This is a genomic window from Bradyrhizobium sp. AS23.2, from assembly GCF_001908185.1.
Lineage (GTDB): Bacteria > Pseudomonadota > Alphaproteobacteria > Rhizobiales > Xanthobacteraceae > Bradyrhizobium.
The window spans coordinates 1-41,114 of the sequence record NZ_LGHM01000161.1 but is presented as its reverse complement, the minus strand read 5'-3'; the positions used below and the strand labels follow the sequence as shown (position 1 = coordinate 41,114).

Sequence of the window (41,114 nt, the reverse complement as noted above, 5' to 3'; positions counted from 1 at the left end):
CTTCGACGGCAACCGCTCCCGCGGCCACCACTCCGGCGCCCGCGAAGCCCGATGCGGCCGCCGCTATCGCGCCGGCGATGAAGGAATTGTCGCCCTGGGTGATGTTCATGTCGGCGGACATCATCGTGAAGGCGGTGATGATCGGCCTTGCCTTCGCCTCGCTGATGACCTGGACCGTCTTCATCGCCAAGTCGATCGAATTGTCGGTCGCCTCCGGCAAGCTTCGTTCAGCCCTGAAAAAGGTTGCGGAGGCGCGGTCGCTTGCGGAGGCGCAGATGGCGCTCGGCACCAAGGAGGGCGTCCTGTCGTCCTTCCTGGCGGCGGCGCTGCGTGAGGCGCGGATGTCGGCCGGACTGTCCAGCGATGCCGGCATCAAGGAGCGCGCCGCCTCGAGCTTCAACGAGATCGTGCGGGCGGAACAGCGTCGCATCCGCGTCGGTATGGGTGTGCTCGCGACCATCGGCTCCACGTCGCCCTTCGTCGGCCTGTTCGGCACGGTCTGGGGCATCATGAACAGCTTCATCGGCATTTCGAAATCGCAGACCACGAACCTTGCCGTCGTCGCGCCCGGCATCGCCGAAGCGCTGCTCGCCACTGCGATCGGGCTCGTCGCCGCGATCCCCGCCGTCATCATCTACAACCACTTTGCGCGCATGACGAAAAGCTATCTCGAGCTCGTCAGCCGCGGCTCCGGTACGGCGGCGCGGCTGCTCTCGCGCGATCTCGACCGCAGCCACGGCAGCATGCATTCGCGCGCGGCGGAGTGAACCATGGGCGTATCGCTCGCAGACAACGACGTCGATGACGACGATTTCTCGGAAACGCATGACATCAACGTCACGCCGTTCATCGACGTCATTCTCGTCCTGCTGATCATCTTCATGGTCGCCGCGCCGCTCTCGACTGTCGACTTGCCGGTGGACCTGCCGACGTCGAGCGCGACGCCGCAGAAGAAGCCGGACAAGCCGACCTATGTCAGCATCAAGTCCGATCTGACGCTTGCAATCGGAGAAAATCCGGTTGCGCGAGCTGACCTCGCTGCGACGCTCGACGGATTGTCGGAGATGAGCAAGGACAAGTACGTCTTCCTTCGTGCCGACCGCTCGGTTCCTTATGGCGAATTGATGAACGTCATGGAGCTCTTGCGCTCGAGCGGCTATACGCGGGTGAAACTGGTTGCGCTGGAAGGTCCGCCGATGCCTGCGGCGGGCGCTACACAGCCATAGAGGTCCGCTATGTCCGACGGCGAGATCGATCCCAGGCCATCCCGAAAGCTTTGGATCTTAGCTGCCGTGGCAGCGCTTGCGCTCCATCTGGGGGGCGCCGCGCTCGCGCTGGCACATCTGCAGACGGATGACGACGACGATGGTCTGGGCGCAGCCGGCGCCGAGTTCGCAGTCGAGATGGCCTCGCCAAAGGCGCCCGATACCGACCTTCCGCCAGGGCCCGACAGTGAGGCGATGCAGGAGCAGCAGGCGCTTCCCGAGCAGAAGGCCGAGACCAAGGAAACCGAGCTGCCGAAGGACCAGCCGCAGCAGGTCGACGATCCCGATCGGGTTGTCACCGAAAACAACGCGAAGAAACCGCAGGACGAGGATCCGAAGATAGCGGCGATTGAAACTCCCGCGGCGGAAGCATCGCCGAAGTCGGTTGCGACGGCGCGGCAGACACTCGATGAGGATGCGCGCGAGGCCGAGAAGGCCTTGGCGCCTGTGATCGGCATCGGCAAGGACATTCTGAAGCTGACGACCGACTGGAACCGAAAAATCAGCGCGCATCTCAAGCTGCACCAGATTAATCCGGAAGGCAAAGAGAACAGCAATCAGAAAGTGAGGGTAAGCTTCTCTATCAACCGCAGGGGGAACGTGCTATCGGTTGATGTCGTCCAGTCGTCCGGGGATGCCGCCTACGATGCAGCTGCGATCTCGATGGTGCGCAAGTCTGATCCGTTCGAGCCACCTCCCGCCGCATTGACCGAGGATCGCTTCGATCGCACGGTCGAAATCAGTTTTCCGCCGCCGGACGCGAAGAAGAAAAAGAAGTCAGCTCAGCGCCAGTAGAGCCTGATCCCGGCATAGACCACGACCAGGCAGGCAAAGATCAGCGCCACCGGGAGCGGCCGTTTCTGGGGGCCGCCGGCCGCCGTTGCCCCGAAGAAATTGACCTTCTTCGGCTTGGGTGCCGGGCGGCGGAAGGCGGTAACATTGTCCGCCGCGGGTTCGGCCCGGCGGGGGCGGACGTCGGGCGGAGTTCCCGCGCCGCCCATCTCGGCATAGTAGGACTTGTAGATCGCGCCGATCGTGGCCTCGGTGGCGTCACCCTCGCTCATCTGAGCCAAGAGATTCTTGTAGCTTGCGAGGAATTCCTGCGCCTCCGGAGGTAGCGCGGACGACCCGTTGAGCTTGGCCATCATTTTCCAGGTGGCGAAATCGGCGCGGGCGCGGGTGTCGGCACGTCGCGCGATCAGCATATCGGCAGCTTTGACCAAGTCGGCCTCGAGCCCTTCGGCTTGTGTTCGGATGTCGCCGTTCAACTACGCATTGCCGGTCAGAAAGAGAACAGACTGAATCACATAACCGGTCAACGTTCGCAGTATTGCTGAAATAACATCAAGATTTAGACCGAACTGCGAACCCGCCAGAGGCAGCAGGATCAGGAGGCCGATCAGGATCAGCATCCCGAATGGTTCGAGCCGCGCCAGCAGCAAGGCGAGCGGGCGGGGCAACAGCCCGACCGCGACGCGCCCGCCGTCGAGCGGCGGGATCGGCATCATATTGAACACCGCCAATACCGCGTTGATCACCAGCGAATTTTTCAGATTGTCGAAGATCCATTGCGCCGAACCGGCCGGCGCCCAGGGTAGGGCGTGCAGGGCCAGAGCCGCGGCGAGTGCCAGCAGGATGTTGGTGGCTGGCCCGGCCAACGCGACCCAGACCATGTCGAGCCTGGGGTTGTTGAGCTTGCGGAAATTCACCGGCACAGGCTTGGCATAGCCGAACAGGAACGGCGAATGCGCAAACAGCAGCATCGCCGGCAGGATCAGGGTGCCGAACGGATCGATGTGGCGGAGCGGATTGAAGCTGACGCGGCCGAGCTGCCAGGCCGTGTTGTCGCCAAGGCGATGCGCCACGAAGCCGTGCGCGGCCTCGTGAAAGGTGATGGCGAGCACCAGCGGCAGCACCCAGACCGACAGGTCATAGAAGGAAATGTTCACGGCTCGTCTGTCCCGGTTTCGCCTGCGGCCTTGCAACCGTCCCAGCCAAACCGGCGGTGCAGCAACGCTTCACGTCAACATAGGGTGGCCGGTTCCGAAATGCCACGCTGCAAGTGATCGGCGAGCAGGCTGCCAGCCCGCGACAGGTTGCGCGCACGGTGGAGGCGGATATCCGCCACTAGCCGTCGCGCTATACCCGCCGGGCTGCCTGTTCCGCCAATGGGCCGCGGAAGCGCTCGATACCGCCGGCCGGCCCTGGCGCCTCGCCTATGTCAGCCGGACGTTGGCGGCGGCCACCCAGATCGCGGCTGCAGGTCTTGCGGTCACGGTGGTGAAGGCCGGCATCCTGCCCGCTCGCCTTCGCGACCTGACGGGGCGTGATGGCCTGCCGCCGCTGCCGGCGATCCCGCGCGCCGGCCCGATAGGAGGCGGAAGCCGCCCATACCGGCTGCTCGCTCTTCAACAACTCGCCGTCCCCACGTCCCTGCGGGTGCATGGCGATGACGAGGTCGTAGGCTTCGCCAAGTCGCGCCGGCATCGTGGACGTCAATCCGGTCTCGATCTCGACCTGGACCGGCGGATGGTGCTTGGCAAAGCTCGCCAGCAGGGGCGGAATGACGATCGTTCCGTAATCGTCCATCACGCCGAGGCGGACCACGGCTTCGGTCCGGCGTGCATGAATTGCGCCGACCGCTTCCGCGTTGAGGGCTAGGATGCGGCGCGCATAGACGCGCAGTTCGTTGCCCGCGGCCGTCGGCGCGATGCCGGCCCTGTTTCGGTGAAACAGCTTTGTGCCGATCCGCTCTTCCAAACGTCTGATCTGGACGCTGACCGCCGATTGGGTCCGGTTGAGCGCGGTCGCTGCGCGGGTGAACGAGCGATGCTCGGCGACCGCGAGAAAGGCCTTCAGAAGATCAGGTTCGAGATCGGGCGCGCTCATGATGAAAACTTATCCCAGCATGATGGAAATTCCATTCCCTGTTTCGGCGTGCCCCGTATGCTGTTTTCAAGGCTGATCAACGGGAGGAATCGTGGGCGAGATATCCGGCGTTCTGGCTGCTGTGCTGTCGAGCGGGCTGGGCGGCACTTCGATCGGCGCCACGCGCTATCTTGTCAGCGCCATCGATCCGCTGGCGATTGGCTCGTTCCGGTTCGGCATCGGATTCCTCTTGCTGTTGCCCCTGACGCTGCTGCGCGGCGACCGCTGGCCCGAGCGAGGGGACTGGGCCGCCGCGGCCGGGCTCGGCATCCTGTTCTTTGCCCTGTTCCCGATCCTGTTCAATGCGTCGCTCATTTTCACCACAGCCGCGCGCGGCGCACTCGCCTTGTCGACGCTGCCTCTGTTGTCGCTGGTGATCGGGGCCGCACTCGGCGCCGAAGCCCTGACCTGGCGCAAATCGGTCGGCGTCGTGCTGGCGACGCTCGGCGTTGCAATTGCGCTTCTCTCCGATCTGACCTCCGCGCCGACGGGAGCCTGGCGCGGCGATCTCTTGATGATCGCGGCGGCGCTGTGCATGGTGCTGTATGGCATCTGGTCGAAGCCGTTGATCCGGCGCTCCGGTCCGATCGCCTTCACCACCATGAGCATGGCAGGGGCGGCCTGTCTCATCCTGCTCTCATGGGTCCGCGGCAGCTTCGCGCCCGCCGCAGGCTTCGGCGCGCCGCAATGGCTGGCGGCCGTCTATCTCGGCGCCTTCGGCGCGGCGCTGACATTCTATCTCTGGGCCTTCGCGCTGGAACGAACGACACCGACACGCGTCGCGATCTCGGTGACGGTCAATCCAATCACGGCATCGCTGGTCGGCGCCTATTTGCTCGATGAGCCGCTACGCTGGAATCTCGCGGCCGGCATCGTCGCGGTATTCGCAGGGATCTGGATCGCCACGACGACGGGACAGCGAGGAGGGGCCGCGCGCGCGACGCTTCAGACCGATCCTGACGTCACGCCGGGATCGTCGTCGGATATTGCGGCAGGCCGTCGTCGAGCTTGAGCCATGCGAGCTTTTCCGAGACCCAGATGTGCTCGGTCGGCGCAAAGGCGTTGCGGTCGTCGAAGGTGGTGAGCGCGACGCCAGCCAGCGTGCCATTGCGCCGCCAGGAGAACAGGCGCGTGCCGCAACGCTTGCAGAACACGCGGTCGATGTTCTCCGATGACGCATAACGTCCAGTGTCGCCCTCGACGGTCAGCGCTTTCTGGTCGAACTGCGCGCGGGCAAAGAACGGCGAGCCCATCGCCTTCTGGCAGATGCGGCAATGGCAGATGCGGACATTGTGCGGCTCACCTTGCGCCTTGAACCGCACCGCGCCGCACAGGCATCCGCCTTCCCGGATCATGGCTCAGGCCACCCGCCACTCGCCGACCTGGCGCGCCATGGTCCAGTTGAGATTGTCCAGATCGCCGTCCATGTTGGAATTCGCGCGCCTCGTGTTGGTGAAGGCGGCCCAGCGGAAGCCGCCATGAGTCCTGACCGCAATCGTGCTGGTGCCCGGCAGGCTGCCATTGTGCCACCAATTGTCGTACTTGTTGATGCAGAATCCTTTGGCGTAGTCGGGACTGTAGCTGGGCGCGGTGGTCATGACCTGGATGGTGCGCGGCCGCAGGATGTTCGCCGGTCTCGCGTAGCCGTCGACATGCATCAGGAATTGCACGAGGTCCGACGGCGTCGCGATCCAGCCTCCGTGGGAATCCATCCGCCTGACGTTCATGTCGTAGGGACCGTCGCCTTGGCCGTAATAGGCGACCTCGCCAGCCTGGCGCTGGTCGCGCGTGTTGCCGGCGATCGTCATGTCGGTGACGCCGCAGCGCGCGAGCACGTCAGCGCGGACGTGCTCGGCATAGGCCTGGCCGGTGAGCTTCTCGATCACGCGGCCGAGCACGCAATAGCCGAAGTTGGAATAGGCGTAGTGTTGGCCCGGCGGGCGGTCGAGCGGCCGGTTGGCGAGCGTCCAGGCGATCAGCTGCGCATGATCCATCCGCGGATGCGTGAACATGGGATCGCGGTTGTCGTTGCTCCAGCCGCCGGCGGTGTGAGTCAGGAGATGTTCGAGCGTGATCTGGTCGATGCCGGGGGAGTAGGGCGGCGGCCCGTAATCGGTGCCAAGCAGCGCGCCGGGACCGAACACCCGGTCCGTCAGCTTGAGGCGGTTCTCCTCGATCAGGCGGAAGATGGTGACCGAAGTGATCATCTTGCTGACGCTGGCGATCCGGAACAGATGCCGTGGCGTCACGGCCTCGTTACGCTCGCGATCAGCAAGGCCGAGTGCATCCTCATGGACGATCGCACCGGCATAGCCGATCGCGAAGGAGAGCGCTGGCACGTCGTACTTGTCCATGAAGGTCCGCGCGAGCCGCGCCATCGCGCTGCGCTCGGCCGGCGAGGGCGGGCGGATGCTCGGCGGGTTCGGCGCCAATTGTGCGAGCGCACCCGACGACAGCAGCGGCAGCGCGCATGCGCTGGCTGCGAACTTCACAAGATCCCGACGTCCAAGAGCCATGGGCCACCCCCTTGGGCGGCCAATGCTCAGTAGGTCGCCCGTCCCCCGGAAATATCAAACACCGCGCCGGTGGAGAAGGCGCAATCTTCGGATGCGAGCCAGCTCACCATCGCGGCGAGCTCTTCCACCAGCACGAAGCGCCCCTTCGGGATTTTCGACAGCATGAAGTCGATATGCTGCTGCGTCATCTGGTCGAAGATCGCGGTCTTCGCCGCTGCCGGCGTCACCGCGTTCACGAGGATGTCATGTGCCGCCAATTCCTTGCCGAGCGATTTCGTCAGCGCGATCAGGCCGGCCTTGGAGGCCGAATAGTGTGACGCGTTTGGATTGCCTTCCTTGCCGGCGATCGAGGCGATGTTCACGATCCGCCCGTACTTCTGCTTGAGCATCGTGGGCACGATCGCCTTGCAGCAGATGAAGGGGCCGTCGAGGTTGATGCGCAGGACTTTCCGCCATTCATCGAGATCGGTCTCCCAGACCGGTTTGTTGACACCGGCGATGCCGGCATTGTTGACGAGGATGTCGATCTTGCCGAAGGCGGCGAGCGTGGCGTCGCGGGCCTGCTCGACGGCCGCGGTATCGGTGACGTCGACCTTGAAGACTCTGGTCTCGCCGCCGATCTCCTTCGCCGTCTTCTCGGCCAGCGCCGCATCAAAATCCCAGATCGCGACCTTGGCGCCGGAATCGACGAAGCGCTGGGTGATCGCACGGCCAAAGCCCTGCGCGCCGCCGGTGACGACGGCGACGCGGCCGTTGAGATCGATCTTGTTCACCGAGGAATCCCTTTCTCTATCCCTCATGGTGAGGAGCGCGCATTTGCGCGCCTCTCGAACCATGAAGCCCGTAGCCTATCCCTCGAGACGGCGCTATCGCGCCTCCTCGGGATGAGGCTGATCAGAGCATGTAGCCGCCGTCGACGACGAGGTCTACGCCGGTGGTGAAGGCGCTTTCGTCGCTGCCGAGATAGACCGCCATGGACGCGATTTCGTCGGCGGTGCCGAGCCGGCCCATCTTCTGGCGGGAGATGAACATCTCCTTGCCTTGCGGCCCTTGCGCGGCGGCGCGGTCGAGCATCGAGGGCGTCTCGACGGTGCCGGGGCAGATGCTGTTGCAGCGGATGCCCTTGGTGATGAAGTCGAGCGCGACCGCGCGCGTCAGCAGCGACACCGCGGCCTTCGAGGCGCTGTAGACATAGCGGTTGGCCGGCGGCCGCAGCGCCGCGCAGGAGGAGATGTTGACGATGCTTCCGCCACCGCCCGCGAGCATCGCCGGCAGGAACGCCTTGATAGTCCGGTGCATCGACTTGACGTTGAGGTCGAACGAGAAGTCAAAATCCTCTTCCGAGCACTCCAGGATGGTGCCGTGATGCACGAAACCCGCCGCGTTGAGCAGGATATCGATCTTGCCGACACGCTTGGCGAAAGCGTTGACATCGGCGGTGTTGCGGACGTCGAGCTTTGCCGTCTCGGCGATGCCCTCCTTGCTTAAGGGGGCGATGCCGCTCTCGTTGATGTCGGTGGCGATGACGGTCGCGCCTTCGCGCGCGAATGCGATGGCGCATGCGCGCCCGATGCCTGCGGCTGCGGCGGTGACGACTGCGCGCTTTCCCTTGAGGCGGCCTGCCATTTTGTTCTTCTCCTTTGAGGTTTCCGCCGTCATTCCGGGGCGCGGCGCAGCCGCGAGCCCGGAATCCATAACCACGTCGCGCTTGTGGCTTGCCACATTCGCGAAAACAAAGGAAGGCGCGCGTTGCCTTCGTTTAATTGCGCGAATGGCCCGAGGGCCAAGCGCGCCGGGAGTATGGATTCCGGGCCTGCGCCTTGCGGCGCATCCCGGAATGACGATCTTTGCTAGTGATTATCCCGCGCGACGCCAAAGGTGCCGGCGACGTTCTGGTAGCGCGTGGCGAGCTCCATGCAGGCGCCGGTCGATTGCTGGCCGACTGTGTTGCGATAGATCTCCTGCCACGGCGTCTGGTTCGGCGGATGCTTGAAGCCGCCATTGGCCTCAAGCTCGGCGTGGCGCTTCTTCAGCTCGTCGTCAGAGATCAGGATGTTGGCGCTGCCCTTGTTGAGGTCGATGCGCACCTTGTCGCCGGTCTTGAGGATCGCAAGACCGCCATTGGCGGCGGCTTCCGGTGAAGCGTTCAGGATCGACGGCGAGCCCGAGGTGCCGGACTGGCGGCCGTCGCCGATGCATGGCAGGGACAGGATGCCGCGTTTAATCAGCGCGGCCGGCGGCTGCATGTTCACGACCTCGGCGCCGCCGGGATAGCCGATCGGACCGGTGCCTCGGATGAACAGAACGCAGCGCTCGTCGATGTCGAGCGAGGGATCGTCGATCCGCTCGTGATAGTCCTCCGGACCCTCGAACACGATGGCGCGGCCCTCGAAGGCGTTGAGATCCCCAGGGTTGCTGAGGTAGCGGTCGCGGAACTCCTTGGAGATCACGCTGGTCTTCATGATCGCGGAGTCGAACAGGTTGCCCTTCAGCACCAGGAAGCCCGCGTCTTTCACCAGCGGCTGGTCGTAAGCCCAGATCACGTCGTTGTCGGGCGCGCGCGCGTTCTTGCAATTCTCGCCGATGCCGCGGCCGTTGACCGTGACCGCGTCCTCATGGATGCGCTTGTGCTTCATCAGTTCGCGCACCACAGCCGGCACGCCGCCGGCGCGGTGGAATTCTTCGCCGAGATAGAAGCCGGCCGGCTGCATGTTGACCAGCAGCGGCACGTCGTGGCCGACCTTCTGCCAGTCGTCGATCGACAGCTCGACGCCGATATGGCGCGCCAGCGCATTGATGTGGATCGGCGCGTTGGTCGAGCCGCCGATCGCCGAATTGATCACGATGCAGTTCTCGAATGCCTTGCGGGTCAGGATGTCCGAGGGCTTGAGGTCTTCCCAAACCATGTCGACGATGCGTTTTCCCGTCTCATAGGCGATCTGGCCGCGCTCGCGATAGGGTGCGGGGATCGCCGCACAGCCCGGCAGCGAGAAGCCGAGTGCTTCCGCGAGCCCGTTCATGGTCGAGGCGGTGCCCATGGTGTTGCAATGGCCGACCGAGGGCGCCGAGGAGGCCACGATCTCCATGAACTCTTCATAATCGATCTCGCCCGCAGCGAGCCGCTCGCGCGATTTCCAGACGATGGTGCCGGAGCCGGTGCGCTCGCCGGCATGCCAGCCGTTGAGCATCGGGCCGCCCGACAGCACGATCGCGGGTAGGTTGACGGTCGCCGCCGCCATCATGCAGGCCGGTGTGGTCTTGTCGCAGCCGGTGGTCAGCACCACGCCGTCGAGCGGATAGCCGTAGAGGATCTCGACCAGGCCGAGATAGGCGAGGTTGCGGTCGAGCGCGGCGGTCGGGCGCTTGCCGGTCTCCTGGATCGGGTGGGTCGGGAATTCCATCGCAATGCCGCCCGCTTCGCGTATGCCTTCGCGGACGCGGTGGGCGAGCTCGATGTGGTGGCGGTTGCAGGGGGAGAGGTCGTTGCCGGTTTGCGCGATGCCGATGATCGGCTTGCCGGACTGGAGCTCGGCCCGGGTGAGGCCGTAGTTCAGATAGCGCTCCATATAGAGCGCGGTCATGCCCGGATTATGCGGGTTGTTGAACCATTCCTGCGAGCGAAGGTGGCGGCGAGTGCCGTTGCTGGCGGGCGCATGCCCATTGGTTAGTTTTTTTTGTCATTGGTTTCTCCTGCAATGCAAACGCACTGGCGTCCGGATCATGGTGTTGGCTTGTGCGATGCCCAACGGCGCGAGCGATAATCTGCCTTCCCGTTGGCCGGTCGTTTCCTCACAAATCCGATACTAGTCGCGGCTACTTGGTAACGCTATCATTTTGTTCGCCGCAGCAGCGCCGGAAACGGCTGGCCCGTTGTCCGAACGCCGCGATGATGAGCTCTGCCGCTCGATCACCTTGAAGCCGAGATCAAGCACCGGCTGCTCAGGGCGCCGTCCGTCGATCGCCTCGATCAGCATGGTGGCGGCTGTTTTGCCCATCTCGTAACGGTTGGTGCGCACGCTGGTGAGGGTAGGGACCGCGGAAGCCATGAATTCGAGGTCGTTGAAGCCGACGATCGCGATCTGCTCGGGGACGGCGATCTCGCGGCGACGGCATTCGAACAGCACGCCCAGCGCAAGATCGTCATTGGCGCAGAACACCGCATCGATGTCCGGCTCGCGCGCCAGCAGATCGGTGAACAGGGCTCCGCCGAGTGTCACCGAGGTGGGTGTGGCAGTCGTGACGACGAGACGCTGCTCGAACAGGCCGGCGTCTTTCATGGCGGACTGATAGCCGTCCAGCCGCCGCTGTACCCGCGGGTCCATGCGCGCCCCGACGAAGCCGATCTTGCGGTGGCCTTGATCGAACAGGTGGGCGATCGCTGCGCGCGCTGCATCATAGTGCGAAAAGCCGATCATCATGTCGACCGGATTGGGCCCGATCTCCATGATCTGCACGATCGGGCAGTCGGCGGCCTCGAGCATCGCGCGCGATTCCGTGGTCTGGTCGATGCCGGTGACGATGAGGCCGGCCGGCTTCTGCGCAAGAAACAGGCGCAGCAGCCTCTCTTCCTGGAGAATACTGTAGCGTGTGTTGGACAACTGGATCGAGTACCGGCTGCCTTCGGAGGCGTCATAAATGCCGCGCAGCACGTCCGAGAACACGTTATTGGTGAGCGAGGGGATCAGTACACCGATCACTTCGGTGCGTTGCGAGGCCAGTGCGCGTGCCGCGAGGTTCGGCACATAGCCGAGCTCCTTGGCGGCGCTTTCGACCCGCGTCCTTTTGGCGACCGACAGCGCCTCGGGATTACGGAAGAAGCGGGACGCGGTGATCGGGCTGACTCCGGCAAGCTCGGCGACTTCCGCCAGCCGGATTTTGCCTGACTTGGTGCGTTTTCGACCCATTTGCTGCTCTTAACACAGTCACTCCCGCAAACAAAGGAAACGTTGACAGCGCTACCAGCAACGACTAACCAAAGACAAATTGCCAAAGCCGCACAAACTGCTGACAATGTCGCCCGGTATGACCGGGGCTTCGTTCAGCGAAGTTTAGAAAAAACAAGACGGTGGCGGCGCGACAGTTGCGTCGTCGGGTCGGAGGAGGGAGCTAGATGTCGTCTGTGCAAATCCGCGACGTGCGGAAATCGTTCGGCAATTTTGAAGTCCTGCACGGCGTGTCGATTCCGATCGAGGATGGCCAGTTCGTCGTCCTGGTCGGTCCCTCCGGTTGCGGCAAGTCGACGCTTCTGCGGATGCTCGCAGGCCTTGAGAACATCACCTCCGGCACCATCTCGATCGGCGACCGCGTCGTCAACAATGTCCAGCCCAAGGAGCGGGACATTGCGATGGTGTTCCAGAACTACGCGCTCTACCCGCACATGACCGTCGCCGAGAACATGGGTTTCTCGCTGAAGCTGCGGAACGCCGGCTCCGACGAGATCAGCAAGCGCGTCAAGCGCGCCGCCGAAATCCTCGCTCTGTCGCCGCTGCTCGATCGCTATCCGCGCCAGCTCTCCGGCGGCCAGCGCCAGCGCGTCGCCATGGGCCGCGCCATCGTGCGCGATCCGCAGGTCTTCCTGTTCGACGAGCCCTTGTCGAACCTCGACGCCAAGCTGCGCGTCGCCATGCGCACCGAGATCAAGGAGCTGCACCAGCGGCTGAAGACCACGACCGTCTACGTCACCCACGACCAGATCGAGGCCATGACCATGGCCGACAAGATCGTCGTGATGCATGACGGCATCGTCGAGCAGATGGGCACGCCGCTCGAGCTTTACGACAAGCCGGACAACCAGTTTGTCGCCGGCTTCATCGGCTCTCCCGCGATGAACTTCCTCAAAGGCCATGTGCGCGTGAACGGCGTTGCGACCTTCGAGGGACCGAACGGCGTCAAGCTGCCGCTCAAGACCGCGCCGGCGGGCTCTGACGGCAAGCCTGTCGTGTACGGGGTGCGGCCCGAGCACTTCACCATCGCCGACGATGGCGCCGAGGCCGAGATCCTCGTGATCGAGCCGACCGGCTCCGAGACCCAGGTGTTCGCGAAGGTGGGCGGCGAGCAGGTTGTCGCGGTCTTCCGTGAGCGTCACCAGTTCAATCCGGGCGACAAGGTCCGGCTGAAGCCCGATCCGGCGCTGGTTCACCTGTTCGACGAGGCGACAGGCAAACGCATGTAGCGACGAGCGACCAGAAAAACGAACCAAACAAAACATAAAATTGCAGGGAGGATACAATGAGCGATTTCAACAGGCGTGATCTCCTCAAGGCCGGCCTTGGTGGCGCCGCCGTTCTGGCCGGTCCGGGGATCGTCCCGGTCCGGGCTGCGGAGTGGACCAACGTGCCGGAGCCGAATGCCTCCATCCGCGTGCTGCGCTGGAAGCAGTTCATCCAGGCCGAGTTCGACAAGTTCGCCGAGCAGACCAAGAAGTTCTCCGAAAAGACCGGCGTCAAGGTGAAGCTCGAGGCCGAGAGCTGGGAGGACATCCGTCCGAAGGCCGCGGTCGCCGCCAATGTCGGCGCCGGTCCCGACCTGATCATCGGCACGCTCGACGATCCCCACAAATTCCCGGAGAAGCTGATCGACGTCACCGACGTCGCCGACTATCTCGGCTCCAAATATGGCGGCTGGTATCCGGTTGCCGAGCGCTACGGCAAGAAGGGCAATAGCTGGATCGCTATTCCGCAAGGCGCGACCGGCGGCTGCCTCAACTACCGTATCAGCCACATGAAGGCTGCCGGCTTCGACGAATTCCCCAAGGACACCGCCGGCTTCCTCAAGCTGTGCCAGGCGCTGAAGAAGAACAACACGCCGGCCGGCTTCGCGCTCGGACATGCGACGGGCGACGCCAACGGCTGGTGTCAGTGGGCGCTGTGGGCGTTCGGCGGCAAGGTCGTCAACGAGAAGAACGAGGTCGTGATCGACTCGCCGGAGACGATCGCTGCACTCGAATACGTCAAGCAGCTCTATGAGACCTTCATCCCCGGCGTGCTGTCGTGGAACGACAGCAACAACAACAAGGCGTTCCTGAACGGCGAACTCAGTCTTACGCTGAACGGCATCTCGATCTGGACCGTCGGCAAGACATCGTCAGATCCCAAGCAGCAGGAGATCGCCAAGGACATGGACCACGCGCCGATGCCGATTGGTCCCGTCGGCGTGCCGACCGAGCAGCAGAACGTCCTGGTCGCCTACGGCTACAAGCACTCGAAGTATCCGAAGGCGGTGAAGGAATACATCAAGTTCATGTGGGACAAGGAGAACTACGACGCCTGGGAGGTCGCCTCGAACGGCTACGTGTCGCCGCCGCTGCCGGCCTACAACGACAACCCGGTCTGGACGTCGGACCCGAAGATCACCCCGTATCGCGACTGCCTGAAGCGCTGCCGCGACAACGGCTATGCCGGCGATCTCGGCTATGCCTCCGCCGCCGTGATGGGCGACTTCGTCGTCGTCGACATGTTCGCGGAAGCGGCCTCCGGCTCGGCAACACCGAAGCAGGCGGCGGCGCGCGCCGCTGAGCGCGCCAAGCGCTACTACCAGGTCTGATCCGCTACACCGGCGGCGTCCAGTTCGCTGGGCGCCGCCGTCGTCGTTCCGTGAGGGGAGTCCGACATGGCAGTTATGGCCGAGCCCGTTGCCGCGCAGGTCAGGCGCAGCAGCCTGTGGTCAAGAGCGTTCGAAAGCCGAAACTGTCTGGGCGCCATGTTCATGGTGCCAGCCATCGCCATCCTGATCCTGTTTCTGGCCTATCCCCTCGCGCTGGGTTTCTGGCTCGGCATGACCGATACCAAGATCGGCGGAGCCGGGCGCTTCATCGCCTTCCAGAACTTCGTCTCGCTCGCGAAGGACTCGGTGTTCTGGCTGTCGGTGTTCAATACGATCTTCTACACGGTCACCGCGAGCGTCGTGAAATTCGCGATCGGACTTTACCTGGCGCTGCTGCTCAACGAGCGGCTGCCGTTCAAGTCGATGATCCGGGCCATCGTTCTCTTGCCGTTCGTGGTGCCGACGGTGCTCTCCGCGATCGCGTTCTGGTGGATCTATGACAGCCAGTTCTCGATCATCTCCTGGGTGCTGATCAAGGCCGGCCTGATCACGCGCTACATCGATTTCCTTGGCGACCCATGGAATGCGCGCTGGTCGGTCGTCGCCGCCAATATCTGGCGCGGCGTGCCTTTCGTGGCGATCACGCTGCTCGCCGGACTCCAGACCATTTCGCCCTCGCTGTATGAGGCCGCCAATCTCGACGGCGCCACCAACATGCAGCGCTTCCGCCACATCACGCTGCCGATGCTGTCGCCGATCATCGCGGTCGTGATGACGTTCTCGGTGCTGATGACGTTCACCGACTTCCAGCTCATCTACACCATCACGCGGGGCGGACCGATCAACGCCACGCACCTGATGGCGACGCTGTCGTTCCAGCGCGCCATCACCGGCGGCAATCTCGGCGAGGGCGCCGCGATCTCGAACGCGATGATTCCGTTCCTGGTCGCGGCGATCCTGCTGAGCTTCTTCGGGCTTCAGCGTTCCCGCTGGCAGCAGGGCGGGAGGGACTGACGATGACCACGATGGACGACCAAAGCGTCGGAATGTCCTATCTGGAAAGTTTTCCGCGGAAGTTCCTCCGCGTGTACCTTCCGCTCGGCCTCATCATCTTCTTCCTGCTGTTCCCGTTCTATTGGATGGCGGTCGCGACGTTCAAGCCGGACGCGGAGATGTACGACTACGAGAAGTACAATCCGTTCTGGATCGTCCATCCGACGCTGGAGCACATCAGCAAGCTGTTCTTCGACACCGACTATCCGCTCTGGATGTGGAACACCGTGATCGTTTCGGTGTCCTCAACCGTCATCTCGCTGTTCGCCAGCGTCTGCGCGGCCTATGCGATCGAACGGCTGCGCTACAAGGGCTCGCGCTATGTGGGCCTGGCGATCTTCCTCGGCTATCTCGTGCCGCCCTCGATCCTGTTCATTCCGCTCGCCGCGATCGTTTTCCAGCTCGGCCTGTTCGACGGCAATCTGGCGCTGATCCTGACCTATCCGACCTTCCTGATCCCGTTCTGCACCTGGCTGCTGATGGGCTATTTCCGCACCATCCCCTATGAGCTGGAGGAGTGCGCGCTGATCGACGGGGCGTCGCGGCTCCAGATCCTGACCAAGATCACGCTGCCGCTGTCGCTACCGGGGTTGATCTCGGCCGGCATCTTCGCCTTCACGTTGTCCTGGAACGAGTTCATCTACGCGCTGACCTTCATCTCCTCGTCCGAGAACAAGACCATCCCCGTCGGCGCCATCACCGAGCTCGTCAACGGCGACGTCTACCATTGGGGTGCGCTGATGGCGGCGGCGCTGACTGGCTCGGTCCCTGTAGTTATCCTTTATTCCTTCTTCGTGGAGTATTATGTGTCGGCGATGACCGGCGCCGTGAAGGAATGATCGCGGGGCCTGCCTGAGAGCGCGTCAGGAGCGGCGCGTTCGGGCCAATAAGAAGGAGTAGGCTCTTGCACATTCTGGTTCTGGGCGCCGCCGGCATGGTCGGCCGCAAATTGTGTGAACGGCTGCTGCGCGACGGCCGGCTCGGCAAGAGCGACATCACCAAGCTGACCATGCACGACGTGGTCGAGCCCAGGAAGCCCGAGAAGGCCGGTTTTGCCGTCGAGACGGTATCAGGCGATTTCGCCGTCGCCGGTGCAGCCGAAAAGCTGATCGCCGGCCGCCCGGACGTGATCTTCCATCTCGCCGCGATCGTCTCGGGTGAAGCCGAGCTCGATTTCGACAAGGGCTACCGCATCAATCTCGACGGCACACGGATGCTGCTCGATGCTGTCAGGCTCGTCGGCGGCGGCTACAAGCCGCGCGTGGTCTTCACCTCCTCGATCGCGGTGTTCGGCGCGCCATTCCCCGATGCGATCGGCGACGAGTTCTTCCATACGCCGCTGCTCAGCTACGGCACGCAGAAGGCGATCGGCGAACTGCTGCTCGCCGACTATTCCCGCCGCGGCTTCCTCGACGGCATTGGCATCCGCCTGCCGACGATCTGCATCCGGCCCGGCCTGCCCAACAAGGCGGCATCGGGCTTCTTCTCCAACATCCTGCGAGAGCCGCTGGCCGGCAAGGAAGCGGTTCTCCCGGTGTCCGAGGACGTCCGCCACTGGCACGCCACCCCGCGCTCCGCTGTCGGCTTCCTGCTCCACGCCGGCACCATGGATCTCGCAAAGGTCGGCCCGCGCCGCAACCTGACCATGCCTGGCTTTTCGGCAACGGTCGGCGAGCAGATTGCTGCGCTCAAGCGGGTCGCTGGCGAAAAGGTCGCCGCGCGCATCAAGCACGAGCTGGATCCCTTCATCGTCAGCATCGTCGGCGGCTGGCCGCGCAATTTCGAAGCGAAGCGGGCGCGCGAGCTCGGTTTCACCACCGAAGAAAAGACCTTCGACGATATCATCCGCATTCACATCGAAGATGAGCTCGGCGGCAATTTCGTCGCCTGATCTGTGATTGAGCGGGTAGAGTGATGGCGAGCGTTGCTTGCATCGGCGAATGTATGGTCGAGCTCCGGCAGGCCCAAGGTGGACAGTCCAGCGGGCAAGGGCAGGGCGGCGGCCTGTATTCGCGCGGCTTCGGTGGTGACACCCTCAACACCGCAGTCTATCTCGCGCGGCTCGAGGTCAAGGTCGACTATCTCACCGCGCTCGGCGATGATGCCTTAAGCGATGAGATGATCGCGGCCTGGACCGCCGAGGGCGTCGGGACCCGGCGCGTCGTGCGGTTGCCGGGCAAGCTGCCCGGCCTCTACATGATCCAGCTGGATGCGAAGGGCGAGCGCCAGTTCTTCCACTGGCGCGACAGCGCGGCGGCGCGGCAGCTGATGAACCTGCCGGAGACGGACGAGCTGCTCAACTCGCTGATGAGCTACGACATCGTCTATCTCTCCGCGATCACGCTCTCGATCTACGATGCGGCCGGACGCGATCGTCTGTTCGCGGCGATCAAGCGCGCGCGCCTGCTCGGCACGCGCTTCGTATTCGATACCAATTTCCGCGCGCGCGGCTGGCCCGATCGCGATGTCGCGCGCGAGGTGTTTGCCGCGGCCTTCGCGGCCGCCGATATCGTGCTGACCTCGACCGAGGACCTGCTCGCGCTTTATCCCGGCGAGAGCGACGATCAGCTGATGGCGCGCATCCCGACGCCTGAGCTGGTGTTCCGCCTCGCCGAACCGGTGAGCCTGCTGCGCTTCCCCGGCGGCGCCAGCGAAGTCCGTGCCGAACCGATGACCAAGCCCGTCGTTGACACCACGGCCGCGGGCGACAGCTTTGCCGCGGCCTACATCGCCGCCCGGCTCGCCGGTTCCGATCCGGTCGAGGCCGCCCAGGCCGGGCATCGCCTCGCCAGCCTCGTGATCTGCTATCCCGGCGCCATCATTCCGGGCTATGCCATGCCGCCGAAGAAGCGACACCGGCCGGCGACCACACGCCAGGCGACCAAGTGAAACGAAAGCCAAGACCCAAGATAAGATCCACGAGATGACCACGACTGCCCAACAGAACCACCTCGTCGCGCTGTTCAAGGCCGCGACCGTCATTCCCGTCCTCACCATCGAGCGTATCCAGGATGCTGTGCCGCTGGCGCGTGCGCTGGTTGCCGGCGGCGTCCGCACGCTGGAGGTGACCCTGCGCACCCCTGTTGCGATCGAGGCAGCGAGGGCGATAATGGCCGAAGTACCCGAGGCGATCGTCGGCATCGGCACGATTCTCAATCCGGCCGACTTCGCCCGCGTCGAGAAGCTCGGCGTCAAGTTCGGTATCAGCCCGGGCCTGACGCCCGACCTCTTGAAGGCCGCCGCCGACAGCGCCTTGCCGTTCGCGCCGGGCATTGCCACCGCGTCCGAGCTGATGTTGGCGCTCGCCCACGGCCTCGACCTCGCAAAGTTCTTCCCGGCCGAGCAGGCCGGCGGCATCAAGGGCCTCCGGGCGCTCGGCGGGCCCTTCCCGAACGTGCGGTTCTGCCCGACCGGCGGGGTCGGCGAGGCCAATGCGGCGACCTGGCTCGCCGAGCCCAACGTGGTCGCGGTCGGCGGTTCCTGGCTGTGCCCGGCGGCCGAGATCAGGGCCGGGAACTGGGCCGGCATAACTGCCATCTGCCAGCGCACGCTGAAAGCCCTGAAAGCCGCGTGAAGTCTTGCCATCCTTGGGCTAAGACTTAGGTCAGGCAAGAGTTAGTTGGACGACACAGGGAGAAACGACCATGACCGCCAGCATCGTCGGATGGGCGCATACGCCGTTCGGCAAGTTCGACGCCGAGACCGTCGAGAGCCTCGTCACCCGCGTTGCCAATGAGGCGCTGGCGGATGCCGGCATTTCGGCCTCCGACGTCGACGAAATCGTGCTCGGCCATTTCAACGCTGGCTTCTCGCCGCAGGATTTTACCGCCTCGCTGGTGCTCCAGGCCGACCCGAAGCTGCGCTTCAAGCCGGCCACCCGTGTCGAGAACGCCTGCGCCACGGGATCAGCCGCCGTACATCAGGGCCTGCGCGCAATCGCGGCCGGCGCGGCCAAGATCGTGCTGGTCGTCGGCGTCGAGCAGATGACGCGCACGCCGGGACCTGAGATCGGCAAGAACCTGCTCAAGGCATCGTATCTGCCCGAGGACGGTGACACTGTCGGCGGTTTCGCCGGCGTGTTCGGCAAGATCGCCAGCTCCTATTTCCAGAAATACGGCGACCAGTCCGATGCGCTGGCGCTGATCGCGGCCAAGAATCACAAGAACGGCGTCGCCAATCCCTTCGCCCAGATGCGCAAGGATTTCGGCTTCGACTTCTGCCGCGCCGAGAGCGAGAAGAACCCCTATGTCGCGGGACCCTTGAAGCGCACCGACTGCTCGCTGGTCTCCGACGGAGCTGCGGCGCTGGTGCTGGCCGATGCCGAGACCGCCAAGGGCATGAGCAAGTCGATCGGCTTCCGCGCCACCGCGCATGCCCAGGACTTCCTGCCGATGTCCAAGCGCGACATCCTCCAGTTCGAGGGCTGTACGGTCGCCTGGCAGCGCGCGCTGGAGAAGGCGGGCGTCGCGCTCAGCGATCTCTCCTTCGTCGAGACCCACGATTGCTTCACCGTCGCCGAGCTGATCGAGTACGAAGCGATGGGCCTGACGCCGAAGGGGCAGGGTGCCCGTGCCATCAAGGAAGGCTGGACGCTCAAGGACGGCAAGCTGCCGGTCAATCCGTCCGGCGGCCTGAAGGCCAAGGGCCATCCGATCGGCGCCACCGGCGTCTCCATGCACGTGATGACCGCGATGCAGCTTGCGGGACAGGCGCCCGAGGGCATGCAGCTCAAGAACGCGACGCTCGGCGGCATCTTCAACATGGGCGGCGCGGCGGTCGCCAACTACGTCTCCGTGCTTGAGCCGCTGAAGTAGGCTATCGTAGGGTGGGCAAAGGCGCATTTGCGCCGTGCCCACCTTTTCTTGCGCTAGATCATGGTGGGCGCGCCTTGATTTGCCCACCCTACGGCTCCTGAATGATTTGGGGGTAACACATGATGAGCAACGACGACTCGCTTTCTCTCGACGAACTCAACGACCGTATCGCGATCCTTGAGGACAATATCCGGCAGCTCATCGAGCAGGCCGCCGCCGCTTCCGGCGAGCAGAACGAGGCGCGTATCGCCGACCGCATCAACCAGCAGAACGACGAGCTCGAGCGGCTGCTCAAGATCCGCGAATCCCGCCAGAAGAAATAGCGACCGCATCGCCGCGCGGCGCATGCGGCCATACGCCGGCCGCCCTTGCGCGCGCGGCATCACTGCATTTAGCTGGACCGAAATCGCGGGCCGCGCCTTGAGTCCGCGCAATCGGGAGCGAACGAATGGGGCCGCTGAAGGGCATCAAGGTCGTCGACATGACCACCGTGCTGATGGGGCCTTATGCGACCCAGATGCTCGGCGACTACGGTGCCGACGTCATCAAGGTGGAATCGCTCGAAGGCGACGTTACCCGCCTGATCGGCCCGATGCGCCATGCGGGCATGGGCCCGGTGTTCCTCAACACCAACCGCAGCAAGCGCTCGATCTGCCTCGATCTGAAGAAGCCCGCCGGCCGTGAGGCCGTGCTGCGGCTTCTGAAGGACGCCGACGTTCTCGTCTACAATGTCCGCCCGCAAGCGATGGCGCGGCTCCAGCTGGGCTATGATGTCGTTTCCGAAATCAACCCGCGCCTCGTCTATGCCGGCGTATTCGGCTTCGGCCAGGACGGGCCCTATGCGGCGAAGCCCGCCTATGACGACCTGATCCAGGGTGCCACCGCGCTGCCGGCACTGATGGCGCAGACCGGCGACGGCGTGCCGCGCTACGTGCCGAATGCGCTGGTCGACCGTATCGTCGGCCTCACTGCCGTCGGCGCGATCTGCGCCAGCCTTGTGCACCGCGACCGCACCGGACGCGGCCAGCGCGTCGACATCCCGATGTTCGAGACCATGGCCGGCTTCGTCATGGGCGATCACATGGGTGGGCTCACCTATGAGCCGCCGCTCGACAAGGGCGGCTATGCCCGCCATCTCTCCCGCGACCGCAGGCCCTACAGGACGTCGGACGGCTATCTCAGCGTCATCGTCTACAACGACAAGCAGTGGGAGAACTTCTTCAAGGCCACGGGTCGCGACGACCTGCGCGCTGATCCCAAATTCGCGAATTTCGCCGGCCGCGCCGCCAATATCGACGTCGTCTATGCCGAGCTCGCCCGCATCTTCGAGACGCGCACCACGGCCGAGTGGATCGACCTGCTGACCAGGGCCGACGTGCCGGTCATGCCGATGCACGACCTCGCGTCGATCCTGCACGACGAGCATCTGGAGGCGACCGGCTTCTTCCCGGTCGTCAACCATCCGACGGAGGGCCCGATCCGCAGCATGAAGGTGACGGCGAGCTGGTCGGAGACGGAAGCCGAGCCTGTCCGGCTGGCGCCGCGGCTCAACGAGAACGGCGAGGAGATCCTGCGCGAGATTGGCTACTCCGCCGATGAGATCGCAGCCATGGTCCGCGACGGCGTCACGCGTTCGCCGCCGGAGTAGGGAGAAGGGGATGGCAACCATTCTCTCAGCCGTCATTCCGGGGCGCGCCCACTTGGGGCGCGAGTCCGGAATCCATTTATCCTCTAAACATGCCGTTCTATGGATTCCGGTCTCGCGACGTTGTCGCGCCCCGGAATGACGACAGCGGGGTTTACACCATGAGCTTCATCACCGGCGTCGGCCTCACGCCCTACGGCAAGCATGAAGGCTCGTCCTCGCTCGACCTGATGAGCAAGGCTGCCCAGCTCGCGCTCGACGATGCCGGCCTGAAGCGCGCCGACATCGACGGCATTCTCTGTGGTTACTCCACCGTCTCGCCGCACATCATGCTGGCCACCGTGTTCGCCGAGCACTTTGGTATCCGCCCGAGTTACGCCCATGCCGTGCAGGTCGGCGGCGCGACAGGGCTTGCGATGACCATGCTCGCCCATCACCTCGTCGTATCGGGCGTCGCGCGCAACGTGCTCGTGGTTGCCGGCGAGAATCGTCTTACCGGGCAGAGCCGCGACGCATCGATCCAGGCATTGGCGCAGGTCGGCCATCCCGAGTACGAGGTGCCGTTAGGGCCGACCATTCCCGCCTATTACGGCCTCGTCGCCACCCGCTACATGCACGAATACGGCGTGACCGAAGAAGACCTCGCCGAATTCGCAGTGCTGATGCGCGCGCACGCCTGCACCCATCCCGGCGCGCAATTCCACGATCCCATCACTGTCGCCGACGTCATGGCCTCGAAGCCGGTGGCGATGCCGCTGAAACTGCTCGATTGCTGCCCGGTCTCCGATGGCGGTGCGGCCTTCGTCATCAGCCGCGAGCGAACCGGTGAGGCCGGCGTGCGCATCCGCGGCTGCGCGCAGGCCCACACCCATCAGCATGTCACGGCCGCGCCCGGCTTAAGCGAGCTCGGTGCCGAGATTTCCATCGCGCGCGCCAGGGAAGCCACGGGCCTTGCGATCTCCGACGTGCGCTACGCCGCGATCTACGACAGCTTCACCATCACTCTTGCCATGCTGCTGGAAGACCTCGGTCTGGCCGGACGGGGCGAAGCGGCCGCCCGCGTGCGCGCCGGCCATTTTGCCCGCGACGGCGCGATGCCGCTCAACACCCATGGCGGCCTCCTCAGCTATGGCCATTGCGGTGTCGGCGGCGCCATGGCGCATCTGGTCGAGGCGCATTTGCAAATGACGGGACGGGCGGCGAATCGCCAGGTGCGGGACGCCTCGATCGCCCTATTGCACGGCGACGGCGGCGTGCTGTCGTCCCACGTGAGCATGTTTTTGGAGCGGGTGCGATGAGCGAGCATCTAGCGGACTGGACCAAGGGCGAAGAGGCCATCACCTACCAGACCTGCGGCGCCTGCGGCCATGTGCAGTATTTCCACCGCGCCTTTTGCGCGGCCTGCGGCGCGTCCGGCCCGCGCGAGCGGCGCGCCAGCGGCAAGGGCAGGGTCTATGCGACCTCGCTGGTCTGCCGCGCCGCCACGCCCGAGACGCGCGCGCACGTGCCCTACAACATCCTGCTGGTCGATTGCGCCGAGGGCTTTCGCATGATGGCGCATGGCGAGACCGGTCTTGCCATCGGAGATGCGGTCAATGCGAGCTTCAAGCCGTTTGCCGGCAAGCTGGTGCCGTTCTTCACGAAGAAAACCTAGAGCGTTTTCGAACGAAATGGATGCCGGTGCGCGTAAAGAAAACGCGTAAAACTAGAATCTAGAGCCCCGTTCCGGTTTCATCGGAACGGGGCTCTAACGGGCTTCGTCATTCGGGGGCGGTCCAGAGGACCGAGCCTGGAAACGGGATTCTGGGCCTGGCTTGTGCGAGAGCCACCCCGGAATGACGAAAACGCTGAACTAACGCCCGTAGAACAATATGCTGGCGATGACGAGCATCGCTGTCACCGCCAGCATATGCGCGAGCGCTCCCGAGGCCGCCCCCTTGGTGGCTTCCTTCATGCCTTTTTCTCCCTAGACTTGGGCGTGACTCATCGTTGCGCGCGCTGCGCACCCGACGGCCAATCGTTTTTACTCGGAACACCCCACTTCGAGGATTCACCGCGATTTGTCCCCACGCGGTGAATATCGACTGTATCAAGGTCGATCAGCAATGCGGCGGCAATTTGACTCGATATTGTTGCTCCTGCGTCGTTGCGCGCATAGAATTTTGGCGGACCTTATCCCGGCAACGACAATAAGCGCCGCAAGCGCAAGGAAAAACGTCAGGTAAATCATGGCCCGTATCGACTACAGCGACTCCTCCAAGGCGTCCGACCGCACCCGCGAAATCCTCGACAAGAACCGCAACGCCAACATCTTCCGCATGATGGCGCACTCGCCGAGCTATTTCGAGCAGTACTGCCGCCTCGGCGGCGCCATCCGCCACAAGGGCGAGCTCGATCCGGTCGTGCGCGAGCTCGCGATCACGCGCACCGGCATTTTGTGCGAAGCGCCGTACGAGATCATCGCGCACAAGCGTATCGGCAAGAATGTCGGCGTAACCGACGAGCAGAACGAGGCGCTTGCGAACTGGCAGGCCGCGATGTGCTTCAATGAGGTGCAGCGCGCCGCGCTCGCCTTCACCGACGAGATCGTGAAATTGAAGAAGCCGACGGATGCGACCTTCAAGGCGATCGCATCGAAGCTGACGCCGGCCGCGCTGGTCGAACTCCAGCTCTCGGTCGGTTTCTACATCATGACGTCGAAATTCCTGGAGACCTTCGAGATCGATCTCCAGCCGGTCACGGAAGTGGTGGGCTGACCCAAAAGCTGCGGCGAGGGATGCCGATGACGATCGATGAATACGCGGCCTGGGCCGCAACGATTGCGAAAGTCGATGAGCGTCCGTCCAACGAGCGGCTGTCCTATCTCGGGCTTGGCCTCGCCGGCGAATCCGGCGAGGTCGCCGACCACATCAAGAAGTTGCTGCGCGATGATTGGCTCGATCGAGCGGGTCTCGTCGATGAGCTCGGCGACGTCATCTATTACTGGGCTTGCCTGTGCGCGGCGACCGGCCAGAAACCATCCGAATTGCTCAAGGCAAGCGCTGCCAAGATCAGCCGGCGGCTGGGCGAGGCTGCGAGCCGGTGAGGCAAGATGTGAGTTGAGGGCTCGGTTCGCCTCTCCCGTAGGGAGAGGTGGAGGACCTCGGGCGCCGCTCACGTCGACGTCAAAATATCTACCTTGGCGTTGGCGACGATTAGGCGATCGGCCAGCAACTGCGCCAGGTTGCGCATGACGCGCTCGCTGGCGCGCGGGTGCTGCTTGCGGAAGCGCTCGAAATCCTTCAGCGAGACTTCGAACGCGGTCGCCGCCATGTCCGCGAAGACGTCGGCGGAGCGCGTCGGCTCCAGCAGCGCCATCTCGCCGAAGGCCATGCCGGCGGTGAGCGTCGCCAGCCGCACGCCGTCGGGCAGCGTGACATGCACGGCGCCGCTGCGCAGGAAGAACAGGGAATCGGCTTTAGCGCCGGTGGTGAGGATCTTAGCGCCGGATTGATAGGTGCGGATCGTGCAGATCGAGGCCAGATCCGTCAGCTCTTCGTCAGTGAAGCCTGCAAGCAGCGGCTGCTCGGCAAGCTCCGTTGTCTCGTGAAAGTCGATCGAGCCGCCATAGCGATAGACGATCTGGTCTTCGGCCCATTCGATCGCGGTATCGAGCAGATAGAAGTCGCGGACGTTCTTCAGCTCGGCGGTCCATTCCCGCAACGTATTCCATTCCTTGGAGGCGCGCCTGACGCCTGACAGCACCACCGTGACATTCAGCGCCGCCAGCTCCTCGAACGCCTCGGCCACAAGGCGCGCACCGGCGCGCGTGGTGGACGTGACCCGGTGCAGGTCGAAAATCACCAATTGCGGCCGCGGCTGCCCCGCGAGCCGGCGCGTCACGTAGTCAACGGCCGACAGCGATAGGGTCCCGACCAGCTCGATGACCCGCACCTCCTGCTCGTGGGCGGCCAGGATCTCGCGCTCCTGCGGGCGGCGGACACGGCGGGATGGACTCTTGCCGATGTCGTAGTCAGCGATAACAGCGTTGCGCGCATCGTCGCTGCGGTTGAGCATGTGCAGGTCGTAATGCGAGGACAACGCCTCGCAGACCTTGATGCCGCGCACGCTGTTGCCGTGCTTGTCGAGTCTTGGCGAATAGCTGCCGAGCCCGAGGCGGGCGGGCAGGGCGGCCAGAATGCCGCCGCCGACGCCGCTCTTGGCGGGGATGCCGATCCGGTAGATCCATTCGCCGGCATAGTCGTACATGCCCGACGACGTCATCACCGACAGCGTGCGCGAGATCGCGTAGGGCGTCAGCACCTGCTCGCCCGTGACAGGATTGACTCCGCGATTGGCGAGCGTTGCCGCCATCACCGCGATGTCGCGCGCGGTGACCAGCACGGCGCACTGCCGGAAGTAGACGTCGAGGACACCAGCGACATTGTCCGAGATCACCGCATTGGTTTTCAGGAGATAGCCGATGGCGCGGTTGCGGTCACCGGTCTGGCTTTCCGAGCTGTAGACGGCCTCGTCCACATCGAGCTCGCGTCCGGCAAAGCGGCTGAGCGCGAGGCGGATCTGCTCGAAGGCTTCAGCGCCTTTGCTCTCGTAAATCAGCCCGGTGCAGGCAATCGCGCCGGCATTGACCATCGGGTTGAACGGATGGTTCTCGGAATTGAGCCGGATCGAGTTGAAGGGATCGCCCGAGGGCTCGACGCCGATCGCACTCTCGACCCGCGCGGCGCCGAGCAGGTCCAGCGCCAGCGCGAACACGAAGGGTTTTGACATCGACTGGATGGTGAAGGGCACCCGGCTGTCGCCGACCTCGTAGACATGGCCGTCCAGCGTCGCCAGGCTGATGCCAAAATGGGCAGGGTCGGCCTTGCCGAGCTCGGGGATGTAGTCGGCCACATTGCCGGAGGTTTCGGCCGAGAATTCGCTGAGACAAGCCTCCAGAAACCGCAGCAAGGGCGGCTTCGAGCGGGTCCAGGCGGAGGCGAGAGGCGAGAGCGGTTTCATCGCCTCTCTTTGTGCAACGCAATCAGGGCACGCGCAACCCGTTCGGCACCGTGGCCTGCCGCCGGACCAGCAGGAGGGCGATCAAAACCGTGGGCACGAGAATGGCGAGGCCGAGCAGCGTGACCTGCATCTGCGACAGCGGCATGATCCCGCCGCCGGGCGTCGCGACGACGAAACCGCCGATCACCAGCAGCACGCGGATCGGCCATTCCAGCGCGCCGCTGCCGCGGAGGTCGCCGACGAAGACCTGGTAGCCCTGGATGCCGCCGCAGATGAACAGCGTGCCGAACGCGGCGAGCGCCATCAGGCCGAGGCCGGCGAGATAGGGGCTCGGCCCCTGCAGCACCAGCGCCGGATTGAGCACGAAGAAAAATGGGATGAAATAGATGATGCTGCCCACCCACATCGATTCCCAACCGGTCTTCATCGCCGGCGAACCGGCGATGCCGGCGGCGGCGAAAGAGGCGATCGCGACCGGCGGCGTGATCGAGGACAGCATACCCCAGTAGAAGATGAACATATGCACCGCCATCTTGTTGAGCCCGAGCTTCTCCAGCGCGGGCGCCACCAGGATGGCGAGGAAGATGTAGCAGGCCGTCGTCGTCAGCCCGAGGCCGAGAATGAGGCTCGTCAGGGCGCACATGCCGAGCAGCAGGAAGGGGTTGTCGCCGGCAATGTGCAACAGATCGTTGGCGAGGCTCGACACCACGCCCGTCATCGAGAATGCCCCGATCAGGAGGCCGCAGCCGGCGAGAATGCCGACGAGCTCGACGAAGGTGCGGCCGTTGACCTCCAGGAATTTGCCGATCGTTGCCAGCGTCCAACGTGTGTCCTTGGAGAAGAACTGATTGAGGATCAGCAGCAGCGCGGTGGCGTAGAACGGCGCATGGCTCTCGCGCTTGAAGTACAGCAGCATCACGATCAGGAGCGCGATGACGAAGACGTAGTACCAGCCGTCCCTGAGCGTATCCATGATCCGCGGCAGTTCGGCGCGCGGGATGCCCTTCAGCCCGTGGCGCGCGGCATAGGAGTCGACCTGCATGAACAGGCCGATGTAGTAGAGCGCGGCCGGAATGATCGCGGCAACCGCGACGTCGGCGTAGCTGACGTTGAGGAACTGCGCGATCACGAAGGCGGTCGCGCCCATGACGGGCGGCGCAAGCACCGCGCCGGTGGAGGCACAGGCCTCGATCGCACCGGCATAGGACGCGCGAAAACCGCTCTTCTTCATCACCGGGATGGTCATGGTGCCGGCGGTGAGCACGTTGGAGATGATCGAGCCCGACATCATGCCGAGCAGGCCGCTGGCAAAGATGCAAACCTTCGCCGCGCCGCCCCGGAACGTGCCGCACAGCGCGAAGGCGAGATTGATGAAGAACTTGCCGGCCCCGGTCATCATCAGCGCGGTGCCGAACACGAGGAAGCCGATCACGGTGTCGGCAAATGCCTGAATGGGAATGCCGAGCAAGCTCTCGCCTGACAGGACGTGATAGGCGGTCGCTTGTTCCAGCGTCGACTGCGTGCCCCGGAACGGCCCGAGCCAGCCGGATTCCGCGAACAGCGGATAGACGGTGAAGGGGAAGACGCTCAGCAGCAGGCTCCAGCCGCCGGTGCGGCGCAGCGCCTCCATCAGCATCGCCCACATCACGAGGCCCGCGGCGATCACGGTGTTCGGCGCGCCGCCGAATTCCCAGCCGGCCTCCGCCGCCTTGCGCACGTTCGACATCAAGAGCAGCGCGGCCACGAACGTCACGACGAAGAAGACGAGGTCGTACCAGGGAATGCGGTCGAGCGGCGCGCGCTCCGTGCCCGGGAAGATCAGGAAGGTGAAGGGCAGCATCAGGGCGATCAGGAGATAGAAATACTCCGTGTTGAGCTGGGTGTAGCCGATCAAGAACCGCAGCGAGAATTGCTGGTTGATGCAGAGAAGGATCGTCGCTGCGGTCGCGGCCACCAGCGTCCAGCGCCAGCCGCCGCGCAAGCTGCGGACGCGTGTGACCTCGGCTTCCTGCATGTTGCCGGCGGCGCCGTGCGGGTCGTCGAACACGACCCGCTTGGCTTCGTCCTGCGGGCCGGTGGAGACTGAAGCAGACGACATGATCGACCCCGCGCGTGGGCTGCTAACCGTTGTGGACCAGAGCGTTTTCGAGCGAAGTGGATACCGGTCCGCGTAAAGAAAACGCGTCAAAACAAGAATCCAGAGCCCCGTTCCGATTCCATCGGAATGGAAATGGCTCTAGTCCTCGAACCCGTTGGGCATGTCGGCCTTGGCGAGCGCGGCGGCGCGCACCTTCATCCAGCCGTCGACGAACGCCTTGTCATCCGACGGCGGATTGGACTTGCCGTAGTCGGCCCACGCCGCTGCGAGCACCTCCTGCCGCTTGAACAGCTTGTTGTTGTGAGCGTCCTGCGCGTCGCTCCATTGCCCGGCCTCCTTGAGCGCCTTCACCGCGCCAGGATGCACCGGCACGACCCAGTTCTTGGTCTGGCGGTCGGCGGCGAGGCCGCCGGCGCCGGGTGCGGAGTCCTTGTAGGCGTCGTAGTTTGCGATCATCGCCTTGGTCATCGCATAGATCTGATCGGGGGCTTGCGAGGCGTAGGCGACGAAGATCGGGTAGGGGTAATTGCCAAGCTCGACCGGCTTGTCCCGCGAGATGCCGGCGCCGCAGGTCGCAAGCTGCGGGAAGAAGAACGAGCCGACCTTCTGCATCCGCGCCCAACCTTCCTTGTCGTTCGCGGGCAGCGGCGGCCAGATCAGGCCGCGCGGCGAGGTCTCGGCTTCCTTGGCGGGGCCAGTGATGGTTGTGCCGAAGGCGGCATCGGTGTCGTTGTTGATCAGGCCCTTCCACAGCGCGCCGTAGCTTGCGAACTCGACGACCTTGACGTCCTTCTGCGTCAGCCCCGCGAAGGCGAGCACCGCGAGCGAGTTCTGGTTCAGCGCGGGCGAGCCCACGACGAATCCGACTCGCTTGCCCTTGAGATCCTTCAGGTCCTTCACGCCGGCGTCGGCGGCGACGCCAAGCGAGCCGCAATTGCAGTCGACGCTCGAAAGCAGGATCTGGAGCGGCTGCGGGCCCCATTCCTTGCTGCCGAATTCGAACACGCCTTCCTGCGCGAAATAGACGCCCGATCCCATCGCCGACGAGGCCGCGCGCTTGGCGCGCAGCGGCGCGAGACGCGCAACGTCGTTCCCGGCCGGCAGCACGCGCACGTCGGTGCCGTATTTGTCCTTCATCATCTTGCCGACGCCGACGGCGATGTTGAAGCCGGCGGTGCCGGTGTCATAGGCGGTGAAGGTCAATGTCGCCGGCAGCTTGCTGTCGTCGGCGAATGCATAGCGTGTAGACGCAAAAGAAATGCCCGCAACCAAGGCAGGCGCGAGCATGATCAGCCCACGGAACATGTATCCCTCCCATCGTCCTCGCTTTTGCCGCGAAGAGTTTCTTGCTTGAGAGGATCATGTCATCGGTGTCAGGCGATAGCAACGCCGGACGGCAGAGCGAAGGGGCGGGCTGACACATTGTCGCGGAGTGCGCCGACAATTCGCTTAACTTGCAACGATCGCGATGGCCTGTCCCTCGGCAACGACGTCGTCGAGCTTGACCAGAAGCGATGTGATCGTGCCGCTCGCGGGCGAGGGCACAGGTATCTCCATCTTCATCGCTTCGACCACCACAACGTCATCGCCGTCAGTGACGGTTCCTCCAACTTGCACGGGAGTTGCGCAGATGCGTCCCGCGATCTCCGTGACGATCTTAATTTCTGGCATGCCATCGCCTTTTTGTTGTCGTTGCAAAATGCCTGAGGTAGCGTCGTCTGCAAGTGGAATTTAATTCCGCAGAGCGGAACAAACGGTAGGGAACATGGGACGACGATCAGAGCGGTTGAGTAGGCAAGGCGTGCTCGCTGGCGATGCCGGTGAGGGTGATGTCATCCAGGTGGTCTCGCGCGCGTTCGACGTGTTGCGATGCTTCGAAGGGCACGAGGCCCGGCTCGGCAATCTCGAGATTTCAAATCGCTGCGGCCTGCCGCGCTCGACGGTGTCGCGACTCACGCACACGCTGACGCGCATGGGGCAGCTCGTCTATCTGCCGCGCGACCAGAAGTACCGTATCGGCCCGAGCGCTGTGGCGATGAGCGCTTCGATGATGAAGGGCGCGCAGCTGCGCAGCATGATCCGGCAGCGGCTCCAGGAAGTCGCCGAGCAATTGCCGGGTACGGTCGGCTTCGTCGTCCCCGATCGCTTCCATCTCGTCTATCTCCAGTTCGCCCGCTCGGCGGCCGCGCTCGGCCTGCACGAGGGCACCGGCAGTCGCATCTCGATGGCCTCGACCGCTGCGGGCGCGGCCTACACCGCGGCACTGGCGCCCGAGGTCGGCGATGCCTTCATTGCGGACATGGAACGGGAAGCCCCCGAGGCTGCCAAGATCCTGAGGCCCCGCATCGAGGCCAACCGGCAGTCGCTGCGCGAGCGCGGCTATGTCGTGGCCTGCGGTCTGTGGAGTCCGCACATCAACGGGCTCGCGGTGCCGATCTGGTCGCCGCAGTACCAGACCTTCGTGGTCGTCACGATCGGTCTTCTGTCCGCGATGTATGACGAGCAGCGTCTGCATGCCGAAGTCGCGCCGCTGATGGTCGCGCTCGGCCGCTCGCTCGGCAGCCTGATCGAGGGCGCGGATGGCGATGTCTTCAACAACCGTATCTCGCGCAGACCCGTCGCAATGGCCGTGCATAACAATAACAAGCCGATCAATTCGGAGGGAGTGAATGAACTGGAAGCCGGAACTCGACGAGCTCGCCCGGCGCGAAGCCTTCGCGCGGGAGATGGGCGGCGTTGACAAGGTCAAGCGTCAGCATGACCAGGGCCGACTGACTGTTCGGGAACGTATCGACAAGCTGATCGACAGGGGCAGCTTTCACGAGATCGGTGCCGTCTCCGGCATCGGTGAATACGATCCGAAGGGCGAGCTGAAGAACGTGACGCCGGCGAACTGCGTGTTCGGCCGTGCGCGCGTCGACGGCCGCACCGTGGTTGTCGTCGGCGACGACTTCACCGTGCGCGGCGGCTCGGCCGATGCGTCGATATCGGCAAAGCCATTGATGGCGGAGGAGATGGCGCATGATTTCCGTCTGCCCATCGTCCGCATCATCGAAGGCTCCGGCGGCGGCGGCTCGGTCAAGACCATCGAGACCAAGGGCGCGGCGAACCTGCCGGGCGGAATCGGCGGCACGCGCTGGTACCGCTTCACGACGGAGAATCTGTCGCGCGTCCCCGTGGTCGCGCTCGGCCTCGGCTCGGTTGCGGGTCTCGGCGCGGCGCGCCTTGCTGCCAGCCACTATTCCATCATGACGAAGTCCTCCGCGATGTTCGTCGCGGGGCCGCCGGTGGTGAAGGCTCTGGGACAGGACCTCACGAAGGAGGAGCTCGGCGGCGCTGATATCCAGACCCGCGCCGGTGCGATCGATCACGCTGTCGAGACCGAGGAGGAGGCCTTTGCCTGCGCGCGGCGTTTCCTGTCCTATCTGCCGTCGTCGGTCTACGAGCTACCGCCGACCTTGCCCTGCACCGACAATCCGGAGCGCACCGAAGAGGCGCTGATGAATGCGGTGCCGCGCAAGCGCAAGCAGGTTTACAAGATGCGGCCCATCATCGACGCCGTCGTCGACAAGGGCTCGTTCTTCGAGGTCGCCAGCAATTTCGGCAAGCCGATCATCGTGGGCCTCGCGCGGCTCGAGGGCCGGGCGGTGCTGCTGCTTGCGAGCGACAGCTACCACTACGGCGGCTCCTGGACGGCGGATGCGTGCCAGAAGGTGGTGCGCTGGGTCGACTTCGCGGAAACCTTCCATCTGCCGATCGTCTATCTCATGGACTGCCCGGGCTTCATGATCGGCCTCGATGCCGAGAAGGCGGCAACCATCCGTCACGGCGTTCGCGCGATGGCCGCGGTGAACCAGACCACCGTGCCATGGTGCACCGTGATCCTGCGCAACGCCTTCGGCGTTGCCGGCGTCGTGCATCAGCCCGCCGACCGCTTCTCGATCCGCTACGCCTGGCCTTCGGCCTATTGGGGCTCGCTGCCGCTCGAAGGCGGCATTGAAGCTGCCTACCGCGCCGACATCGACGCGGCCGAGGACAAGGCGGCGAAGCTGAAGGAGATCGAGGAGCGCCTCAACAAGCTGCGCTCGCCGTTCCGCTCGGCCGAAAAGTTCTGGGTCGAGGAGATCATCGATCCCAGGAAGACAAGGTCGCTGCTGTGCGAGTTCGCAAGGCTCGCGGAGCCGCTGCGAAAGCCGGGACCGCCGGAGAACATGACGATCAGGCCGTAGGTTGCGGTCATTGGGCGCACGCGAAGCGTGCCCGATGACCGGCTCCCGCTAAACAATCGAGACTTTACCGCGGAGTCGGTCTCAATTGCTTCGTCGCTTCGCTCCTCGCGTAGCGGTGCGGTGAAAGTCGCGGAGCATGGAACCATTTCCGGCGCTCCGCATTCAACGCGCATGAGGAACCTTTATTTCGGCATCGGCGCTCTCGCCGCCGCGCTGGTCCTCTTTACGATTTGGCTGGGCCAGCATGAACGGGAGGCATCAATCGATCGCCTCGAGCGGTGGGAGATTCCGCGCTCACCACCTGAGCGCTAGCCAGGGAATCGCGGCCTTCCACTGACGACCCTATCGAAATACCCACAATCACAGTAGCAGTAAGCCGCCGCACGGGAACGGCCATGCCTTCCGCCCGACAGATAGACATTTTGAACCTGCTGGGCATACCACTGCCGCCGGTCTTCGGCGGCAGTGGTATGAGGACTAACGATTAGCGTTTGGGCAGCGACGCCATCACTTCGCCCGCGTCGCCGTCCTCCAGACAGGGGGTGACGGTCAACGGGAGCAAGTCGGCCCACTGTGCGAGCCAGCGATACATCGCCTTTGGATCGCTCGATTCAGAGATCGCAAATCCCTGTCCGTTCATGCCATGCCAGCGGCCCAGCATTTTTACGCCTTCGGGTGGTGCTCCGCCGGTTTCCAGAAAACGGGCGACGGCTGCATTGAAGGTGCCTTGAGGTACACTCCAGCTTGTAATGAATTTCATGCTATTCTCCCATAACTTGAATTATCGGATGAATGCTGCGGCTGTGCCGCCTGCGAACAATAGCGCCGGCGTGTCGAATAACAACGGCGAATGAAGCGGTGCGTAAGAGCGTTTTCGAGCGAAGTGGATACCGGTTCGCGTAAAGAAAACGCGTCAAAACAATCTAGAGCCCCGTTCCGACTCCATCGGAACGGAAATGGCTCTAGTGTGATGCGGGCGCCGCAGCGGACTTGGTTGTATGTCGCCGGCGCCAGAAGCACCGTGTTATGCTACCGTGCCGACATTGACGCGGCCGAGGACAAGGCGGCGAAGCCGTCATCTCATCAGAGCCGCAGCACCTTGCCGGGATTCATGATGTTTTGCGGATCGAGCGCCCGTTTTATGGTTCGCATGATGTCGAGCTCGGTTTTCGATCGGTAGTGACTGAGCTCGTCCAGCTTGTCCATGCCGATGCCGTGTTCCGCCGAGATCGAGCCGCCCATGGAGGTGATGAGATCGTTCACGGTCCGCGTGATGGCGGCCGTGTGCTGGGCCAGCGTCTGCTGATCCATGCCGTTGGGCCCCATGAACGAAAAATGCAGATTGCCGTCGCCGATGTGTCCCAACGGATAGGGGCGGATGGTCGGGAGAATGTCGAGCACGGCCTTGGTCCCCTTGTCGATGAACTCCGGAATCCTGGAGATGGCCACCGACACGTCGTAACTGATCCCCGGCCCCTCGGCGCGGGAGGCCTCGGCGACGGCTTCCCGGATGCGCCACATGTTGCGCGATTGATTTCCGGTGTGAGCGATCACCGCGTCAAGCACGCGGCCGGCCTCGAGTTGATCGGCGAGAAACGGTGCCATCTTCTCGGACATGCCCTCTGTCCCATTCTGACGTGCCCGCGCGGACGACCATTCAAGCAGGAGGTACCATGGCGTGTCCGCCTTGAGGGGATCCTGGGTGCCGGGAATATGGCGGAGCACCATGTCGATGGCGGCACGGCTCATCAGCTCGCACGAGCCGACATTGTCCTCGGACGCAGCATGCGCTTCGGACAGGATCTCCAGGGCCGCGCGCGGATCCCGGATCGCCAGCCACGATGTGCAGACGTCCTTGGGCGCCGGCCATAGTTTGAGGACAGCCTTCGTGATGATGCCCAGCGTACCTTCGGCGCCCATGAAGAGGTGCTTGAGGTCGTAGCCCGTGTTGTCCTTCTTGAGCGAACGTAGTCCGTCCCAGATGTCGCCGTTGGGCAATACGACTTCAAGCCCCAGGACGAGATTGCGGGCATTGCCATAGCGGAGCACCTGCACGCCGCCGGCATTTGTCGACAAATTGCCACCGATCATGCATGAGCCTTGGGCGCCAAGGCTGAGGGGCAGAAACCTGTCGTGATTGGCCGCGGTCTCCTGAAGAGTCTGCAGAACGCAGCCGGCCTCGACCGTCATCGCGTATCCGACGGCATCGACGTCCAGAACGCGGTTCATGCGGCCAAGCGACAACACAATGCCCGTATGCGCAGGCCAGGGCGTCGCCCCACCCATCAGACCGGTGTTTCCACCCTGCGGCACAATCGCGACGCCGTGTTCATGGCAGAGCCTGACCACTTTCGAGACTTCCTCGGTGCTGGAGGGACGAACAACGGCGCCAGCACGCCCAACCAGCAATCCACGCCAATCCGTCACGAACGGCTGCTTGCCGTGCTCGTCCTCGATAAGACCCTTCTCGCCCACGATCGCGCGCAATGAATCGAGCATTTGGGCGGTCAATGGAACGGTCGGGATGGTGGGCTCGGACGATGGTACGGCAGCCGGCATTTGTTTCCCCTGAGCACATCTTGGTGTGTACTGAGCGCGTGAAGCGCTTCAGCTATTGTCCACGTTTGTGCCGTGAAGTCTAACGGCAATATGTGCCGCACCTGGAAGCCGGAGACGAGCTCGTCCGGCGGGGCCCATCACCGAGCGGGGGGGCGGACGGCGCTGTCATCACCGCTGCTGTAGCTGACCGTGGCCCGCTTCGTCGCTCGTTCGCGAAAGCGCAATGATCGCGACGATCGCGGCCGCAAAGCCGGAGGCCGCGCCGACGCCTAATGCCCAGCGCGGGCCAAGATAATCCGCGACCCATCCGACGATCGGTGCGCCGATTGGCGTGCCGCCTAGCGCGACGCCGAGCCGCAGCGCCATCACGCGGCCGCGCATCGCAGGCTCTGTCGAGAGCTGCATCAGCGCGTTCGACGTGTTCATGACGGTCAGCGCGGCGACGCCGATCACGACCAGCGCGGCGGCGAACAGCCAATAGCCCGGCGCCAGCGCGGCCAGCGTGCAGCCGAGGCCAAAGATCGCAGCACCCGCCAGCAGGGAATTGAAGCGCGGCCGCTCGCGGCTTGCGGCCAGGAGCGCGCCCGACATCGTTCCGATCGCCATCATCGAGGACAGCAGGCCAAAGCCGCGCGCGTCGGTGTGGAAGACGCCGACGGCCATGGTCGAGATGAAGATCGGGAAGTTGAGCCCGAAAGTCCCGATCAGGAACAGCATGATCAGGGTCGCCCTGAGGTCGGAGCGGGACCAGACATAGTGAAACCCCTGCAAGACGCTGCCCTTGCTGCGGTGGGCGCGCGCATTGGGGCGAAGCTCCGATGTGCGCAGCAAGGACAACGACGCCAGCACCGCCATGAACGATGCGCCGTTGAACAGGAAGGCCCAGCCGGTACCAACGGAGGCGACGACAAGGCCGGCAACCGCGGGTCCGATCATGCGTGCGGCGTTGAACGAGGTGGAGTTCAGCGCGATCGCGTTCGACAGATCGGCATCGCCCACCAGCTCGGACACGAAGGTCTGGCGCACGGGAGCATCGAGCGCCGCGCTGCAGCCGAACAGGAAGGCGAACACATAGACGTGCCAGAGCTGCACCAGGCCGGTGACGGTGAGAAGTCCGAGGATCAGCGCGAGCGCGCCCATCGTCGCTTGCGTCGCCATCAACAGCCTGCGCTGGTTGAAATGATCGGCGGCAAAGCCGGACCACGGCATCAGCAGCAGTTGCGGCCCGAACTGCAGCGCCATTACGATGCCGACCGCGGACGCGCTGTGATTGGTCAGCTGGGTGAGAACGAGCCAGTCTTGCGCGGCGCGCTGCATCCAGGTTCCGACATTGGACACCAGCGCGCCCGCGGCCCACACCCGGTAGTTGAAGCTCCGTAGCGACCGAAAGATGCGTCTCATGTTCGCCCGGGTTCGTTACCGCCGTGAAATCGGCCGAACCGCCGCGCCAGAAACAGGCCGATCGAAAGTCCGCCGAGGCCGAGCGCGACGACGTCGCTTGTGATCCTCAGGCCGAAATCGCCGACGCGGCAGACCAGGAGATATCCGACAAGGAGGTTGAAGAAGCCCCACAGCACGTTGACGGTCGATGTGGACAGTCCTTCGCCCGGAGGTTTTGCAAACGGGGTTTGAAACGGCTCTCCCATCATGCCGGCGACGACATGGGGGATGGCGTTGGTGAGGAAGGCGCCTCCGAAAAAGTAGGCGAGGAGGTCAAGCCAGTTCATGCGCTTGTGTCCTTAATCCTCGACGAGCCGCTTCAACAACCTGACAGCGGCGGCGAGTTCCTGCTGCTCTCGCAGAGACAGTTTCGTTGCGATGGTGCGCGACAGCCAATCCTGCCGCGCGGCCCGGCCGGTGCGCAGCCGCTCGCGGCAGGCCTCCGTGAGGGACATGATGGTCTGGCGGCCGTCGTCGGGATCGGGTGCGCCGCGGACCAGGCCGGCAGCCTCCAGCGCCGCGATCGCCGCGCTCATTGACTGCGGTCGCATCCCTTCCGATCTCGCCAGGCCGGATACGGTTGCAGGGCCGTCCTTTTCGAGGCGAAGCAGCACCGCGACCTGGGAAGGGGGCAGGTCCTCCCGTTGGCCCTGCTCGCGAAGCCGGCGCTTCAACCTTCCGATCAGCAAACGAAGATCTTCGGCGAGCGCGGATGTGCGCGCGGCCCCGGCATTGTCCGGTGGATTCTTCATGCGAGTGAGAATAGCAGATACGAAGGTAAACTGTAAAGATTGTCTTTACAGTTTACCTGCGGAACCGGGATGCGGGCCGAACGACGTCGTCCGCATCGGTGCCGAAAATGCCGTTCAGCCAAACGGAGCGCTCATTCGGCGCCACGTTCCGCCGCTGTTCAGGCCAATTTCGGCCAAACCAATATTGGTTGCTCATTGCCGGGGCAGGATCCTCCAGCTCGGGGTCCCGCAATGATCAAGCAAGTTCTTTCTGCGTGTTTGTTCGTTATCGTTAGTTCGGTTGCTTCGGAAGCGCGGCCTTATCGTGTTCTTCAAGCTCCTGAATGCAACGTCACCATGCCTTGCGACTTCTCGTATTCGCAGACTCGGCGCGAGCGGGCTTCCCGGCAATCATTACAAGCATATCGCTCAACGCAACTGACAGTGACTGACGCAGGCAGCGCCGCCACGACAGTGACCATCTCCGACGGTCGCGTCGTCGGCGGACGCCCGGACGGCTGCCCTTCCTCCTTCTGCGGCTGCGGGGCGGCCCTGCGCGTGTTTGGTCATCACGTGCCGGAATTGAACCTCGCGGCCAACTGGCTGCGCTTCCCGCGCACGGCACCGGCGCCGGGAATGGTCGCGGCGCGACGCGGGCACGTCTTCGTCCTGGAGCAGCACCTCGGAGGCGACATGTGGATGGCGTACGACGCCAACTCCGGCGGACACGCAACGAGAATGCACGCGCGTTCATTGCGGGGTTATACGGTCGTCAACCCGCGCGGCTCGATGACTTGAGGGCGATGCCGCGGTGTTCGGGGGCGCCACCGCGATCAGATACTGAGCCGGCTCGCGCCGGCCCAGTACGGGCGTCGGGTTACGCCATGGCTGCTTGCGGTTTTGGCTTTGGTTGCCGCGAGAGCGCGAGCACGATCAGCGAGGCGAACACGCAGAGCGCGCCGGCGATGAAGAACGCAGGCAGGTAGCTCTGATAGACCGTCCGCGACAAACCGGCGCCGAACGCGGCGGTGCCGGCACCGAGTTGATGGCCGGCAAAGATCCAGCCGAACACCAGATTGGCGCGCTCGGGTCCGAATTTTTGCGCGGTGAGCCGTACCGTGGGGGGCACCGTGGCGATCCAGTCGAGCCCGTAGAACATCGCGAAGATCGAAAGGCCGTAGAAGGAGAAGTCGCTGAAGGGGAGGAAGATCAGCGAAAGCCCGCGCAGGCCGTAGTACCAGAACAAGAGCCAGCGATTGTCGTAGCGGTCCGACAGCCAGCCCGACATGATGGTGCCGAAGAAGTCGAAGATGCCCATGGCCGCGAGCAGGCTCGCGGCCTGCACCTGCGGGATGCCGAAATCGAGACACATCGGGATCAGGTGCACCTGCACGAGGCCGTTGGTCGAGGCGCCGCAGACGAAGAAGGTCGCAAACAGGATCCAGAACGCGCGTGACTGCGAGGCGTCGCGCAGCGTGCCGAGCGCAACTGCCGTGATCGAACCGTGGCTCACGGGCGGCGCGGGCAGGGGCTCGGTGCCTTCATCGCCGAACGGGCGCAGGCCCACATCGCTTGGCCGGTCGCGCATGGCGAGGAGGACCGCCAGCGCGGAGACGCCGAGCATGATGCAGACGAAGCCGAGCGCGAGCCGCCAGCCGTAGCGGTCGGTGAGGCTCGCCAGCAGTGGCAGGAACACGAGCTGGCCGGTGGCGACGCTCGCGGTCAGGATGCCGACGACGAGGCCGCGCCGCGCGGCGAACCAGCGCGTGGCAATCGTCGCGCCCAGTACCAGCGCGGTCATGCCGGTGCCGATGCCGATGACCACGCCCCACAGCAGCACGAGCTGCCAGACCTCGGTCATGCCGAGCGAGGCGACGAGCGCCGAGACCACGATGAGCTGCGCGGCCAGTGTGACGTTGCGCAGGCCGTAGCGGTTGAGGAGGGCGGCGGCGAACGGCGCCATCAGTCCGAACAGGATGAAGCGGATCGACAGCGCGGAGGAGATCTGCGCTGTGCTCCAGCCGAACTCCTTTTGCAGGGGAACGATGAATACGCCGGGCGCGCCGACCGTACCGGCGCTGATCAGCGCGGCGAGGAAGGTCACGCCGACCATCACCCAGCCGTAGTGAATGTTGCGGCGCTTAAGTGTTGCCGCGAGCCAGTTCGAGATCATCGGGCCTCAATGTTGGTTGGCGGGCTTTGCGGGACCCGCGTCATCGTTGCAATCTGACACAGGAATGGGAAGTCTGAAATGAAGGACTTCCCTCAATTAAGGACATTGTGGCGGTTAGTGCGCGAGACGCTCCACGGCGATCGCAGTGGCTTCGCCGCCGCCGATGCAGAGTGCCGCAACGCCGCGCTTGAGGTTTTGCGCCTCCAGCGCATGCAGCAGAGTCACGATCAGCCGCGCACCGGTGGCACCGATGGGATGGCCGAGCGCGCAGGCGCCGCCATTGATGTTCAGCTTCTCGCGGGGAATGCCGAGATCACGCTGCGCCGCCATGGCTACCACGGCGAAGGCCTCGTTGATCTCGAACAGGTCGACGTCACCGGCACTCCAGCCGACCTTGTCCAGCAGCTTGCGAATCGCCGGGATCGGCGCGGTGGTGAACCATTGCGGTTCCTGGCTGTGGGTGGCGTGGCCCTTGATCTCGGCCAATGCGGGCAGGCCGTTGCGATCGGCGAGCGAGCGCTTCGTCAGCACGAGCGCGGCGGCGCCATCGGCATTGGCGGAGGAGGCGGCCGGCGTGATGGTGCCGTTGGCGCGGAACGCCGGCTTCAGGCCGGGGATCTTGGCCGGATCGACCTTCAGCGGATGCTCGTCGTTGGCGATGATGCGCGGGCCGGCCTTCTCGGTGAGCGTGATCGGCGCGATCTCGGCCTTGAAGGCGCCGCCCTCGACCGCCTTGCGCGCGCGGCTCAAGGTCTCCATCGCGTAGGCGTCCTGGTCCCCGCGTGTGAATTGGTAGGCTTCGGCCGTGGCCTCGCCGAAATCGCCCATGGAGCGGCCGGTCTCGTAGGCGTCCTCCAGCCCGTCCATCATCATGTGGTCGATGATGCGGTCGTGACCGGCGCGATAGCCGCCGCGTGCCTTGGCCAGCAGATAGGGCGCGTTGCTCATGCTCTCCATGCCACCGGAGACGACGATTTCGGCCGACCCCGCGCGGATGATGTCGTGCGCCAGCATGGTTGCCTTCATGCCGGAGCCGCAAACCTTGTTCACAGTGGTCGCGCCGGTGGCGTCGGGCAGGCCGGCTCCACGCGCGGCCTGCCGCGCCGGTGCCTGGCCCTGG

Annotated in this window: 40 protein-coding genes and 1 pseudogene; 21 read left to right on the top strand and 20 right to left on the bottom strand. The window is 64.3% G+C overall.

Annotation, left to right across the window (positions count from 1 at the left end):
- The 3 genes from exbB to AC630_RS31765 all read left to right on the top strand — a co-directional run.
- Window positions 1-767: tonB-system energizer ExbB (gene exbB / locus AC630_RS31775; RefSeq protein ID WP_245330575.1), on the top strand; the 767-nt coding region annotated here is incomplete at its 5' end.
- 3 nt (window positions 768-770) lie between these two features.
- Entirely contained in the window at window positions 771-1,226 is a 456-nt protein-coding gene (gene exbD, locus AC630_RS31770) for a TonB system transport protein ExbD (RefSeq protein ID WP_074122400.1), read from the top strand.
- 9 nt (window positions 1,227-1,235) lie between these two features.
- Window positions 1,236-2,060 carry a TonB family protein gene (locus AC630_RS31765; RefSeq protein WP_074122399.1) on the top strand — a complete coding sequence of 275 codons (825 nt, stop codon included), beginning with the start codon at window positions 1,236-1,238 and terminating at the stop codon, window positions 2,058-2,060.
- On the opposite strand, the gene AC630_RS31760 is transcribed toward AC630_RS31765, so the two are convergent.
- The 3 genes from AC630_RS31760 to AC630_RS31745 all read right to left on the bottom strand — a co-directional run bounded on the left by AC630_RS31760 (window position 2,048) and on the right by AC630_RS31745 (window position 4,154).
- Complete coding sequence (locus AC630_RS31760) at window positions 2,048-2,470, bottom strand: hypothetical protein (protein WP_074122404.1); 423 nt, start codon at window positions 2,468-2,470, stop codon at window positions 2,048-2,050. The genes AC630_RS31765 and AC630_RS31760 overlap by 13 nt on opposite strands.
- Window positions 2,471-2,533: 63 nt before the next feature.
- The gene (locus tag AC630_RS31755) at window positions 2,534-3,214 is read right to left on the bottom strand and encodes a site-2 protease family protein (RefSeq protein WP_074122398.1); all 681 of its coding nucleotides are present in this window, start codon (window positions 3,212-3,214) and stop codon (window positions 2,534-2,536) included.
- A gap of 190 nt (window positions 3,215-3,404) precedes the next feature.
- Complete coding sequence (locus AC630_RS31745) at window positions 3,405-4,154, bottom strand: LysR family transcriptional regulator (protein WP_245330574.1); 750 nt, start codon at window positions 4,152-4,154, stop codon at window positions 3,405-3,407.
- Window positions 4,155-4,245: 91 nt separating this feature from the next.
- On the opposite strand from AC630_RS31745, the gene AC630_RS31740 reads away from it, so the two are divergent.
- Complete coding sequence (locus tag AC630_RS31740) at window positions 4,246-5,205, top strand: DMT family transporter (protein ID WP_245330573.1); 960 nt, start codon at window positions 4,246-4,248, stop codon at window positions 5,203-5,205.
- On the opposite strand, the gene AC630_RS31735 is transcribed toward AC630_RS31740, so the two are convergent.
- From AC630_RS31735 to gntR, 6 genes and pseudogenes are all read right to left on the bottom strand, one after another.
- A complete protein-coding gene (locus tag AC630_RS31735) occupies window positions 5,156-5,548 on the bottom strand; it encodes a GFA family protein (RefSeq protein ID WP_074122397.1) in 393 nt (130 codons plus the stop codon). The two genes, AC630_RS31740 and AC630_RS31735, sit on opposite strands and share 50 nt — an antisense overlap.
- Before the next feature lie 3 nt (window positions 5,549-5,551).
- A complete protein-coding gene (locus AC630_RS31730) occupies window positions 5,552-6,709 on the bottom strand; it encodes a serine hydrolase domain-containing protein (RefSeq protein ID WP_074122396.1) in 1,158 nt (385 codons plus the stop codon).
- Window positions 6,710-6,735: 26 nt separating this feature from the next.
- Complete coding sequence (locus AC630_RS31725) at window positions 6,736-7,482, bottom strand: SDR family NAD(P)-dependent oxidoreductase (RefSeq protein ID WP_074122395.1); 747 nt, start codon at window positions 7,480-7,482, stop codon at window positions 6,736-6,738.
- Between the two features lie 121 nt (window positions 7,483-7,603).
- Window positions 7,604-8,335: an SDR family oxidoreductase gene (locus AC630_RS31720; protein ID WP_074122403.1), complete on the bottom strand. Its 732-nt coding sequence runs from the start codon at window positions 8,333-8,335 to the stop codon at window positions 7,604-7,606.
- A gap of 224 nt (window positions 8,336-8,559) precedes the next feature.
- Window positions 8,560-10,383 (bottom strand): annotated as a pseudogene (locus tag AC630_RS31715) (IlvD/Edd family dehydratase); the annotation flags it as partial.
- Window positions 10,384-10,512: 129 nt separating this feature from the next.
- Window positions 10,513-11,613, bottom strand: coding sequence for an HTH-type transcriptional regulator GntR (gene gntR, locus AC630_RS31710; RefSeq protein ID WP_074122394.1), 1,101 nt, complete (start codon window positions 11,611-11,613; stop codon window positions 10,513-10,515).
- Window positions 11,614-11,819: 206 nt separating this feature from the next.
- On the opposite strand from gntR, the gene AC630_RS31705 reads away from it, so the two are divergent.
- From AC630_RS31705 to AC630_RS31640, 14 genes are all read left to right on the top strand, one after another.
- A complete protein-coding gene (locus tag AC630_RS31705; protein ID WP_074122393.1) occupies window positions 11,820-12,881 on the top strand; it encodes an ABC transporter ATP-binding protein in 1,062 nt (353 codons plus the stop codon).
- A gap of 56 nt (window positions 12,882-12,937) precedes the next feature.
- A complete protein-coding gene (locus AC630_RS31700; protein ID WP_074122392.1) occupies window positions 12,938-14,251 on the top strand; it encodes an ABC transporter substrate-binding protein in 1,314 nt (437 codons plus the stop codon).
- 66 nt (window positions 14,252-14,317) lie between these two features.
- A complete protein-coding gene (locus tag AC630_RS31695; protein WP_083636462.1) occupies window positions 14,318-15,265 on the top strand; it encodes a carbohydrate ABC transporter permease in 948 nt (315 codons plus the stop codon).
- Between the two features lie 2 nt (window positions 15,266-15,267).
- Entirely contained in the window at window positions 15,268-16,143 is an 876-nt protein-coding gene (locus AC630_RS31690; RefSeq protein ID WP_074122391.1) for a carbohydrate ABC transporter permease, read from the top strand.
- Window positions 16,144-16,208: 65 nt separating this feature from the next.
- On the top strand, window positions 16,209-17,195 hold the full coding sequence (gene denD / locus AC630_RS31685) for a D-erythronate dehydrogenase (protein WP_074122390.1): 987 nt from the start codon (window positions 16,209-16,211) through the stop codon (window positions 17,193-17,195).
- Between the two features lie 23 nt (window positions 17,196-17,218).
- A complete protein-coding gene (locus AC630_RS31680; protein ID WP_074122389.1) occupies window positions 17,219-18,193 on the top strand; it encodes a sugar kinase in 975 nt (324 codons plus the stop codon).
- A gap of 34 nt (window positions 18,194-18,227) precedes the next feature.
- On the top strand, window positions 18,228-18,878 hold the full coding sequence (gene eda, locus AC630_RS31675; protein WP_074122388.1) for a bifunctional 4-hydroxy-2-oxoglutarate aldolase/2-dehydro-3-deoxy-phosphogluconate aldolase: 651 nt from the start codon (window positions 18,228-18,230) through the stop codon (window positions 18,876-18,878).
- A gap of 70 nt (window positions 18,879-18,948) precedes the next feature.
- Complete coding sequence (locus AC630_RS31670; RefSeq protein WP_074122387.1) at window positions 18,949-20,118, top strand: acetyl-CoA acetyltransferase; 1,170 nt, start codon at window positions 18,949-18,951, stop codon at window positions 20,116-20,118.
- Window positions 20,119-20,240: 122 nt separating this feature from the next.
- On the top strand, window positions 20,241-20,441 hold the full coding sequence (locus AC630_RS31665; protein WP_074122401.1) for a hypothetical protein: 201 nt from the start codon (window positions 20,241-20,243) through the stop codon (window positions 20,439-20,441).
- A gap of 125 nt (window positions 20,442-20,566) precedes the next feature.
- Window positions 20,567-21,766 carry a CaiB/BaiF CoA transferase family protein gene (locus tag AC630_RS31660; protein ID WP_074122386.1) on the top strand — a complete coding sequence of 400 codons (1,200 nt, stop codon included), beginning with the start codon at window positions 20,567-20,569 and terminating at the stop codon, window positions 21,764-21,766.
- A 158-nt stretch (window positions 21,767-21,924) separates the two neighbouring features.
- Entirely contained in the window at window positions 21,925-23,061 is a 1,137-nt protein-coding gene (locus tag AC630_RS31655; protein ID WP_074122385.1) for a thiolase family protein, read from the top strand.
- Window positions 23,058-23,417: a Zn-ribbon domain-containing OB-fold protein gene (locus tag AC630_RS31650; protein WP_074122384.1), complete on the top strand. Its 360-nt coding sequence runs from the start codon at window positions 23,058-23,060 to the stop codon at window positions 23,415-23,417. Before AC630_RS31655 ends, AC630_RS31650 begins: the two co-directional genes overlap by 4 nt.
- A gap of 574 nt (window positions 23,418-23,991) precedes the next feature.
- Window positions 23,992-24,519: a carboxymuconolactone decarboxylase family protein gene (locus tag AC630_RS31645; protein WP_074122383.1), complete on the top strand. Its 528-nt coding sequence runs from the start codon at window positions 23,992-23,994 to the stop codon at window positions 24,517-24,519.
- Between the two features lie 26 nt (window positions 24,520-24,545).
- Window positions 24,546-24,848: a nucleoside triphosphate pyrophosphohydrolase family protein gene (locus AC630_RS31640; RefSeq protein ID WP_074122382.1), complete on the top strand. Its 303-nt coding sequence runs from the start codon at window positions 24,546-24,548 to the stop codon at window positions 24,846-24,848.
- A gap of 68 nt (window positions 24,849-24,916) precedes the next feature.
- On the opposite strand, the gene glsA is transcribed toward AC630_RS31640, so the two are convergent.
- The 4 genes from glsA to AC630_RS31620 all read right to left on the bottom strand — a co-directional run bounded on the left by glsA (window position 24,917) and on the right by AC630_RS31620 (window position 30,533).
- Window positions 24,917-26,764 carry a glutaminase A gene (gene glsA, locus AC630_RS31635; RefSeq protein WP_074122381.1) on the bottom strand — a complete coding sequence of 616 codons (1,848 nt, stop codon included), beginning with the start codon at window positions 26,762-26,764 and terminating at the stop codon, window positions 24,917-24,919.
- Between the two features lie 22 nt (window positions 26,765-26,786).
- Window positions 26,787-28,862 carry a TRAP transporter permease gene (locus AC630_RS31630; protein WP_074122380.1) on the bottom strand — a complete coding sequence of 692 codons (2,076 nt, stop codon included), beginning with the start codon at window positions 28,860-28,862 and terminating at the stop codon, window positions 26,787-26,789.
- A 138-nt stretch (window positions 28,863-29,000) separates the two neighbouring features.
- Window positions 29,001-30,167: a TAXI family TRAP transporter solute-binding subunit gene (locus AC630_RS31625; protein ID WP_074122379.1), complete on the bottom strand. Its 1,167-nt coding sequence runs from the start codon at window positions 30,165-30,167 to the stop codon at window positions 29,001-29,003.
- Between the two features lie 144 nt (window positions 30,168-30,311).
- Window positions 30,312-30,533 carry a biotin/lipoyl-containing protein gene (locus AC630_RS31620; RefSeq protein ID WP_074122378.1) on the bottom strand — a complete coding sequence of 74 codons (222 nt, stop codon included), beginning with the start codon at window positions 30,531-30,533 and terminating at the stop codon, window positions 30,312-30,314.
- Window positions 30,534-30,627: 94 nt separating this feature from the next.
- Between AC630_RS31620 and AC630_RS31615 the strand changes: the two genes are divergently transcribed.
- Together AC630_RS31615 and AC630_RS31610 are read left to right on the top strand one after the other, a co-directional pair.
- Window positions 30,628-31,602 (top strand): IclR family transcriptional regulator, encoded by a 975-nt coding sequence (locus AC630_RS31615; protein ID WP_074122377.1) that lies wholly within the window; start codon window positions 30,628-30,630, stop codon window positions 31,600-31,602.
- Window positions 31,532-33,091, top strand: coding sequence for an acyl-CoA carboxylase subunit beta (locus tag AC630_RS31610; protein ID WP_074122376.1), 1,560 nt, complete (start codon window positions 31,532-31,534; stop codon window positions 33,089-33,091). The genes AC630_RS31615 and AC630_RS31610 overlap by 71 nt, the downstream gene beginning before the upstream one ends.
- Before the next feature lie 484 nt (window positions 33,092-33,575).
- Here the strand turns inward: AC630_RS31610 and AC630_RS31605 are convergent, their stop codons facing one another.
- From AC630_RS31605 to AC630_RS31580, 5 genes are all read right to left on the bottom strand, one after another.
- Window positions 33,576-33,851, bottom strand: coding sequence for a DUF3303 domain-containing protein (locus AC630_RS31605; protein ID WP_074122375.1), 276 nt, complete (start codon window positions 33,849-33,851; stop codon window positions 33,576-33,578).
- A gap of 323 nt (window positions 33,852-34,174) precedes the next feature.
- Window positions 34,175-35,650: an FAD-binding oxidoreductase gene (locus tag AC630_RS31595; RefSeq protein WP_074122373.1), complete on the bottom strand. Its 1,476-nt coding sequence runs from the start codon at window positions 35,648-35,650 to the stop codon at window positions 34,175-34,177.
- A 168-nt stretch (window positions 35,651-35,818) separates the two neighbouring features.
- On the bottom strand, window positions 35,819-37,051 hold the full coding sequence (locus AC630_RS31590) for an MFS transporter (protein WP_074122372.1): 1,233 nt from the start codon (window positions 37,049-37,051) through the stop codon (window positions 35,819-35,821).
- Entirely contained in the window at window positions 37,048-37,377 is a 330-nt protein-coding gene (locus tag AC630_RS31585; protein ID WP_074122371.1) for a hypothetical protein, read from the bottom strand. The genes AC630_RS31590 and AC630_RS31585 overlap by 4 nt, the downstream gene beginning before the upstream one ends.
- 12 nt (window positions 37,378-37,389) lie before the next feature.
- Window positions 37,390-37,842, bottom strand: coding sequence for a MarR family winged helix-turn-helix transcriptional regulator (locus AC630_RS31580; protein WP_074122370.1), 453 nt, complete (start codon window positions 37,840-37,842; stop codon window positions 37,390-37,392).
- A 231-nt stretch (window positions 37,843-38,073) separates the two neighbouring features.
- Between AC630_RS31580 and AC630_RS45770 the strand changes: the two genes are divergently transcribed.
- A complete protein-coding gene (locus AC630_RS45770) occupies window positions 38,074-38,619 on the top strand; it encodes a hypothetical protein (RefSeq protein WP_074122369.1) in 546 nt (181 codons plus the stop codon).
- A 79-nt stretch (window positions 38,620-38,698) separates the two neighbouring features.
- Here AC630_RS45770 and AC630_RS31570 read toward each other — a convergent pair whose 3' ends face one another.
- Both AC630_RS31570 and AC630_RS31565 read right to left on the bottom strand, forming a co-directional pair.
- Entirely contained in the window at window positions 38,699-39,994 is a 1,296-nt protein-coding gene (locus tag AC630_RS31570) for an MFS transporter (protein WP_074122368.1), read from the bottom strand.
- Between the two features lie 114 nt (window positions 39,995-40,108).
- A partial coding sequence (locus tag AC630_RS31565) for an acetyl-CoA C-acyltransferase (RefSeq protein ID WP_074122367.1) occupies window positions 40,109-41,114 on the bottom strand: 1,006 nt, incomplete at its 5' end.

Coding starts and splice junctions, on each gene's coding strand:
- AC630_RS31665 (WP_074122401.1), top strand. CDS start 20,241: ATGAGCAACGACGACTCGCTTTCTCTCGACGAACTCAACGACCGTATC.
- AC630_RS31610 (WP_074122376.1), top strand. CDS start 31,532: ATGAACTGGAAGCCGGAACTCGACGAGCTCGCCCGGCGCGAAGCCTTC.
- AC630_RS31645 (WP_074122383.1), top strand. CDS start 23,992: ATGGCCCGTATCGACTACAGCGACTCCTCCAAGGCGTCCGACCGCACC.
- AC630_RS31695 (WP_083636462.1), top strand. CDS start 14,318: ATGGCAGTTATGGCCGAGCCCGTTGCCGCGCAGGTCAGGCGCAGCAGC.
- AC630_RS31630 (WP_074122380.1), bottom strand. CDS start 28,862: ATGTCGTCTGCTTCAGTCTCCACCGGCCCGCAGGACGAAGCCAAGCGG.
- AC630_RS31720 (WP_074122403.1), bottom strand. CDS start 8,335: ATGGCAGGCCGCCTCAAGGGAAAGCGCGCAGTCGTCACCGCCGCAGCC.
- AC630_RS31605 (WP_074122375.1), bottom strand. CDS start 33,851: ATGAAATTCATTACAAGCTGGAGTGTACCTCAAGGCACCTTCAATGCA.
- AC630_RS31655 (WP_074122385.1), top strand. CDS start 21,925: ATGAGCTTCATCACCGGCGTCGGCCTCACGCCCTACGGCAAGCATGAA.
- AC630_RS31625 (WP_074122379.1), bottom strand. CDS start 30,167: ATGTTCCGTGGGCTGATCATGCTCGCGCCTGCCTTGGTTGCGGGCATT.
- AC630_RS31690 (WP_074122391.1), top strand. CDS start 15,268: ATGACCACGATGGACGACCAAAGCGTCGGAATGTCCTATCTGGAAAGT.
- AC630_RS31595 (WP_074122373.1), bottom strand. CDS start 35,650: ATGCCGGCTGCCGTACCATCGTCCGAGCCCACCATCCCGACCGTTCCA.
- AC630_RS31680 (WP_074122389.1), top strand. CDS start 17,219: ATGGCGAGCGTTGCTTGCATCGGCGAATGTATGGTCGAGCTCCGGCAG.
- eda (WP_074122388.1), top strand. CDS start 18,228: ATGACCACGACTGCCCAACAGAACCACCTCGTCGCGCTGTTCAAGGCC.
- AC630_RS31760 (WP_074122404.1), bottom strand. CDS start 2,470: ATGCTGATCGCGCGACGTGCCGACACCCGCGCCCGCGCCGATTTCGCC.
- AC630_RS31735 (WP_074122397.1), bottom strand. CDS start 5,548: ATGATCCGGGAAGGCGGATGCCTGTGCGGCGCGGTGCGGTTCAAGGCG.
- exbD (WP_074122400.1), top strand. CDS start 771: ATGGGCGTATCGCTCGCAGACAACGACGTCGATGACGACGATTTCTCG.
- AC630_RS31705 (WP_074122393.1), top strand. CDS start 11,820: ATGTCGTCTGTGCAAATCCGCGACGTGCGGAAATCGTTCGGCAATTTT.
- AC630_RS31765 (WP_074122399.1), top strand. CDS start 1,236: ATGTCCGACGGCGAGATCGATCCCAGGCCATCCCGAAAGCTTTGGATC.
- AC630_RS31615 (WP_074122377.1), top strand. CDS start 30,628: ATGGGACGACGATCAGAGCGGTTGAGTAGGCAAGGCGTGCTCGCTGGC.
- AC630_RS31570 (WP_074122368.1), bottom strand. CDS start 39,994: ATGATCTCGAACTGGCTCGCGGCAACACTTAAGCGCCGCAACATTCAC.
- AC630_RS31590 (WP_074122372.1), bottom strand. CDS start 37,051: ATGAGACGCATCTTTCGGTCGCTACGGAGCTTCAACTACCGGGTGTGG.
- AC630_RS31730 (WP_074122396.1), bottom strand. CDS start 6,709: ATGGCTCTTGGACGTCGGGATCTTGTGAAGTTCGCAGCCAGCGCATGC.
- AC630_RS31580 (WP_074122370.1), bottom strand. CDS start 37,842: ATGAAGAATCCACCGGACAATGCCGGGGCCGCGCGCACATCCGCGCTC.
- AC630_RS31660 (WP_074122386.1), top strand. CDS start 20,567: ATGGGGCCGCTGAAGGGCATCAAGGTCGTCGACATGACCACCGTGCTG.
- AC630_RS31700 (WP_074122392.1), top strand. CDS start 12,938: ATGAGCGATTTCAACAGGCGTGATCTCCTCAAGGCCGGCCTTGGTGGC.
- AC630_RS31650 (WP_074122384.1), top strand. CDS start 23,058: ATGAGCGAGCATCTAGCGGACTGGACCAAGGGCGAAGAGGCCATCACC.
- AC630_RS31670 (WP_074122387.1), top strand. CDS start 18,949: ATGACCGCCAGCATCGTCGGATGGGCGCATACGCCGTTCGGCAAGTTC.
- glsA (WP_074122381.1), bottom strand. CDS start 26,764: ATGAAACCGCTCTCGCCTCTCGCCTCCGCCTGGACCCGCTCGAAGCCG.
- AC630_RS45770 (WP_074122369.1), top strand. CDS start 38,074: ATGATCAAGCAAGTTCTTTCTGCGTGTTTGTTCGTTATCGTTAGTTCG.
- AC630_RS31620 (WP_074122378.1), bottom strand. CDS start 30,533: ATGCCAGAAATTAAGATCGTCACGGAGATCGCGGGACGCATCTGCGCA.
- gntR (WP_074122394.1), bottom strand. CDS start 11,613: ATGGGTCGAAAACGCACCAAGTCAGGCAAAATCCGGCTGGCGGAAGTC.
- AC630_RS31745 (WP_245330574.1), bottom strand. CDS start 4,154: ATGAGCGCGCCCGATCTCGAACCTGATCTTCTGAAGGCCTTTCTCGCG.
- AC630_RS31585 (WP_074122371.1), bottom strand. CDS start 37,377: ATGAACTGGCTTGACCTCCTCGCCTACTTTTTCGGAGGCGCCTTCCTC.
- AC630_RS31640 (WP_074122382.1), top strand. CDS start 24,546: ATGACGATCGATGAATACGCGGCCTGGGCCGCAACGATTGCGAAAGTC.